Annotated in this window: 52 protein-coding genes, 1 tRNA gene, 1 pseudogene and 1 riboswitch (1 of these 55 running past the window's edge); of the genes and pseudogenes, 20 read left to right on the top strand and 34 right to left on the bottom strand. The window is 70.0% G+C overall.

What is annotated here, in order from left to right; genetic code table 11:
- Window positions 1-1,263, bottom strand: partial view of a uracil-xanthine permease family protein gene (locus ABD658_RS02670; RefSeq protein WP_070159715.1) — the 5' portion only. The gene continues 78 nt to the left of window position 1, outside the view; only the first 1,263 of its 1,341 coding nucleotides appear in the window; the start codon lies at window positions 1,261-1,263; the stop codon falls past the left edge of the window.
- A 49-nt stretch (window positions 1,264-1,312) separates the two neighbouring features.
- On the opposite strand from ABD658_RS02670, the gene ABD658_RS02665 reads away from it, so the two are divergent.
- From ABD658_RS02665 to ABD658_RS02650, 4 genes are all read left to right on the top strand, one after another.
- Window positions 1,313-2,029, top strand: a complete 717-nt coding sequence (locus tag ABD658_RS02665) for a copper homeostasis protein CutC (RefSeq protein WP_311025520.1) — start codon at window positions 1,313-1,315, stop codon at window positions 2,027-2,029.
- A gap of 248 nt (window positions 2,030-2,277) precedes the next feature.
- Window positions 2,278-2,814 (top strand): diaminobutyrate acetyltransferase, encoded by a 537-nt coding sequence (gene ectA / locus ABD658_RS02660; RefSeq protein ID WP_070159711.1) that lies wholly within the window; start codon window positions 2,278-2,280, stop codon window positions 2,812-2,814.
- A 91-nt stretch (window positions 2,815-2,905) separates the two neighbouring features.
- A complete protein-coding gene (ectB, locus tag ABD658_RS02655) occupies window positions 2,906-4,192 on the top strand; it encodes a diaminobutyrate--2-oxoglutarate transaminase (protein ID WP_070159709.1) in 1,287 nt (428 codons plus the stop codon).
- 115 nt (window positions 4,193-4,307) lie between these two features.
- Entirely contained in the window at window positions 4,308-4,697 is a 390-nt protein-coding gene (locus ABD658_RS02650; protein ID WP_070159707.1) for an ectoine synthase, read from the top strand.
- 82 nt (window positions 4,698-4,779) lie between these two features.
- Here the strand turns inward: ABD658_RS02650 and ABD658_RS02645 are convergent, their stop codons facing one another.
- Together ABD658_RS02645 and ABD658_RS02640 are read right to left on the bottom strand one after the other, a co-directional pair.
- Window positions 4,780-5,721, bottom strand: a complete 942-nt coding sequence (locus tag ABD658_RS02645) for an ROK family protein (RefSeq protein WP_344685173.1) — start codon at window positions 5,719-5,721, stop codon at window positions 4,780-4,782.
- The gene (locus ABD658_RS02640) at window positions 5,718-6,800 is read right to left on the bottom strand and encodes an ROK family transcriptional regulator (RefSeq protein ID WP_344685175.1); all 1,083 of its coding nucleotides are present in this window, start codon (window positions 6,798-6,800) and stop codon (window positions 5,718-5,720) included. The genes ABD658_RS02645 and ABD658_RS02640 overlap by 4 nt, the downstream gene beginning before the upstream one ends.
- Before the next feature lie 305 nt (window positions 6,801-7,105).
- On the opposite strand from ABD658_RS02640, the gene ABD658_RS02635 reads away from it, so the two are divergent.
- From ABD658_RS02635 to ABD658_RS02610, 6 genes are all read left to right on the top strand, one after another.
- Entirely contained in the window at window positions 7,106-8,377 is a 1,272-nt protein-coding gene (locus ABD658_RS02635; protein WP_344685178.1) for an extracellular solute-binding protein, read from the top strand.
- On the top strand, window positions 8,377-9,360 hold the full coding sequence (locus tag ABD658_RS02630) for a carbohydrate ABC transporter permease (RefSeq protein WP_344685180.1): 984 nt from the start codon (window positions 8,377-8,379) through the stop codon (window positions 9,358-9,360). Before ABD658_RS02635 ends, ABD658_RS02630 begins: the two co-directional genes overlap by 1 nt.
- A complete protein-coding gene (locus ABD658_RS02625; protein ID WP_070159704.1) occupies window positions 9,357-10,211 on the top strand; it encodes a carbohydrate ABC transporter permease in 855 nt (284 codons plus the stop codon). Before ABD658_RS02630 ends, ABD658_RS02625 begins: the two co-directional genes overlap by 4 nt.
- A gap of 86 nt (window positions 10,212-10,297) precedes the next feature.
- Entirely contained in the window at window positions 10,298-12,157 is a 1,860-nt protein-coding gene (locus ABD658_RS02620; RefSeq protein ID WP_344685183.1) for a beta-N-acetylhexosaminidase, read from the top strand.
- Window positions 12,158-12,277: 120 nt separating this feature from the next.
- The gene (locus tag ABD658_RS02615) at window positions 12,278-13,426 is read left to right on the top strand and encodes an ABC transporter ATP-binding protein (protein WP_344685184.1); all 1,149 of its coding nucleotides are present in this window, start codon (window positions 12,278-12,280) and stop codon (window positions 13,424-13,426) included.
- A 124-nt stretch (window positions 13,427-13,550) separates the two neighbouring features.
- Window positions 13,551-13,721, top strand: coding sequence for a hypothetical protein (locus tag ABD658_RS02610; RefSeq protein WP_344685186.1), 171 nt, complete (start codon window positions 13,551-13,553; stop codon window positions 13,719-13,721).
- 27 nt (window positions 13,722-13,748) lie between these two features.
- On the opposite strand, the gene ABD658_RS02605 is transcribed toward ABD658_RS02610, so the two are convergent.
- The 6 genes from ABD658_RS02605 to ABD658_RS02580 all read right to left on the bottom strand — a co-directional run bounded on the left by ABD658_RS02605 (window position 13,749) and on the right by ABD658_RS02580 (window position 22,467).
- Window positions 13,749-15,257 carry a mannitol dehydrogenase family protein gene (locus ABD658_RS02605; protein ID WP_344685188.1) on the bottom strand — a complete coding sequence of 503 codons (1,509 nt, stop codon included), beginning with the start codon at window positions 15,255-15,257 and terminating at the stop codon, window positions 13,749-13,751.
- Between the two features lie 43 nt (window positions 15,258-15,300).
- Window positions 15,301-17,076: a thiol reductant ABC exporter subunit CydC gene (cydC, locus tag ABD658_RS02600; protein ID WP_344685190.1), complete on the bottom strand. Its 1,776-nt coding sequence runs from the start codon at window positions 17,074-17,076 to the stop codon at window positions 15,301-15,303.
- Entirely contained in the window at window positions 17,073-18,809 is a 1,737-nt protein-coding gene (gene cydD, locus ABD658_RS02595; protein ID WP_344685193.1) for a thiol reductant ABC exporter subunit CydD, read from the bottom strand. Before cydD ends, cydC begins: the two co-directional genes overlap by 4 nt.
- Window positions 18,810-18,828: 19 nt before the next feature.
- The gene (gene cydB, locus ABD658_RS02590; protein ID WP_344685195.1) at window positions 18,829-19,872 is read right to left on the bottom strand and encodes a cytochrome d ubiquinol oxidase subunit II; all 1,044 of its coding nucleotides are present in this window, start codon (window positions 19,870-19,872) and stop codon (window positions 18,829-18,831) included.
- Window positions 19,873-19,885: 13 nt separating this feature from the next.
- Window positions 19,886-21,298, bottom strand: a complete 1,413-nt coding sequence (locus ABD658_RS02585) for a cytochrome ubiquinol oxidase subunit I (protein WP_344685197.1) — start codon at window positions 21,296-21,298, stop codon at window positions 19,886-19,888.
- Window positions 21,299-21,492: 194 nt separating this feature from the next.
- A complete protein-coding gene (locus tag ABD658_RS02580) occupies window positions 21,493-22,467 on the bottom strand; it encodes a sugar-binding transcriptional regulator (RefSeq protein WP_070161830.1) in 975 nt (324 codons plus the stop codon).
- Between the two features lie 112 nt (window positions 22,468-22,579).
- On the opposite strand from ABD658_RS02580, the gene ABD658_RS02575 reads away from it, so the two are divergent.
- The 5 genes from ABD658_RS02575 (at window position 22,580) to ABD658_RS02555 (ending at window position 26,921) form a co-directional block, all read left to right on the top strand.
- The gene (locus ABD658_RS02575) at window positions 22,580-23,998 is read left to right on the top strand and encodes an ABC transporter substrate-binding protein (RefSeq protein WP_344685199.1); all 1,419 of its coding nucleotides are present in this window, start codon (window positions 22,580-22,582) and stop codon (window positions 23,996-23,998) included.
- A 3-nt stretch (window positions 23,999-24,001) separates the two neighbouring features.
- Entirely contained in the window at window positions 24,002-24,406 is a 405-nt protein-coding gene (locus ABD658_RS02570) for a hypothetical protein (protein WP_344743772.1), read from the top strand.
- A 6-nt stretch (window positions 24,407-24,412) separates the two neighbouring features.
- Window positions 24,413-24,991 carry a carbohydrate ABC transporter permease gene (locus ABD658_RS02565; RefSeq protein ID WP_344743771.1) on the top strand — a complete coding sequence of 193 codons (579 nt, stop codon included), beginning with the start codon at window positions 24,413-24,415 and terminating at the stop codon, window positions 24,989-24,991.
- Complete coding sequence (locus ABD658_RS02560; protein WP_344743770.1) at window positions 24,988-25,848, top strand: carbohydrate ABC transporter permease; 861 nt, start codon at window positions 24,988-24,990, stop codon at window positions 25,846-25,848. Before ABD658_RS02565 ends, ABD658_RS02560 begins: the two co-directional genes overlap by 4 nt.
- A gap of 62 nt (window positions 25,849-25,910) precedes the next feature.
- Window positions 25,911-26,921 carry an NAD(P)-dependent alcohol dehydrogenase gene (locus ABD658_RS02555; RefSeq protein ID WP_344685201.1) on the top strand — a complete coding sequence of 337 codons (1,011 nt, stop codon included), beginning with the start codon at window positions 25,911-25,913 and terminating at the stop codon, window positions 26,919-26,921.
- Window positions 26,922-26,959: 38 nt separating this feature from the next.
- Here ABD658_RS02555 and ABD658_RS02550 read toward each other — a convergent pair whose 3' ends face one another.
- From ABD658_RS02550 to ABD658_RS02510, 9 genes are all read right to left on the bottom strand, one after another.
- Window positions 26,960-27,829: an endonuclease domain-containing protein gene (locus ABD658_RS02550; protein WP_344685203.1), complete on the bottom strand. Its 870-nt coding sequence runs from the start codon at window positions 27,827-27,829 to the stop codon at window positions 26,960-26,962.
- A gap of 280 nt (window positions 27,830-28,109) precedes the next feature.
- The gene (locus ABD658_RS02545; protein WP_344685205.1) at window positions 28,110-30,587 is read right to left on the bottom strand and encodes an FtsX-like permease family protein; all 2,478 of its coding nucleotides are present in this window, start codon (window positions 30,585-30,587) and stop codon (window positions 28,110-28,112) included.
- Window positions 30,584-31,321: an ABC transporter ATP-binding protein gene (locus tag ABD658_RS02540; RefSeq protein ID WP_344685207.1), complete on the bottom strand. Its 738-nt coding sequence runs from the start codon at window positions 31,319-31,321 to the stop codon at window positions 30,584-30,586. The genes ABD658_RS02545 and ABD658_RS02540 overlap by 4 nt, the downstream gene beginning before the upstream one ends.
- Window positions 31,322-31,401: 80 nt before the next feature.
- On the bottom strand, window positions 31,402-32,070 hold the full coding sequence (locus ABD658_RS02535; RefSeq protein WP_311025536.1) for a response regulator: 669 nt from the start codon (window positions 32,068-32,070) through the stop codon (window positions 31,402-31,404).
- Entirely contained in the window at window positions 32,070-33,350 is a 1,281-nt protein-coding gene (locus tag ABD658_RS02530) for a sensor histidine kinase (protein ID WP_344743767.1), read from the bottom strand. The genes ABD658_RS02535 and ABD658_RS02530 overlap by 1 nt, the downstream gene beginning before the upstream one ends.
- On the bottom strand, window positions 33,334-34,224 hold the full coding sequence (locus ABD658_RS02525; RefSeq protein WP_344685212.1) for a glycerophosphodiester phosphodiesterase family protein: 891 nt from the start codon (window positions 34,222-34,224) through the stop codon (window positions 33,334-33,336). Before ABD658_RS02525 ends, ABD658_RS02530 begins: the two co-directional genes overlap by 17 nt.
- Complete coding sequence (locus ABD658_RS02520; RefSeq protein WP_344743765.1) at window positions 34,209-35,141, bottom strand: Cof-type HAD-IIB family hydrolase; 933 nt, start codon at window positions 35,139-35,141, stop codon at window positions 34,209-34,211. Before ABD658_RS02520 ends, ABD658_RS02525 begins: the two co-directional genes overlap by 16 nt.
- Entirely contained in the window at window positions 35,125-36,111 is a 987-nt protein-coding gene (locus ABD658_RS02515) for a carbohydrate kinase family protein (protein WP_344685216.1), read from the bottom strand. Before ABD658_RS02515 ends, ABD658_RS02520 begins: the two co-directional genes overlap by 17 nt.
- Before the next feature lie 10 nt (window positions 36,112-36,121).
- Window positions 36,122-37,429, bottom strand: a complete 1,308-nt coding sequence (locus ABD658_RS02510; protein WP_344685218.1) for a carboxylate--amine ligase — start codon at window positions 37,427-37,429, stop codon at window positions 36,122-36,124.
- A gap of 82 nt (window positions 37,430-37,511) precedes the next feature.
- Here ABD658_RS02510 and ABD658_RS02505 point away from each other — a divergent pair, with 82 nt between their 5' ends.
- On the top strand, window positions 37,512-38,090 hold the full coding sequence (locus tag ABD658_RS02505; protein WP_344685220.1) for a hypothetical protein: 579 nt from the start codon (window positions 37,512-37,514) through the stop codon (window positions 38,088-38,090).
- A 15-nt stretch (window positions 38,091-38,105) separates the two neighbouring features.
- Here ABD658_RS02505 and ABD658_RS02500 read toward each other — a convergent pair whose 3' ends face one another.
- Window positions 38,106-38,396 carry a hypothetical protein gene (locus tag ABD658_RS02500; RefSeq protein ID WP_344685223.1) on the bottom strand — a complete coding sequence of 97 codons (291 nt, stop codon included), beginning with the start codon at window positions 38,394-38,396 and terminating at the stop codon, window positions 38,106-38,108.
- Window positions 38,397-38,467: 71 nt separating this feature from the next.
- Window positions 38,468-39,073: pseudogene (locus ABD658_RS02495) on the bottom strand (tRNA ligase subunit PheS family protein); the annotation flags it as partial.
- 333 nt (window positions 39,074-39,406) lie between these two features.
- Here ABD658_RS02495 and ABD658_RS02490 point away from each other — a divergent pair.
- Window positions 39,407-39,859, top strand: coding sequence for an acetyltransferase (locus ABD658_RS02490; protein WP_344685225.1), 453 nt, complete (start codon window positions 39,407-39,409; stop codon window positions 39,857-39,859).
- Between the two features lie 96 nt (window positions 39,860-39,955).
- Here ABD658_RS02490 and ABD658_RS02485 read toward each other — a convergent pair whose 3' ends face one another.
- On the bottom strand, window positions 39,956-40,255 hold the full coding sequence (locus ABD658_RS02485) for an ArsR/SmtB family transcription factor (RefSeq protein ID WP_344685227.1): 300 nt from the start codon (window positions 40,253-40,255) through the stop codon (window positions 39,956-39,958).
- 116 nt (window positions 40,256-40,371) lie between these two features.
- Between ABD658_RS02485 and ABD658_RS02480 the strand changes: the two genes are divergently transcribed.
- Window positions 40,372-41,448 (top strand): NADH:flavin oxidoreductase/NADH oxidase, encoded by a 1,077-nt coding sequence (locus tag ABD658_RS02480; RefSeq protein ID WP_344685229.1) that lies wholly within the window; start codon window positions 40,372-40,374, stop codon window positions 41,446-41,448.
- Here the strand turns inward: ABD658_RS02480 and ABD658_RS02475 are convergent.
- Genes ABD658_RS02475 through eat form a run of 7 tightly spaced genes read right to left on the bottom strand, consistent with a single transcriptional unit; the run spans window position 41,439 to window position 48,536 of the window.
- Complete coding sequence (locus tag ABD658_RS02475; protein WP_344685231.1) at window positions 41,439-42,320, bottom strand: alpha/beta fold hydrolase; 882 nt, start codon at window positions 42,318-42,320, stop codon at window positions 41,439-41,441. The two genes, ABD658_RS02480 and ABD658_RS02475, sit on opposite strands and share 10 nt — an antisense overlap.
- A gap of 1 nt (window position 42,321) precedes the next feature.
- Entirely contained in the window at window positions 42,322-42,675 is a 354-nt protein-coding gene (locus ABD658_RS02470) for a hypothetical protein (RefSeq protein ID WP_344685233.1), read from the bottom strand.
- 30 nt (window positions 42,676-42,705) lie between these two features.
- Complete coding sequence (locus ABD658_RS02465) at window positions 42,706-43,515, bottom strand: 3-oxoacyl-ACP reductase (RefSeq protein ID WP_344685235.1); 810 nt, start codon at window positions 43,513-43,515, stop codon at window positions 42,706-42,708.
- Window positions 43,512-44,897, bottom strand: a complete 1,386-nt coding sequence (locus ABD658_RS02460) for an aldehyde dehydrogenase family protein (RefSeq protein ID WP_344685237.1) — start codon at window positions 44,895-44,897, stop codon at window positions 43,512-43,514. Before ABD658_RS02460 ends, ABD658_RS02465 begins: the two co-directional genes overlap by 4 nt.
- Window positions 44,894-45,652 (bottom strand): gamma-glutamyl-gamma-aminobutyrate hydrolase family protein, encoded by a 759-nt coding sequence (locus tag ABD658_RS02455; protein ID WP_311025547.1) that lies wholly within the window; start codon window positions 45,650-45,652, stop codon window positions 44,894-44,896. The genes ABD658_RS02460 and ABD658_RS02455 overlap by 4 nt, the downstream gene beginning before the upstream one ends.
- On the bottom strand, window positions 45,633-47,027 hold the full coding sequence (locus ABD658_RS02450; protein ID WP_311025548.1) for a glutamine synthetase family protein: 1,395 nt from the start codon (window positions 47,025-47,027) through the stop codon (window positions 45,633-45,635). Before ABD658_RS02450 ends, ABD658_RS02455 begins: the two co-directional genes overlap by 20 nt.
- 60 nt (window positions 47,028-47,087) lie before the next feature.
- Complete coding sequence (gene eat / locus ABD658_RS02445) at window positions 47,088-48,536, bottom strand: ethanolamine permease (protein WP_344685240.1); 1,449 nt, start codon at window positions 48,534-48,536, stop codon at window positions 47,088-47,090.
- A gap of 149 nt (window positions 48,537-48,685) precedes the next feature.
- Here eat and ABD658_RS02440 point away from each other — a divergent pair, with 149 nt between their 5' ends.
- A complete protein-coding gene (locus tag ABD658_RS02440; protein ID WP_344685242.1) occupies window positions 48,686-49,459 on the top strand; it encodes a FadR/GntR family transcriptional regulator in 774 nt (257 codons plus the stop codon).
- Here the strand turns inward: ABD658_RS02440 and moeB are convergent.
- From moeB to ABD658_RS02410, 6 genes are all read right to left on the bottom strand, one after another.
- The gene (gene moeB / locus ABD658_RS02435) at window positions 49,422-50,714 is read right to left on the bottom strand and encodes a molybdopterin-synthase adenylyltransferase MoeB (protein ID WP_344685244.1); all 1,293 of its coding nucleotides are present in this window, start codon (window positions 50,712-50,714) and stop codon (window positions 49,422-49,424) included. The genes ABD658_RS02440 and moeB overlap by 38 nt on opposite strands.
- A complete protein-coding gene (locus ABD658_RS02430; protein ID WP_344685246.1) occupies window positions 50,707-51,516 on the bottom strand; it encodes a thiazole synthase in 810 nt (269 codons plus the stop codon). The genes moeB and ABD658_RS02430 overlap by 8 nt, the downstream gene beginning before the upstream one ends.
- Before the next feature lie 4 nt (window positions 51,517-51,520).
- Entirely contained in the window at window positions 51,521-51,760 is a 240-nt protein-coding gene (gene thiS, locus ABD658_RS02425) for a sulfur carrier protein ThiS (RefSeq protein ID WP_344685249.1), read from the bottom strand.
- A gap of 5 nt (window positions 51,761-51,765) precedes the next feature.
- A complete protein-coding gene (gene thiO / locus ABD658_RS02420) occupies window positions 51,766-52,992 on the bottom strand; it encodes a glycine oxidase ThiO (RefSeq protein ID WP_344685251.1) in 1,227 nt (408 codons plus the stop codon).
- Window positions 52,982-53,088, bottom strand: a riboswitch (TPP riboswitch). It overlaps the preceding gene by 11 nt.
- A 66-nt stretch (window positions 53,089-53,154) precedes the next feature.
- A complete protein-coding gene (locus ABD658_RS02415) occupies window positions 53,155-54,054 on the bottom strand; it encodes a macrolide 2'-phosphotransferase (RefSeq protein WP_344685253.1) in 900 nt (299 codons plus the stop codon).
- A gap of 95 nt (window positions 54,055-54,149) precedes the next feature.
- Window positions 54,150-54,223, bottom strand: a tRNA-Gly gene (locus ABD658_RS02410).
- A 93-nt stretch (window positions 54,224-54,316) separates the two neighbouring features.
- On the opposite strand from ABD658_RS02410, the gene ABD658_RS02405 reads away from it, so the two are divergent.
- A complete protein-coding gene (locus ABD658_RS02405; RefSeq protein ID WP_344685255.1) occupies window positions 54,317-54,949 on the top strand; it encodes a class I SAM-dependent methyltransferase in 633 nt (210 codons plus the stop codon).
- The last annotated feature ends 193 nt before the right edge of the window (window positions 54,950-55,142 follow it).

Raw genomic sequence — 55,142 nt, 5'->3', positions numbered from 1 at the left:
CCGGGCGACGGCGCTCATCCCATGGTGGATGGCCAGGGCGGCGAAGCTGCCCAGGGCGATGCCTTCGAAGACGATCTGGCCGAACTCCATGGTGAAGTTGGCGATGGCGATGACCAGCGGCACCCCGGCCACGGCCAGGTTGATGGGGTCGGCGAAGTCCACGCGGTTCTGCACCCAGATGCGGACACCGAGGATGCCGATCATCCCGTAGAGAACGGTGCCCGCACCGCCGAGCACCCCGGCGGGGACGGTGGCGATCACGGCCCCGACCTTGGGCAGCAGCCCCAGCGCGATGGCGAAGAGCCCGGCCACCCAGTAGGCGGCGGTCGAGTAGACGCGCGAGGAAGCCATGACGCCGATGTTCTCCGCGTAGGTGGTGGTGCCGGATCCTCCGCCGGAGCCGGCGAGCATGGTGGCCACCCCGTCGGCCATCAGGGCCCGGCCGGTGACCGGGTCCAGGTCACGGCGGGTCATCAGCGCCACGGACTTCACGTGGCCGACGTTCTCGGCCACCAGCACCAGGACCACCGGCAGGAACAGCCCGATGGTGCCCACATGGAAGCTCGGTGCGGTGAAGTCCGGCAGACCGAACCAGGCGGCGTCGCCGACGCCGGAGAAGTCGACCTCCCCGCGCAGCACCGCCACCAGGTAGCCGACGAGCACGCCCACGAGGATGGCCAGCCGGCCCAGCAGCCCACGGAACAGCACCCCGGCGAGCAGCATCGCCACGATCGTCACCGTGGCGGTCACGGGCTCGACGTTGACGTTGTTCCAGGCCGCAGGGGCCAGGTTCAGTCCGATGAGCGCGACGATCGCACCGGTGACCACCGGCGGCATCAGCAGCTGGATCCACCGGGTGCCGGCCACATGGACGATGAGTCCGACCAGGAACAGTCCGGCCCCGGCCATCACGATGCCGCCGAGCGCCCCGGACATTCCGTACTGGCCCATGGAGGCGCCCACCGGGGCCAGGAACGCGAAGGAGGACCCCAGGTAGGAGGGCACGCGTCCAGCGGTGATGATGAGGAAGAGGATGGTGCCCAGCCCGGAGAACAGCAGCGTGGTCGAGGGCGGGAAGCCGGTGATCAGCGGCACCAGGAAGGTGGCGCCGAACATGGCCACCACGTGCTGCATGCCGATGCCGGTGGTGCGGCCCCAGCTGAGCCGCTCGTCGGGGGCGACGACGTCGCCGGGGCGGACGGTGCGCCCGTCGCCGTGCAGGGTCCAGCCGAGGCCAGGGATGAGAGTCTTGGTCACAGACATGCACCTTACCGGGACGGGATGACCCGGAGATCACGGAGGCCGACCCGCCATGCAGCTCGAGATCGCCGTCCAAGACGTAGCAGGAATCCAGGTGGCCCACGACCACGGCGCTGACCGGGCCGAACTCTGCCAGGCGCTGGTCACCGGAGGGCTGACTCCGACGTCGGGCATGATCCGCCAGGCGGTCGAGCTGGGACTGCCGGCCCGCCCGCTGATCCGTCCGCGCGGCGGCGGATACCTCTACTCCTCTGCCGAGGTCGCCGTGATGCGCCAGGATGTGCGCGCGCTGCGGGAAGCTGGTGCGGCAGGAGTGATCGTCGGCGCGCTGGACGATCACGGGCTGGACCATCCCGCCCTGCGCCGGTTGGTCGAGGCGGCCGACGGGCTGCCGGTGGTGGTCCACCGGTGTGTGGATGTGCTGCTCGCCGCCGGGCTCACCACGCCGCCGCAGCTCGTCGAGGAGCTGCTGGACCTCGGCGTCAGCGGGGTGCTCACCTCCGGAGGAGCCGCGACGGCGCCCGAAGGGACCAGCGTCATCGGTCAGCTGGCGGAGGCCGGTGCGGGCCGGCTGGAGATCATCGCCGGCGGCGGGGTCCGCGCCGCGCATGTGGCGGGCCTGGCGGAGGCCGGCGCCGACGTCGTCCATCTCTCGGCCGGCTCCCCGGTCACTCACGGATCCCCAGGGCCGGGAGGAGGGGAAGGATCGTATGTCACCACCGACGCCGCGCTGGTGCAGGCGGCACGGTCCGCCGTCGACGCCGCCTGACAGTTCGATCCGGCATATCGTGCCTCTCCTCACATCCCCTTGACACGGTTTGCCGAAATTCAGATCACAGCACAATCACAGTATTTGATGAGATCTGCGATTCTTGCGTCGTCGTGGCGGATCCCACTCACCGCAAGGATGCCGCGCCACGGGGAAAGCCCGCAGGAAAAGCCAGCAGGGGGTGTTTTCACCCCGATTTCACCGGGGTCAGGGTTGATCTGTCTGTGTGGCTCACTACTGTGGAACCGATGTCGAACTCCGCAGACACCCCTGCCCAGAACGGGGAACGTGTCGAGATCCGCACCCTTGAGGTGACCGACGGCGCCGCCCTGTGGCGGCTGGCCGCCGGCACCGGCGTGCTGGATGTCAACACCCCGTACGCCTACCTCCTGTGGGCCCGCGACTTCGCCGACACCTCCGTGATCGCGCTCGTCGACGGCCAGCCCGCAGGGTTCATCTCCGGCTATCACCGGCCGGGGGACCCCGAGACCCTGTTCATCTGGCAGGTCGCGGTGGACTCCGCCTTCCGCGGACGCCGCCTGGCCTCCCGGATGCTCGCCGACGTCGTGGCACGCTCCGGCGCCTCCCGACTGGAGACCACGATCACCGCGGACAACGCCGCATCGATCGCGCTGTTCACCGGGCTCGCCCGCGACCAGGGTGCCGAGATCACCCGATCCGACCTCTTCACGGAGGAGCTGTTCCCGCCGTCCTCCGAGACCGGCGAGGAGCACGCGGCCGAGGACCTCTACACGGTCTCACCGCTGAACACCTCTGACAGCTGAGCCCGGCGCCGTCGACGCGCCGACCCCCGACGTCCACCTGACCCCCGAGCGGCGGAGAGACCTCCGCCGCGCCATCAAGGAGACCAGCACCATGGCCACCGACATCTTCGAAACTCGTGAATCCCAGGTCCGCAGCTACTGCAAGAACTGGCCCGCCGTGTTCGAGAAGTCCTCGGGCGCGTACCAGTTCACCGAGGACGGCTCCCGCTACCTGGACTTCTTCTCGGGCGCCGGCGCCCTGAACTACGGGCACAACCACCCGGAGCTGCGGGACCTGGTGGTGGACTACGTCGCCAACGACGGCGTCACCCACTCCCTGGACATGAAGACCCCGGCCAAGCGCCGCTTCCTGGAGACCTTCGAACGGATCATCCTGGAGCCGCGGAACCTCGACTACAAGGTCATGTTCCCCGGCCCCACGGGCACCAACACGGTGGAGGCCGCGCTGAAGCTGGCCCGCAAGGTGACCGGCCGCCAGCACATCCTGTCCTTCACCAACGCGTTCCACGGCATGACGCTGGGTTCGCTGTCGGTGACCGGCAACTCGATGAAGCGCCGCGGCGCCGGCATCCCGCTGACCAACTCCTCGAAGATCCCCTATGACGACTATTTCGACGGCGACATCCCGGACTTCATCTGGCTGGAGAAGGTCCTCGAGGACTCCGGCTCCGGCGTGGACAAGCCCGCCGCCGTCATCGTGGAGACCGTGCAGGGCGAGGGCGGCCTGAACGCCGCCCGCATGGAGTGGCTCAAGGGCCTCTCCGACCTGCTGCGCCGTCACAAGATCCTGCTGATCATCGACGACGTCCAGGCCGGCTGCGGCCGCACCGGCACGTTCTTCTCCTTCGAGAAGGCCGGCATCACCCCGGACATCGTCTGCGTATCCAAGTCCATCTCCGGCTACGGCCTGCCGATGGCGCTGACCCTGTTCCGCCCGGAGCTCGACGTCTGGGAGGGCGGAGAGCACAACGGCACCTTCCGCGGGAACAACCTCGCCTTCGTCACCGCCGCCCGCGCCCTGGAGCTGTTCTGGGCCGACGACTCCTTCGAGAAGGAGCTGGCCGGCAAGATCGACGAGCTGCGCGAGGGTCTGGAGCAGATCGCCGGGCATGTGAAGGGCGCGACCCTGCGCGGCCGCGGCTTCCTCTCTGGCATCTGCTTCCCGGACCCGGACACCGCCGGCAAGGTGGCCGCCGAGGCCTATAAGCGCAACCTGCTGGTGGAGACCTCCGGTCCGGAGGACGAGGTCGTCAAGGTCATGCCGCCGCTGACCATCGACTCCGAGGACCTGCAGAAGGGCCTGAAGGTCATCGAGGACGCCGTCCTGGCCGCCACCGGCCAGATGGGCGAGCCTTCGCGGGTGCGCCCCCCGCACTGATCGGAGAGCCCGGAGCGGCCCCCGCGGTGCGCGTCCCCGCCGGGGCCGCTCCGGCGCGCTAGACTCCGGGCCAGCACTCGCCCCACCGACCGTCCTCAGCTGACAGGAGACCTGCATGTACACGCTGCACATCGACGACCTCAACGACACCGAGCGCGACATCCGCCACGGCAACTGGCGTTCGCGCCGGATGGTCCTGGGCAAGGAGAAGGTCGGCTTCTCCTTCCACGAGACCACCATCTTCGCCGGCACCACCAGCGAGTTCTGGTACGCCAACCACGTGGAGGCCGTCTACTGCGTCGGCGGCAAGGGCACGCTGACGAACCTGGAGACCGGCGAGAAGCACGACATCACCGACGGCTTCCTGTACCTGCTCGACGGCCACGAGAAGCACCGCGTGGAGGTCGAGGAGGAGCTGCGCATGATCTGCGTGTTCAACCCGCCGGTGACCGGCAAGGAAGTCCACGACGAGAACGGCGTGTACCCGCTGATCATCGAGGACTGACCTCCTTCTTCAGCGCTCTGACCTCGCACGTCTGAGCACCACGACGGCGCCCGTCCCGGCACTTCCGGGGCGGGCGCCGTCGTCAGTGGGGTCGCTGCCCTACCAGGGCGGCGCCGAACGCGGCGGCCAGCGAGCCGGCAGGCAGGGTCTCCACGCGGTCAGCGAGCCGCAGAGAGGCCAGGAAGTGCGAGGCCTTCGCCTCCTGCTCGAGGACCTCAGCAACTGGATCGAGAAGGCGGCCCCCCAAGGCGGCCACGCCTCCCCCCAGGACCACAGTGGAGACATCCAGGGACAGTGTGAGCACCCGCACCGCCGAAGCCACGGCCCAGGCGATCTCTCCACGCATGCGCTGCGCCCAGCGATCGCCGGCCTCTGCCGCGTCAAAGACCTCATGCACGGCCCCTGCGCCAGGACGGCCCCACCGCCTCGCCACGGCTCCACCGCCGGCGTAGGCCTCGATGCAGCCCCGCTGGCCACAGGCACACAGAGGTCCCGTGGGGTCGATGGACAGGTGGCCGATCTCGCCCGCCACGCCGGCAGATCCACGCCACAGCTCACCGTTCAGCACAGCACCCGCGGCCACGCCGGTGCCCAGGTTCAGATACCCCAAGGCCTCATCCACGCCGCCCCGGAGGGCATACGCCCCCAGAGCCGCCGCCTTGACGTCGTTCTCCACACTGACGGGCACCGCGGTCACCCGCTCGAGCAGGTCCCGGAGATCCAGGTCCTGCAGCCCCAGATTGACCGCGTGCCGTACGACTGACCCTCCAGGATCGACCTGCCCGGGCATGCCGATACCGATCGACCGAACGTCGCCGGCCGTACACTGGTCCGTCAGTCCGCGAAGGGCTGTCCGGATCGTCTCCAGCACACCTGCGGCCCCGGGCTGAGTGGGCAGCCGGATACGCGCGACGAGGGAGTCGTGAGCATCGAGGGCGACGGCGTCAGTCTTCGTCCCGCCCACATCGAGTCCGACTCGCACCGTGGAGGCTTGGTCAGTCTGCGGCACTGACAGGGGTGTCATGAGACTCCCAGCTCAGATTCCAGGACCATGACGAGCCCGCCCCGCAGAACGATGTCATCACTGTCGGCCGGCAGGCGCATCCTCACCTGCGTGTGGAATCGACCCAGGATCCGACTGCGCAGCGCCTCCTGCGCGGCGTCGAGGAACGTCCCCTCCAGGAGGCTCCGGGGGCCGGCGACGACCACATCGGAGAGGTTCAGCGCGCCGACGATGGGCGCCAGCAGGATCCCGAGCTTGGTTCCGGCGCCGCTGAGCACGTCCTCGATCGGACGGCCCGCTCGTTCCGCCTCCTGCACCAGCTCACCCAGCCGCGGCACCGAGATCCACGACTCCAAGCATCCGCGCTTGCCGCACACGCATTCCGGACCGCCGCCCTCACCCACCGGCACATGGCCGATCTCACCGGCGGCGTTGTATCGACCGACCACGAGTTCGCCACGGATCATGAGCGCCCCGCCGACACCGCGTCCCACACGGACGAGGAACATGTCAGGGTCACCGCCCCCGAGGGTCTGCTCCGCCAGCGCCGCGGCATTGGCATCATTGCGGACCACCACAGGCACGCTCAGCTCCCGGTGCAGCAGGTCCCTCAGCGGGACGCCGTCCCAGCCGATGTTGGGCGCCGTCAGCACCACGCCTTGGTCCGAGACGACTCCGGGTGTGCCGACACCGACGCCCAAGACTCGACGATCCGCCAGGGCCAGCAGGTTGCGCGCCAGTGCGAGGACCGTCGCCTGCGCCTGGTCGCTGGTCTCCCGCCCCCGGCGGGGCTCTTCGAGGCGGGCGAGAATCGTGCCGGTCAGGTCCATCACCGCACCGCGGTAGGCCTCGGCGCCCGAGAGATCCAGCGAGATGACCTGCAGACCGTCCCGGTCCAGGTCCACCAGGACTCCCGGCTTCCCCGGTCCGGAACGCGCCCTGGGGCCCTGCTCCACGACGACCTCTCGCGCGATCAGCTCGCCCACGAGTCCGGAGGCGGTCACGCGGGTCAGCCCTGTTGCTCGCGCAAGATCCGCACGGCTCATCGGCCCGGCGTGGAACAGCTCCCGCTGCACGAGGGCCAGGTTATGCACCCTCACGTGCTCCGGCAGAACGGGGCCTGCGGGTCGTGCGCTGCGGGACTGCGGCCCGGAAGGGCGTGCCAGAGAACTCATGTTTGTAAGTATGACTTACAAAGCGGCGCGACCACCAGGGCAGGAGCCAACTCGATTCGAGCACTGTTCCCCTGAATCAGAAGGGAGAGTGTCACGTGGCGGACTTCACATGACTTCGGTCCAGCCTCTTCCATTTTGTTAGTAAAGGCTCCATACTTTTTCCTACGACGGCCTGCACCCCTCGACGAGGGGCGCAGCACCCGGCATCTCGCACCGTGAAAGGACCACTCATGCGACGGCTCCCCCACCTGGCACTCGCCTCCACTCTGACGTTGACCCTGGCCGCCTGTGGCGCAGGCGGCGGGAACACCGGCGACGACGCCGAGTCCGCCGACCTCACCATCTGGTTCATGGAGGACTCTGTTCCCGAAACCGCCCAGGACTGGCTCGTCGACGAGTTCGAGGCGAGCCACGAAGGCTCCACGCTGACCGTGCAGATGCAGCCCTGGGCAGGCGTCGTCGAGCTCCTGCAGACCTCCCTGCCTGACAGTTCGCAGACCCCGGACCTCGTGGAGATCGGCAACACCCAAGCGTCCACCTTCACCTCCGTCGGGGCCTTCTCCCCGGTCGACGACCTCCTCGAGGAGCTCGGTGGAGACTCGCTGATCGAGTCTGGGCTGGAAGCCGGCACCTGGGAAGGGACGACGTACGCCCCGCCGCTCTACGCAGGATCGCGCATCATCTTCTACAGACAGGACCTACTCGACGCCGCCGGAATCGACGTGCCGACCACGTTGGACGAACTCAACGAGGCCGCGATCGAACTGAACGAGGCCAACCCGGAGGACACCGACGGATTCTCCGGAATCTACCTGGCCTCCTCCGACCCCAAGACGCTGGAGGGCTGGCTGTTCACCTACGGCGGCGACTATGCCACGCAGCATGACGACGGCACCTGGGAGGGCACGCTCTCCTCCCCAGAGTCTCAGGAGGGCCTCCAGGCCGCGCAGGACCTCATGGAGCGCGGATCCGAGTATGTTTCGGATCCGAATGAAGCCGTGCCGGTGGCCTACGAGCTGTTCAACTCCGGGAAGATCGGCTTCTACTCGGGGCTCGCCCTGAAGGAGTACGACATCGACGAGGAGCTCTGGGAGAGCGGTGACGCCCAGGTGATGGCCCTGCCCGGCACCGACGCCGACACTCCCGGCACCACGTTCGCAGGAGGGTCCAATGTCGCCATCTCGGCCGCGTCGGCACACCAGGAGCTCTCCCGCGAGGTGCTCAGGCTCATCTACTCCGATGACTTCCAGACGATGCTCGCCGCAGACGCGGGCTGGGTGCCCGGCAACCTGGACCATGCCTCTGCACTCGAAGGCCACAGCGCGGAGGCGTTCCAGGAGGCCGTGGCACATTCCCAGCTGACTCCCAACACACCGTCGTGGGGTGTGGCCGACAGCGCCCAGCTCCCCCTGGAGATCTGGACTCGCATCGCAGACGGGGAGGACGTCGAGGACATCGCCGCCGACGTGGACGCTCAGCTCGAAGAGATCCTCAACGACTGATGGCGACCCTGACCCCCACCACCTCTCCCCCCGGGACCGTCCCCCGGGACTCGTCCCCAGGGCGGGGTGACGTCTCCAGGAGAGCGCGCCGTCGGCAGGCCTTCCTCCCCTTCCTGCTGCTCGTGCTCCCCACAGGCCTGGTCATGCTGGCCCTCGGGTACCCCATGGCGCGGCAGCTGGTGATGTCCTTCCAGGAGTTCGGCATCGCCCAGCAGTTCGGGCAGCCTGCCGAATGGGTCGGGTTCGCCAACTATCAGGCGATTCTGACAGACACCTACTTCTGGGTCGTCACGGTGCGCACACTCGTGTTCACCGCGGTCGCGGCGGGGCTGACCATGGTGGTCGGCGTCGGCCTGGCCGTGCTGATGCAGCGCGTCGCCACCGGAGTGCGCGTGGCACTGCAGCTGGCGCTGCTCTTCGCCTGGGCCACGCCGGTGATCGCCGCCGTCGCCATCTGGAAGCTCATGGCAGATCACCGGCATGGTGTGGTGAATGCCGTGCTCTCCGGAGCCGGCCTGACCGGCTTCGACGGATTTCACTGGCTGCAGGCTGGAACGACGCCTTTCCTCATCGTCGCAGCGACGGTGGTCATCTGGGCGAGCACGCCGCTGGTCACACTGGCCACCTACGCCGCACTGAGTCAGGTGGACGAGTCCGCGGTGGAGGCCGCCCAGATCGACGGCGCGAGCACGCCACGGATCCTGTGGCACATCGTGCTGCCGATCATCCGCCCCGTGCTGATCCTGATGGCCATCCTCCAGGTGATCTGGGACCTGCGGGTGTTCGCACAGATCTACTCCCTGCAGCAGACGGCGGGGAACACCACGGACACCAACCTGCTGGGGACCTACATCTACCAGACAGGCATCGCCGGCGGCGACTACGGCATGGCCTCCGCTCTGGCCATGGTGATGCTCCTGCTCCTGCTGGCGCTGACCTGGCGCTATGTGAGAATCCTCGGCCGACAAGGAGATCTCCGATGACGTCGACCACACCGCTGCGTCCGCGCCGGACCGCGAGTCGGCAGGCACTGAACATCACAGCACTCGCCGTCGCCCTGCTCTGGATCTTCCCCATCTACTGGATGGTGAACGTGTCCTTGCAGCCGAATGCGCAGATGCGTCTCGAAGGCCCCACCTGGGTGCCGCTCGACTTCACTCCGGACGCCTACCTGGGAGTCTTGTCCGACAGCTCCTTCTGGACGGCGATGCGGATGAGCATGCAGGTCAGCCTGCTCGCCGTGGCTGTCGCGCTGTTCTCCGCCACGTTGGCCGCGGTCGCGCTCAGCCGATTCCGGTTCCGGAGTCGCACCGCAATCATCATCACTGTGCTGGTCGTCCAGATGATTCCCGCCGAGGCCCTGTTCATCTCCCAGTTCCGCATGCTCTCCGGCTGGGGGCTGGTGAACACGACCCTTGGGCTCTCGCTGCTCTACGTCGGCACCGTGATGCCGTTCATCGTCTGGATGCTGAAGGGCTTCGTCGACGGCGTCCCGGTGGACCTGGAGGAGGCTGCCATGATCGACGGCTGCACCAAGGTGGGGGCCTTCTTCCGCGTCACGTTTCCGCTCCTGGGCCCGGGTCTGGTGGCCACGGGCGTCTTCGGCTTCCTGGTCTCGTGGAATGAGTTCACACTGGCCCTGGTGATGCTCTCATCCGGCGGGAGGGTGACTCTGCCGGTCTGGCTGCAAGGGTTCCAGGAAGGGATGAGCGGCACGGACTGGGCGGGCATCATGGCCGGTTCAGCACTCATCGCGATCCCGGTGCTGATCCTGTTCAGCATCGTCCAACGACGCATGGCCTCCGGAATGGTCTCCGGTGCAGTCAAGGGCTGACACAGCCCCGCAGTGCTCCCTGTCCCCCACGCACCCGTCCTCACTCGACACCCGGCCCTCGCCACCTCAAGAACCCAGGAGCCCCCGTGACGCACACTTCAGTCTTCCCCCGGCCTCGCCAGCTCACTGAGCTCTCCGGTCCGGCCCCTGGCCCTCACGCGGAGGTCCTCGTCTCCCATGACGCCGACCTGCCGCCCCAGGGCTTCCGCCTGGAATACGCTGAGACGGTCCGCATCGCCTATTCCGACGCCGCCGGACTGCGCTATGCCCAACGTGCCCTCGACCAGCTGCGCGGCACCCCGGCGGACCAGCAGCAGGCCGTGCTGATCGAGGACTGGCCCGACATCCGCCGCCGCGGGTTCATGCTCGACGTCAGTCGGGACCGCGTCCCGGAACGCTCGACGCTGCTGCGCCTGGTCCATGTGCTCTCCCTGGCCCGGTACAACCAGTTGGAGCTCTACACGGAGCACAGCTTCACGTACTCGGGACACGAGGAGGTCTGGCAGGACGCCTCACCGCTGACTCCTGAGGATGTCCGCTGGCTCGACGACCTCTGCGCCGCACACGGCATCGAGCTGGTGCCCAACCAGAACACCTTCGGGCACTGGGAGCGTTGGCTGGCCCACGAGCGCTACCTCCCGCGGGCCGAGAACCAGGAACCCCAGGAGTTCGCCGGGCGCCTGCGCCCGCCGTCCACCCTGGCGCCCACAGAGGAGAACGCGGAGTTCGTCACCGAGCTGCTGGAGGAGCTGACGCCTCACTTCAGGTCGGATCGGCTCAACATCGGCGCTGACGAGACCTGGGAACTGGGCACCGGGGTCAGCCGCGAGCAGGCCTCACAGCAGGGGCTGGGCCAGGTCTTCCTGGACTACGTCGCCAGAGTCGCGGCCCCGTGGACCTCGCGGGGCCATCAGGTGGAGTTCTGGTCCGACATCCTGGGCAGCCACCCAGAGCTGATGGACCGGGTTCCGGAGGGCACCGTGCCTGTCGTCTGGCTCTATGACTCTCCCGATCACATCGCCACCGTGATCGACCACATGAGCGAGGCGGAGAGGGGCTTCAACGAGGCGCACGGCGTCGACACGGAGCAGCTGAGGAACTTCACCGCACGTGCGCAGGCGCTCATCGATGCGGGCGTGCCGTTCTGGGTCGCGCCGGGCACGGGCAGCTGGCTGTCCTTCATCGGGCGCCTGGACAACGCGGTGGGCAACATCATCGACGCCGTCGAGACCGCAGGGCGGAACATGGCACCCGGATTCCTCCTCACCAGCTGGGGAGACTGTGGACACTTCGATCCTCTGGTCGTGTCCTATGCGCCCATCCTGTTCGGCGGGGCGGCCAGCTGGCATCTGGAGAGCAACCGCGAGACCTCTGAGCTCCTGGGAGACATTCTGGATCGGCACGTCTTCCAGGACCAGCAGGGCGTGCTGGGGCCTACCCTGGTCCGACTGGGCCGGGTCGCCGGTGAGCTCGACGCCGCCGTCGCCAATTCCAGCCCGCTGTTCCGTGCGGTGCAGCAGCCGGAGGCGCTGGAGGCGCACCAGGTGCCCTCCGTGGAGTGCCTGGATGCCGCTGCAGAGACGATCCACTCGGCGTTGGCCACCCTGGGCTCCTCACGTCCGGCGAGCCTCGAAGGCCCCGTGGTCCTCGAGGAGATCGCCCAGGCGGCTCGTTGGGCGCAGTTCGGCGTCGACGTGCTGCGCAGTGATCTCTTCCGCGGCGGGGCACTCCAGGACTCGGAGGACACCTCTGCGGCCGCTCGCGACGAAGCTCGCAGACTTCTGGATCGCCTGGAGAAGCTCCTCGCGGAGCAGCGCAGAGTCTGGATGCTCTCCTCCCGACCGGGCGGTCTGGACGACAGCATCGACCGGTTCTCTCCCCTGCGGCGCCGGCTCGTCCGTCTCGCTCAGCTGCCGCAGCCGGCCCGTCAGGCGCGGACACTGTGACTCACGTAACGTGATACGATTCACAGCGGCGGGCTCCTCCTGGGAGTGGCCGGCCACTTCATAACACTTTTCACAACGGATCGTCGGGCACGTACCTGCCCGTGAAAGGGAAATATCACCATGGCCTCTGTGACCTATGATGCCGCGAGCCGGATCTACACCCCCGGTGCCCGCCCCGCCATCAATCAGCTCCAGCTGGAGATCGCCGACGGCGAGTTCCTCGTCCTCGTAGGACCCTCCGGCTGCGGAAAGTCCACCGCACTGCGCATGCTCGCCGGCCTCGAGGAGGTCAACGAGGGCCGCATCCTGATCGGCGGTGAGGACGTCTCCCACGTCTCCCCCAAGGACCGCGACATCGCCATGGTCTTCCAGAACTACGCGCTGTACCCGCACATGTCGGTCGCAGAGAACATGGGCTTCGCCCTGAAGATCGCCGGCGTCTCCAAGGAGGAGCGCGCCCAGCGCGTCAAGGAGGCCGCCAAGCTGCTCGACCTGGAGCCCTACCTGGACCGCAAGCCGAAGGCCCTCTCCGGCGGTCAGCGTCAGCGTGTGGCCATGGGCCGCGCGATCGTCCGCTCTCCGAAGGTCTTCCTCATGGACGAGCCGCTGTCCAACCTGGACGCCAAGCTCCGCGTGCAGACCCGCACCCAGATCGCGGCCCTGACCCGCAAGCTCGCCGTCACCACCGTCTACGTGACCCACGACCAGGTCGAGGCCATGACCATGGGTGACCGCGTCTGCGTGCTCAAGGACGGCGTCCTGCAGCAGGTCGACTCCCCGCGCAACCTCTACGACACCCCGGCCAACGTCTTCGTGGCCGGCTTCATCGGCTCCCCGGCGATGAACCTGCTGCAGGTGGAGCACGACGGCGAGGCGATCATCCTCGGCGGAGAGCGCTTCGTGATCCCGGACGGCTCCCTGAAGAAGGCCAGCAGCAACAAGGTCACCCTGGGCGTGCGCCCCGAGGACATCCACGTGGACCCGGAACACGGCCTGCCGATGGTCGTGGACCTGACCGAGGAGCTCGGCGCCGACGCCCACATCTTCGGCACCCCGGAGGGCATCCACACCTTCCAACCGATCGTGGTCCGGGTGGACGGCCGCCGTCCTCCGCTCAAGGGCGACCACGTCAAGGTGGTCCCGCAGATGGACCACATCCACCTCTTCGACGCCGAGACCGGCCTGCGCCTCAACGGCGAGATCCCGGAGAACACCCCGCACGCCCAGCTGGCGGACGTCGAGGCGCTCCAGGACGAAGAGGCCGAATGATCCCAGCGCCGGTGCGTTGAAGGCGCGCTGAGCTGACGCACCGCTGAGGGCGGGTCCCGGATGATCCGGGGCCCGCCCTCAGCGCAGCTCACGGCCTGGTGGCGTCATCCCCTAGGCTGAGCCCATGAAACAGCTGCTCTCCGTGATAGTGACCATCATCCTGGTCATCATCGCCATCCGTGTGGTCCTCTGGATCCTGGGTGCGGCGATGAGTCTGGCCGCCAACCTCATCTTCATCGCGCTGATCGTCGCCGCCGTGATCTGGCTGATCCAAGCGGTGACATCCAAGCGGTGACATCCACACGCTGACGGGCCGGGACCCTCAGCCCACCAGCTTCTCGAGCAGCGCCCTGGTCCCCTGTTCCCGCAGAGTGGTCAGGGCTTCTGCATACGGGCGCGTGAAGGCATCGTGCGCCACCAGATCACCGAAGAGCTCCTCGTCGCGCAGGAAGGCGAGGAGGTCGTCGTCGTGCTGGGCGGCGGCGGCCATGACCCGCTCCCGCAGCCGGTCCACCACGGGCCATTCCTCCCCGTTCTCGCCCACCCCTTCGGCGTAGCGGGCCCAGGAGGCGACGACGGCGGCGCAGGCAGTCACGTCCCGCCCGGCGGCGAGGTTCTCCCGGATCACCGGCACCATCCAGGTGGGGATGCGGTCCGAGGATTCGGCGGCCAGCCGGGCCAGGGTGTCCCGGACGTGTTCGTTGTCGAAGCGGGCGATGAGCTGGTCCTTGTACTGACCGAGGTCGATCCCGGGCACGTCGGGGACGGTCGGTGTCCCTTCGCCGTCCATGTAGTTCTCCCGCGTGAAGCGGACGAGCAGCTCGTCGCGGCAGGCCTCGTGGGCGTAGGTGTGGCCCAGCAGGAGCCCGAAGTAGGCGATCACCTGGTGGCTGCAGTTCAGCAGGCGCAGCTTCATCAGCTCATAGGGTTCGACGTCGTCGACCATCTGCACCCCTGCCTCCTCGAAGGCGGGGCGTCCGGCGGGGAAGCGGTCCTCCAGCACCCACTGCAGGAAGTCCTCGCTGACCACGGGCCAGGCGTCGTCGACGCCGAAGTCTTCAGCGACCTTGGCGCGGTCCGCCTCGGTGGTCACCGGGGTGATCCGGTCCACCATGCAGTTGGGGAAGGCGACGTGCGCCTCGATCCAGGCGGCCAAGTCGGCGTCGCGCAGCCGGGCGAAGGCCAGGATCATGCGTTGCGCGAGGTCGCCGTTGCCGCGGATGTTGTCACAGCTGAGCACAGTGAACGGCTCCGCTCCTGCCTCCCGACGACGGCGCAGGGCCTCGACGATGAAGCCGAAGAGCGTCTCGGGAGCATCCTCTGCTCCCCGCGCCAGATCCCGGGCCACCGCCGGGGTGTCGGCCAGGAACTCCCCGGTGCCGGGGTTGTAGTTGTATCCGCCCTCCGTGACGGTCAGCGAGACGATGCGGATGTCGCTCTCGGTCATCCGCGCCAGGACCGCCTCGGGATCGTCGGGGGCGTAGAGGTACTCGGCGATGGAGCCGATGATCCGGGCGTCGTGGGAACCGTCGGGGGCGGTGGAGACCAGGGTGTAGAGCCCATCCTGGGAGGTCAGCGCGTCACGCATGCGTACGTCGCCGGGCAGCAGCCCCACACCGCACACCGCCCAGCCGACGGCGTGCCCGGCGCCGAAGAGCCGGTCCAGATACAAGGCCTGGTGTGCGCGATGGAACCCGCCGACACCGAAGTGGACGATCCCGACCCGACGGTCCTCCAGCGGATATCCAGGAATGTGGAGCACTTCCCCGGAGGGCGTCTCGCGGCCCAGGTCGGCGACAGTCCGGGCGGACAGAGGCGTGGCATCGGTCATGACGTTCCTTCAGAGACGGGAGGTCGATGTGACCGCCACCATATCAAATGTGTGACTCAATTCGCTCAGATGAGCGGAAGGGCTGAGCCACCGTCAGGTGTCTGTGATGATCCACGAGCTCCTGGGGCACCGGCGCATGAGACATCAGGATCACGCTGCGGGAGCCGTCACTCATCCCCGATCCTGCCGCCGCCCCGAGCAGATCCCGGATGAGCTGGTCCCCCAGCTCGGGGTCCACGTGTGCGGTGGGCTCGTCCAGCACCAGCACCTCTGCCCGGGAGAGCAGCCCGCGGGCCACCGCGATGCGCTGCGCCTGACCGCCGGAGACCAGCGCTCCCTCGCGGCCCACCCGGGTGTCCAGACCGTCACGGGCGCGTGCCCACTCCCCCAGACCGACGGCCTCCAGGGCCTCCCAGAGCTGGCTGTCAGCGCACCTCTCAGGCCCCTCGGGATGGGCGAAGCTCAGATTGGCCCGCACTGTCGCGTCGAACAGGTGCGCCCTCTGCTCGATCAGGCACACCCGACGCCGCACCGCGGCCGGAGACAGCTCACGGATCTCCACACCGTCCAGCCGGCATGAGCCCTCATGCTCCAGCAGCCGCACCAGCGCCTGCGCGAGCGCCGACTTTCCTGACCCGCTGGGGCCGGTGACCAGCGCCCGCTCCCCGGGCGCCAGCCGCAGATCCACCGGCCCCGCCGTCGCCGCCTGCTGCCCCGGCCAGCGGACCGTCACCCCCTCGAGCTCCAGCAGGACGCCGACGGCGGGGGGCGCACCAGCCACAGCCACCGCACCGGCGTCGTCGCCATCGTCGTCGCCGTCGTCGGCAGGGATCTCCTCCGGCCGGGACTGCTCGGTGAGCTCCGCGATGCGCGCCGCCGAGGCGCGCACCCGCCGTCGGGCGGACCAGGCGGCCGGCACCGCGGCCGCGACCTCGAAGACCGCCAGCGGCACCAGAGCCAGCACCGCCAGCACCGGGCCGTCCACCGTTCCGGGACTGAGCACGAACTCCGGCCCCAAAGGAGCGCTGGGCTGCAGCCCCGGGACGGCCAGCAGCAGCATCGCCAGTACGGCGGCGCCGGTCAGCCCCGTCAGCACCGCGGAGACGACGCCGGCACCGGCGGAGGCGCGCAGCTCGGCGGTCCGCAGCGTCGCGTCGGCCCGCTCCACCCGCCGGATATGCTCGTCGGCGGCACCGTAGGCCAGCAGCACCTCCACATCGGTGGCCAGATCCGCGACCTCATCGGCCAGCTGCCCCCGCAGCGCGGCGGTGCGCCGCTCCGCGGACCCGCTGATCCGGGCGTTGAGCCAGGTCCCGGCCACCAGGGCGAGCGCCAGCAGCACTGCGAGCGCCGCCGCCGCCGACGGGGAGAACCACGCCAGCCCGGCCAGGGTCGCCAGGACCACCACGCCGGAGGAGACCAGCGGCTGGATGACGCGGGTGGGCAGGTCCAGCAGCTGGTCCACATCGCGGACCAGCCGGGAGAGCAGGTCCCCGCGTCCGCGGTCGGCCAGACCGGCCGGGGCCAGCGGCATCAGCCGTTCCACCAGGCCTACCCGCAGCGTGCTCAGCGTGCGGAAGGCGGCGTCGTGGGAGCTCAGCCGCTCCAGGTAGCGGAAGAACGCCCGGGACAGGGCGAAGGCCCGCACGCCCACCACCAGCAGACCCAGGTAGAGGATGGGCGGCTGCTCCGCGGCCCGCGTGATCAGGTACGCCGAGAGCCCCAGCAGCAGCACCGCGCTGAGTCCGGACAGCGCCCCCAGCGCCACACCGGGCGCCAGGCTGCGCCACCTGGGACGGGCCAGGGCGAGAATGCTCATCGCAGCGCCTCCTGCCGCGCGTCGGTGAGCCGATGCACGGCATCGGCGGCCTCCAGCACAGCGGGCCGGTGGCTGATCACCAGGACGATGCGTCCGGCGTCGGCCTCGGCCCGCAGCAGGTCGATCAGCCGCCGCTCCGCATCCTCGTCCAGGGCGGCGGTGGGCTCGTCCAACAGCAGCACCGGGCAGCGCCGGACCCGGGCCCGGTGGACCGCCCGGGCCACCGCCACGCGGTGCGCCTGTCCGCCCGAGAGCCCGCTGCCGTGGACACCGAGGCGATGGTCCAGGGACAGGCCGTCCAGCCCGAGCATGTCGAGGATCTCTCGAGCCTGGTCACGGTCCGGGCCCCGCTCACCGAGGGCGATGTTCTCCCCCACCGTGCCGGCCCGCAGGCCGTGCCGCTGACCGGTCCAGGCGACGTCGTCACGGCTGGGCCGCCGTTCGGCGCCGTCCACCGCGCGCACGGTGATCTCCCCGATGTGGTCCACCAGCCCGAGGACGGCAGCGGCCAGCGTGGACTTCCCCACCCCCGACGGTCCGGCGAGCGCGGTGATCCGGCCCGATTCAGCAGTGAGGCTCACGCGGTCGAGGCGGAGAGTCTCACCGCGCCCCACCTGGACGTCCCGGCATGCCAGCGCCGCAGCAGACGGCGGCCCCTCGCCCGAGACTGGCTCGGCATCGACCACCGGCTCGGCCCGCCGCTCGGCCTCCAGCAACGTGAAGATCTCCTCGGCGGCGGCGATGCCGTCGGCGGCCGCGTGATACTGGGCGCCGACCTGCCGCAGCGGCGCGTAGGCCTCCGGGACGATGAGCAGCACGAACAGCCCCACGAAGAGCCCCAGCTCGCCGTCGATCAGCCGCACACCCACCGAGACCGCCACCAGCGCCACCGAGAGGCTGGCGGCCAGCTCCAGCACGAACCCGGAGAGGAAGCTGACCCGCAGCACCCGCATCGTCGCGCCGCGATGCTGGTCGGTGAGCCGACGCAGGTTCTGCCGCTGCCGGTGCTGCCGGTTGAAGATCTTCAGCGTGGCGAGCCCCTCCACCAGGTCCAGGTAGGCGGTGCCCAGGCGGTCCAGTCGGCGGCGCTGCTGCTGCTGCGCGGACTGGGTGGACCAGCCCACCAGCACCATGAACACCGGCACCAGCGGCATCGTCAGCGCCACGATCACCGCCGTGGTCAGATCCTGGGTGGCCAGCACGCCCAGCAGGATCGGCACCGCCAGGACGGTGAGCACCAGCTGCGGCAGGTACCGCGAGAAGTAGGAGTCCAGGGCGTCCAGCCCGGAGCCCAGCACGGTGACCGCCTGAGCCGGGCCAGCTGAGCCGCCGCCAGCAGAGCCGCCGCCGTCGTGGCACCCGTGCACCAGCGCCTCTGCGGCCTGACGGCGCAGCTGGGACTTTACCCGTGCCGCCGCCCGCGCCGCCACCGCCTCCATCGCCCAGGAGACCCCCGCGCGAGCGAGCGTCACCACCGCCAAGCCGCCCAGCAGCGGGGCCACCGAGACCAGCAGCGCGGTCCCGGAGGGAGGCTCGGCCACCACCAGCTGCTCGGGCACCCAGTCCCCGGGCAGCACCCCGACGGCGGCGATCACCGTGGTCAGCACCCCCGCCAACAGCCCGGCGAAGGCCAGCACCAGCAGCACCTGGGTCAGCCCCAGCGCCACGGCCAGCACCAGGAACCCGCGGGCGGCGCGGGCGTGACGGAGCAGGCGGGGGTCCAGAGGCTTCATGGCACTCGTCTCCCGGCCCTCAGTGCGCCCCAGCGGGGATGTGGTCGCGCGTCAGGCGCCGGCGGAACACCCAGTAGGTCCAGATCTGATAGCCGATCACCAGCGGGGTGACCACCAGGGCCACCCAGAACATCACGGTGAGCGTGTAATCGGTGGAGCTGGCGTTGACGATGGTCAGCCCGCCCTCCCCGGAGGTGGACGGCAGCACATGCGGGAACAGGGACAGGAACAGCGTCACCACGGCCAGCCCGACCGTGGCCGCCATCGCGCCGAAGGCCAGGCCCTCACGGCCGACGGCGTTGGCCACCAGGGCGGCCACCATCGCCAGGGCCGCACCGACGGCGGCCATCAGGGCCGGCAGCGGCTGCCCCGAGAAGGTCTCCAGGTTCAGCGTCCACGCCAGGAACGCGACGGCGGCCACCGCCGCGGGCACCCCGGCGACCGCCGCGAGCCGACGCGCCCGCCCGCGGATATCGCCGTCGGTCTTCAGCGCGATGAACACTGCTCCGTGGACCAGGCACAGCAGGGTCAGGGTGACCCCGCCCAGCACGGCATACGGGGTGATCAGGTCCAGCAGGGACGCGGTGACGTTGTGGTCGGCGTCCATGGGCAGCCCGCGGACCACGTTGGCGAAGATCAGGCCCCACAGGAAGGCAGGCAGCACCGAGCCGATGATGATCATCCGGTCGAAGGCCCGCGTCCACTGCGGGTGCTTGCGCTGATGCCGGTACTCGAAGCTCACCCCGCGGGCGATCAGCGCCAGCAGGATCAGCAGCAGCGGCAGGTAGAACCCGGAGAACAGGGAGGCGTACCACTCGGGGAAGGCGGCGAAGAGCACCGCCCCGGCCACGATCACCCAGGTCTCGTTGAGGTCCCAGACCGGCCCGATGGTGTTGATCATGACCCGGCGGTCGGTGTCGTCGCGTCCCAGCAGCGGCAGGGACATGCCCACGCCGAAGTCGAAGCCGTCGAGCACGAAGTAGCCGACGAAGAAGAACGCGACCAGCACGAACCAGATCGTGGGGAGGTCGAACTGCGCGGGGTTCAGCAGGGCGAGGTCCATGGCGGGCTCCTGATCAGTACACGACGGCGAGGTCGTCGGAATCGGCGTCGACGTCGTCGTCCAGCTCGGGCGGACCCTCCTGGGCGGCCTTGAGGATGAGCTTGAACTCGACGACGGCGAGAATCCCGTAGATGAGCGTGAAGGCGGCCAGGGAGATCGCCACGTCCAGGCCGGAGACGTTCGGGGACACGGCGGCCTCGGTCTTCATCAGCCCGAAGACGATCCATGGCTGGCGGCCCATCTCGGTGAAGATCCAGCCCACCAGGGAGGCGAGCAGCGGCAGCGGGGCGGCCCAGATGAAGATCCGCCACATCAGCTGCTCCTGACGGGCCGGCAGCTGCCGGGCGTTCTTCCGGGTCAGCCACAGTCCCACCAGGGAGATCAGGGCGGAGACCGCCCCAAGCCCGATCATCCAGCGGAAGGCCCAGTAGGTGACCCAGATCAGCGGGGTGTAGTCGCCGGGGCCGAACTGGGCGACGTACTGGGCCTGCAGATCGTTGATGCCCTCGACCTCGCCGTCGAGCGTGTGGGTGGACAGCAGGGAGAGCAGGTACGGGATGCGGATGGAGAACAGCTCGGAGGCGCCGTCGGGAGTGCCGAGCGTGAAGATCGAGAAGCTCGCCGCATTCGTGGTCTCGTAGAGCCCCTCGGCGGCGGCCATCTTCATGGGCTGGGCGTCCACCATCGCCAGGGACAGCTGATCCCCGGAGACCCCGACGCCCAGGAAGGCCAGCACATTGGCCCAGAGCCCGGTCTTCAGCGCCGGGCGCATCGTCTCTGTGTGCTGGCCGCGGCGCAGGTGCCAGGCGGCGACGGCGATCATCACCGTGGCGGCGAACATGATGGCCGCGAAGATGGTGTGCGGGAAGGCCGCCAGCACCACCGGGTTGCTGAGCACCTCCCAGAGGCTGGTGAGCTCGGCGCGTCCCCGCTCCATGTTGAAGGTGTAGCCGACCGGGTTCTGCATGAAGGCGTTGGCGGCCAGGATGAAGTAGGCCGAGAGCGTGCTGGCGATGAACACGGTCCAGATGCAGGCCAGATGCGCCAGCCGGGGGATGCGGCCCCAGCCGAAGATCCACAGGCCGATGAAGGTCGCCTCGAAGAAGAACGCGGCCAGACCCTCGATGGCCAGCGGGGCGCCGAAGACGTCTCCGACGAAGCGCGAGTACTCGGACCAGTTCATGCCGAACTGGAACTCCTGGACGATGCCGGTGACCACGCCCATGGCGAAGTTGATCAGGAAGATCTTGCCGAACAGCTTGGTCAGCTTCAGGTACTTGACGTCGTCGGTGCGGTGCCAGGCCGTCTGCATGATGGCGGCCATCAGCGCCATCCCGATGGTCAGCGGGACGAACAGGAAGTGATAGAGCGTGGTCAGTCCGAACTGCCAGCGCGCCAGGGACAGGGGGTCGAAGAGTTCTTCCACGGGGCACTCACCAGGGCTCTTGAGAAGGGCCGCGTCACGCGCAGGCAGTGCCGACGTCGGCGCTCAGCGCCGGGCCGGACCGGCCGTCGTGGCGTGGAGGGAGCCGTCCTCGCGACCCGCCTCCCTGTGAATTCTACAGCGTGTAGAAAACTTTTCTACAACTTGTAGAAGTATGACCTTGGCGGCTCAGGAGCTCAGCCCAGGGCGTCCAGCTGCTCAGCCGCCAGCAGGTCCATCAGCTGATCCGCCAGCTCCGCGGAGATCACCAAGTCATCCACGAAGCCGCCGCGTGCCGCGGCCAGCACCGCCTCCGGATACCCGACCGCGGGCGCGACGGCGAGCACCCGCGTGCGGCGCAGCTGGGCCGGCGTCACCCCGATCACCCGCTCCTCCATGCCGGTGCGCGCCACCCGACCCTGGGCGTCCAACAGGATGCCCGAGCACTCGGCGATCGCCCCGGCGTCGCGCGCCCGCTGCTTCTCCTCATCGCTGACTCGGGCCCAGACCGTGGAGATCCCCGCATCCCAGGCACCGATGGCGATCACCGCGACGTCGAGCTCATCAGCCGCATCCAAGGCGGAGCGCACCTCCGAGGAGGCGCGCAGGGCTGCGGCCACTTCGGGGGACTCCACGATCAGCGGAGTCGGCAGCGGCCAGACCTGGCCACCGGCCCGCGCCCCCAGCCGGTGCACCAGGGCGGCCGAGTCCCCCGTGGTGGAGCCCGGCGCGCTGACCGGCCCCACCAGCTGGACGACGTCGACCTTGGGCAGCTCCCCGAGATGCTCGGGCAGGTGCATCAGCGTCCTGGACCAGGCCACACCCAGGCGGGCGTCGTCGTGGAGCCGACGCGGCAGCAGGTCGGCGACCTGGCGAGCCAGCGCCGAGCGCAGAGTCTCATCTGAGCGCTGCGCCACCACGGTGACGGTGGAGACCCCCAGGGCGCGGGCGAGATCGTCATGCTCGGCGCCGGCGTCGGACGGGTTGACGATCGTGATGCGCACTATCCCCTCATCCCGCGCCTGGTCCAGCAGACGGGCGATCTGGAAGCGCGAGAGCTCGTGGCGGCGAGCCATCTCCACCTTCGAGAGCCCCTCCAGGTAGTACTCCGTGGCGAGCTCGGCCAGGAGCCCCAGATGGCTCCGCTCGGACTGCGGATCGGTGGTCATCATGCCTCCCATGCTTGCTCATTCGAGCATATATGACTAAAGTCACGTATCACATGAGCGCTAGATCACACTCATATGAGCGCACCCATCGAATCTCTCGCGAGGAACAGACTCCATGACACCCCACGCGACATCCCCCACCGCCGTCCCGGCTGAACCACGGGGCGGGCCCCACCCCAGCCGCCGCGCGCTCCTTGGAGCAGGACTCGGCGCCGGCCTCACCGCCGCCACGTTCGGCCTCAGCGGCTGCGCCACCACCCGGTCCTCCGCGGGCACCCGGGAGAGCATCGTCGTCGCCATCGTCTCCAACCCGCAGATGCAGGACGCGATGGGGCTGATCGACCACTTCCGTGCCGCCCACCCCGACGTCGACGTCCGCTTCGTCTCCCTGCCGGAGAACGAGGCCCGGGCCAAGATCACCGCCTCAGTGGCCTCCGGAGGCGGCGAGTTCGACGTCGTGATGATCTCCAACTACGAGACCCCCATGTGGGCCGCCAACGGCTGGCTCACCGACCTGGACCCCTACATCGCCGAGACCGACCGCTACGACGCCGACGACTTCATCCCCACCATCAAGGAGGCGCTCTCCCACGAGGGCCGCCAGTACTCGGTGCCCTTCTACGGGGAGAGCTCCTTCCTGGTCTACCGCCGAGACCTCTTCCAGCAGGCCGGACTCCAGATGCCCCGGCAGCCCACCTGGGACCAGGTCCGCGAGTTCGCCGCCGCCCTCCATGCCCCCGAGGACGGCGTCTCCGGCATCGCCCTGCGCGGGCTGGCCGGATGGGGCGAGGTCCTGGCCCCGCTGAACACCGTGATCAACACCTTCGGCGGCCGCTGGTTCGACCCGGACTGGCGCCCCATGCTCGACACCCCCGAGGTCGAGGCGGCCGTGAGCACCTACGTGGACACCGTCCGCACCTGGGGACAGCCCGGTGCCGCCACCTCCGGATTCGGCGACTGCCTCACCCGCGTCAGCCAGGGCGACGCCGCCATGTGGTACGACGCCTCCTCCATGGTCTCCGGCATCGAGAACCCGGCCTCCTCCACCGTGGTGGGCGACGTCGACTACGCCCTGGCCCCCGTGGTGGAGACCGACGACGCCGGCTGGCTCTACGCCTGGAGCCTCGCCATTCCGGAGAGCAGCCGGCACAAGCAGGCCGCCTGGGACTTCATCGCCTGGATGACCCACCCCGACTACTTCCGGCTCGTGGGCGAGGAGCTCAGCTGGGAGGCCCTGCCGCCCGGTTCACGGCTGTCCACCTATGAGATCCCCGAGTACGCCGAGCTCGCCGAGAACTACGCCGAACCCACCCTGCACTCCATGGATCGCGCCACCCAGGAGAACTGCATGGTCCACGAAGTCCCCTATCCGGGGCTGCAGTTCGTCGGCATCCCCGAGTTCCAGGACCTCGGCACCCGAGTCGGCCAGCAGATCTCCGCGGCCGTGGCCGGACGGCAGAGCGTCGCCGACGCCCTGCGCCAGTCCCAGACCTTCGCCGAATCCGTCGCCCGCACCTACGGATGGGAGGGATGAGCCATGAGCGTCCCCACTGACACCCGCACCGACACCTCCAGCACGTCGCGCCCCGGAGCCTCGTCAGGCCGGGCAGGTCCGGCAGGACACGACCACCGCACCGCCCGCGCCGCCGCACGGGCCGAGGCTCGCCGGCGTCGGCTCCCTCTGCTGCCGGCCCTGCTGTTCGTCATCGTCTGCACTCAGGTGCCGTTCCTGCTGACCATCTGGTACTCGCTGCGCTCCCGGAACCTGCTGCGCCCCGAAGGCGACCAGTTCGTGGGCCTGCAGAACTTCGCCGACCTCTTCATCGACTCCACGTTCCGCACCGCGGCGCTGAACTCCGTGCTCATCACCCTGGGCTGTGTGGCCGTCTCCGTGCTGCTCGGGCTCGGCCTCGCCCTGCTGTTGGACCGCGATTTCGCCTGACGCGGCGTGGTGCGCACCCTGCTGATCACCCCGTTCCTCATCATGCCGGTGGCCGGAGCCATGCTGTGGAGCATCTCCCTGTTCAACCCCACCTACGGCCTGGTGAACTGGCTGATCGGACTCATCGGGCTCGGTCCGGTGGACTGGACCTCCCAGCACCCGATCTTCTCCATCCTGGTGGCGCTGGTCTGGCAGTGGACCCCGTTCATGATGCTGCTCCTGCTGGCCGGGCTGCAGTCCCAGTCCAAGGACGTCCTCGAAGCCGCCTCCATCGACGGCGCCGGGCCGCTGAAGACCTTCCTGTTCGTCACCCTGCCGCACCTGCGGTTCTACCTGGAGCTCTCCGTGCTGCTGGGGGCGATCTACGTGGTCAACACCTTCGACCACATCTACCTGATGACCGCAGGCGGGCCCGGCACCGCGAGCGCGAACCTGCCCTTCTACATCTACCAGCGGGCCTTCCTCGGCTTCGACATCGGACAGTCCGCCGCCATGGGTGTGGTCACCGTGATCGCCACCATCGTCATCTCCCTGCTGGCCCTGCGGCTGATCCTCCGCAGCATCAACTCCAAGGAGCAGTCATGACCGTCGCCGCCGAGACCACGACCGCAGGCCGGACCCGGGCCGGACGGCACGCCGTCGTCGGGAAGCTGTTGACCGGGCTGGCCTGGTTTGCGGCGTTCATCTTCTTCGCCCCGGTGCTGTGGATGCTGCTGACCAGCATCAAGCAGGAGTCCGACGCCGCCTCCTCACCGCCGAGCTTCCTGTTCAGCCCGACCCTGGACCAGTACCGGGCCGTCTTCACCTCCGAGGCCGGGGCGTACTTCCTGAACTCAGTGATCGCCACCGCGGTGTCCACCCTGCTGGTGCTGGCCCTGGCGGTGCCGGCCGCCTACGCGCTGAGCATCCGGCCGGTGAAGCGCACCCAGGACGTGCTGTTCTTCTTCATCTCCACCAAGATGCTGCCGGTGGTCGCGGTGATCATGCCGATCTACGTGATCGCCGGGCAGATCCGGATGCTGGACAACATCGTCACGCTGATCATCCTCTACACGGCCATGAACCTGCCGATCGCGGTGTGGATGATGCGTTCCTTCTTCCTGGAGGTGCCCGGCGAGGTGCTTGAGGCAGCCTCCATGGACGGGGCCTCGCTGATGCTGACGATGCGCCGGGTGCTGATCCCCATGGTGAGCCCCGGCATCGCCGCCACCGCCCTGATCTGCGTGATCTTCGCCTGGAACGAGTTCTTCTTCGCCCTGAACCTCACCGCCGCGAACGCCGCCACCGTGCCGATCTACCTGATGAGCACCATGACCTCGGAGGAGCAGTTCCTCGCCCAGCTCTCCGCGGCCTCGGTGCTGGCCTCGCTGCCGGTGGTGCTGGCCGGCTGGTTCGCCCAGAAGCAGCTGGTCCGCGGCCTGTCGATGGGCGCCGTGAAATGAGCCGACCGCGCTCCGCAGCCCCGACGTCCGCCCCCTCCCCCTCAGGCAGAGAGGACCCCACGATGACCCCCACCATGCGTGCCGCCGTGCTGCAGGCCCCCGGCGAGATCACCGTGGAGGAGCGGCCCGTCCCGCTCCCGAACCCCGGGGACGTGCTGGTGCGGGTCACCGCCGTGGGCATCTGCGGCTCCGACGTCCACTACTACCGGGAGGGGAGGATCGGGCCCTTCGTGGTGGAGGAGCCGCTCGTGCTCGGCCATGAGAGCGCCGGCGTCGTGGCCGCCGTCGGGGACGGCGTGGACGCCTCCCGGATCGGCGAGCGTGTCTCGGTGGAGCCGCAGCGCATCGACTGGTCCTCCACCCAGGCCCGCGCCGGGCGGTACAACCTGGACCCGCAGGTGCAGTTCTTCGCCACCCCGCCCGTGGACGGCGCCTTCGCCGAGTACGTGACGATCCCGGCGATGTTCGCCCACCGGCTGCCGGAGGGGATCTCCGACGAGGCCGGCGCCCTGCTGGAGCCGCTGTCGGTGGCGGTGGCCGCTGCGCAGAAGTCCCGCCTCGGCGTCGGGGATCACGTGCTGGTCACCGGGGCCGGTCCCATCGGGCTGATCCTCACCCAGGTGGCCCGGGCCCTCGGAGCCGCCGAGGTGACCGTGACCGATGTGTCCCCGGAGCGGCTGAGCCTGGCGGAGGAGCACGGGGCCACCGCTACGCTCGACGCCGGCACGGACCTGTCCGGGCTGAGGGCCGACGTGCTGCTGGAGGCCTCCGGGGCGCCGTCGGCGATCCACGCGGGGCTGCGCGCGCTGGGTCCGGCCGGGCGCGCGGTGCTGATCGGCATGGGCGCCGATGACGTGACCATCCCGCTGTCCGCGGTGCAGAACCGGGAGCTGGAGGTCACCGGGGTGTTCCGCTACGCCAACACCTGGCCGACGGCGATCGAGCTGGTGCGCTCCGGCCGCGTGGACCTGGACCGGCTCATCACGGGACGCTTCAGCCTGGAACAGACCGCCGAGGCGCTGGAGGCCGCGGCGGACCCGCGCACGCTGAAGGCGATCGTGCACCCGTCCTGATGCGTTGCCTCTGCGGTTCGGGCCCTTTTGAGCCCGCGTCACGCTTGAAAAGGGCCCAAACCGCGGAGACTACGCTCACGAGCAAGCCGGATCCGCTCCACCACTCGGACGAACCCCTCTCGGAGATCCTCGGAGTTCGCCAGGATGACGGTCCACCCGGCACGCTCGAACGCATGGTTCCGGCGCTGGTCGCGGGCCTGCTGAGCCGCGCTGAAGTGCGTACCGCCGTCGTACTGGATGACGATCTTCAGCTCTGGGTAGCCGAGGTCGCCCGGGTAGGGGCTCCCCGGCGTGGGGCGCACCTGAAGCATCGGCTCAGGCAGGCCCGTGTCCTGGATCGCCAGCCGCAGCAGCGTCTCCGGCCGCGAATCCGCCCCTACTCGGACTCTCTCGACGGCCCGACGCCCCTTCACGATGCCCTTGGTCTTCCTGTGCGCCGCCACGAGATCCGCCAGGGATTCTCGAGTCTCCCACGGCTGATCGCGCCCCTCGAGTTCCGGGTACGGACTCCGGACGAGCTGATCACCGAGGGCGACCAGTTCGCGCTCCGGGAGACGACCCATCAGGTCGAAGAAGATCCGTGCGGGACGGCTGACCCACAGGGCGCCGTGCCGAACGACTTCACCCTCTTCGGCGACCACCATGTGCGGAACGAGTCCGGCCACTCGCTCCGCCCCCGTCGAATGCCCCCGTCGGCTGAGATGGACGATGCCCGGCTCATCGGCCCAAGACGGCAGGTGAAGTCCGAAGATGCGTGCCGCTGTCGAATGACTGAACCACGTGGATCGGTACTCCTCCTGCACCGTCTTCAGCAGCCGAAACCACTCGGGGCTCCCAGCGTCAGGGATCGGAGCCGTCAGAGGCTCGACGTCGGCAGAGCCGACCCATTCATACAGTCCACGGCCCACGCGTCGCATGTCTCGGGCACGAAGCCGCTTCGGAGGGACCCCCAGCGCTTCGGCCTGACGTCTAGAGAAGACACCGTCTCGCAGCTGCGGGGGCAGAGGACGCGGCGTCTTCATGGCTCTCAGCCTGCCCGATCACGCCGCCCCGTGTCCGCCTCCATGGGCACCCTGTGGAAAACTGCTTTCCGACCAGATTGCCTCCGCGGTTTGGGCCCTTATGAGCCCGCATCAGACCTGAAAAGGGCCCAAACCGCGGAGGCAACGCAGGCGCAGCAGAGGAGGGCTACTCCTGGGAGAGGCCCGCCGCGGGCTGGGTCCTCCCCAGAGCGCGAGCCGGCAGCGCGGAGGCGACGACGGCGGCGGCCAGCGCCGCTGCGGCGATCAGCCCCAACCGGCCCCAGGGGACCGCGAGCGCGACACCCATGACGTCCTCGGCCACCAGGGAGGTCACCCCGGCCCAGCCGAAGAACACGCCCAGTCCGCCGCCGAGCAGCAGCGCGACCACAGCCATGAGCACCGCCTCGGTGGACACCAGACGACGCACCCCGCCGCGGCTCAGGCCCAGCGCCCGCAGAAGGGCGGCCTCGCGGCGCCGCTCGAACACCGAGAGCGCCAGCGTGTTGGACACCCCGATCACTGCGACCACCACGGAGGCGGCCAGCAGGATCAGCACCACCAGCAGCACCGTGTCGATCACTCCGGAGATCGAGGCCCGGGACAGGGCCGCCTCCACCGTGGCCGGCGTCTCCTCCCCCGCCACATCGGTCAGCGTGCCGCTGACCTGCATCACCTCATCCACCGTGGCGGTGTCGCTGAAGCGCATCCAGGTCTGCCCCTCGGCCTCCTGCAGATCCCAGCCGGCGGCGGAGCTGACCACCACGGTGCCGGAGGGCAGCCATCCGGCCATCTCGCCCTGGACCTGCAGCGGCTCCTCGCCGGCGGCCTTCAGCGTCACCGTCGCCGTCTCGCCCCACTGCGCCACCGGCTGCTCGCCTTCGTAGAAGGAGGCCGAGAGCAGGGCCTGTCCCGGCTCGGGCAGCAGGTCGTCGCGCCGCGCGATCCCGGCCACCGTCTCGGTGGAGGCGGCGACCACCTGGGCCGGGGCCTCCGTGCCGTCCTCAGCGGTCACCTCGGCAGGCTCCCCCGGCACCGTGGCGGAGCCGGTCACGGCGTCTTCGGCGTCCACCGCGGCGCCGACGTCCGTGGAGGCCACCGCGGCGTCCACCGGGTAGCGGTCGGCCTGCTCCTCATCCAGGGAACGCTGCGCGGTGGCGGCCCCCACCGTCATGGTGACCACCAGGGTGACGCCGATCAGCAGCGCCGAGGTGGTGGTGGTCAGTCGCCCCGGCGTCTGCCGGGCGTTCTGCGCCACCAGCCGGGGCACCTCTCCGCCAGTGATCCGTGCCAGCAGCAGCCCCAGACCGCGCACCACGGCGGGCACGATCGCCCGAGCCGCGAGCAGCACGCCCAGGAACCCGAGTGTTGCACCGGCCACCCCCAGCAGCGGGCTGGTCAGCGCCGCCGCGGCCGCCACCGATCCCAGGCCCAGCACCGCCAGCACGGCGCCGATCGTGGTCCGCACCCGCGGCACCCCGCCCTCGGCGGGGGCGACGTCCGCGGGCCGCAGCGCCTGCATGGGTGAGGTCCGCCCGGCCCGCAGCGCGGGGAACAGGCTGGCGGCTGCCGTCACCACGGTGCCCAGCGCGAGACCCATGACGACGGCGACGGCGGTGAGACGCACCGACGCGAAGTCCTCCAGCCACAGCGCCTGGGCCGCGGTGCCGAGCCCATAGGCGGCCCCGTAGCCCAGCACGACGCCGACGGCGGAGCCGACGATGCCGAGCAGCGCGCCTTCGGTGAGGGTCGCCTGCTTCAGCTGTCGGGCGGTGGCGCCCACGGCGCGCAGCAGCGCCAGCGTGGACATCCGGGAGGCCACCAGGACCCCGAAGGTGTTGGTGATGACCAGACCGGCCACGAAGACGGCGATCGCACCGAAGCCCAGCCCGATGGTCACCAGGATGTCGCTGGTGCCGGAGAGGTCCTCCAGCCAGGCCTCCACGATCTCCTCATGCGTGAGCACCGAGGCCTCAGGGGCGAGCTCCAGGATCTGATCCTGGACGATCCGCTGGGCGCCGGCATCGCCATGCAGCGTGTCGGCCAGCACCACCCGGATGGACTCCGGGAAGGCCTCCTCCGGGAAGGCGTCCATGCCGGCGGACGAGACGAAGGCGGATCCGGCGCGCTGGATGCCGCTGATCAGGCCCACCACGGTGTAGGGATCCCCGGCGTCGCCAGTTGCGGGATCCTCAGGTGTCACAGCATCGCCCACCGTGAGGTCATAGGCGTCGGCAAACTGCTCCGTGACGGTGATCTCATCGGCCGCCTCGGCCGCCCGTCCCTCGGGGAACTCCACCGGCAGATGCTCGGGCAGCTCGGAGACGCCCAGGAAGCCGTCCCGGCCCCCGATCTCGGCCGGGGCGAAGGCGCTGCGGATCAGCTGGGCATCCCCGACGTCGTCGAGGTCCTGGACCTGTTCGGCCAGGGCCGCGGGCGCCTCCGGGTCGTCCACCAGGCCTGAGACCTCCACCATCAGGTCCGCCCCGGCGGCCTCCGCCTCCGCCTGGGACTCCATCGTGCGGCTGAAGGCGTCGACCATCAGCAGCGAGGTGACCACGAAGGCCACCGCCACGGCGATGGCGGCACCCGCCGCGAACAGCCGGGTGCCGCCGGAGCGCAGGTTCGCGCGCAGCACGGGGTTCATCGGCCCACCTCGATCATCGCGGCGGCCAGCTGCTCGGCGGTGGGCGCCTCCAGGGTGTCCACCAGCCGGCCGTCAGCCAGCAGGACGGTCCGGTCGGCGCGTGCGGCGGCGCCGGCGTCGTGGGTGACCATGATGACGGTCTGGCCGAACTCGTCGACGGCGGCGCGCAGCAGGTCCAGCACCTCCGCCCCGGCGGCCTGGTCCAGGTTGCCGGTGGGCTCGTCGGCGAAGATCACGTCCGGGCGGGAGACCAGCGCGCGGGCCACGGCCACGCGCTGCTGCTGGCCGCCGGAGAGCTCGAAGGGCCGGTGGTGGAGTCGCCCGGTCAGACCCAGTCGCTCGACCACCACCCCCACGAAGGACCGGTCCACACTGGTGCGCCTCAGGCGGGAGGGCAGCAGGATGTTCTCCTCGGCGGTCATCGAGGGAACCAGGTTGTAGGCCTGGAAGATGAATCCGATGCGCTCCCGGCGCACACGGGTCAGTCGCCGGTCGTCCAGCCCGGTGAGCTCCACGTCGCCGACGATCACACTGCCGCCGTCGGGGGCGTCGAGTCCGGCCAGCACGTGCATCAGGGTGGACTTCCCGGAGCCGGACGGGCCCATCACGGCGGTGAATCGGGCGGCGGGGATCTCCAGGCTGAGGCGCTTCAGCGGCCGGACGGCGGCGTCCCCCGTGCCGTAGGTCTTGATCAGGTCGGTCGCCTTCACGGCGACGGCAGATGTGTGCGTCATGGGATCCACGGTACGGTCGCCCCAGGTCAGCCCACATCGGAGCAGAGGATGGTCTCGGCCTCATCCTGCAGGATGAGAGATCAGTGGCCCACCAGCCCGGAGTCGTAGGCGAAGACCACCGCCTGCACCCGGTCCCGGACCTCCAGCTTGGTCAGCACATGCCCCACATGGGTCTTCACGGTGGCCTCGGAGAGGAACAGGCGGCGGGCGATCTCCGCATTGGAGTCGCCGGTGGCCATCTCCTGGAGGATCTCGGCCTCCCGGGCGGTCAGCGACTCGAGCTTGGCCTGCTGGGCGGCGGTGGGCTGCCGCCGTCGGGAGCCCAGCAGGGTGGTCTCCAGCAGCCGCCGGGTGGTGGTGGGCGCGATGACCGCTCCCCCGGTGGTCACGGTGCGGATGGAGTCCAGCAGGATCTCCGGCTGGACGTCCTTGAGCAGGAACCCGGAGGCCCCGGCCCGCAGCGCCTCCACGGCGTACTCGTCGGTGTCGAAAGTGGTGAGCACGATGATCTTGGGCGCCTGCTCCCCGGCGGAGGTGAGGCGGCGGGTCGCCTCCAGGCCGTCGAGCACCGGCATGCGGATGTCCATGAGGACGACGTCGGGGGCGTGCGCGGCGACGGCGTCGAGAGCCTGCTGGCCGTCGCCGGCCTGAGCGACCACGTGCATGTCGGGCTGGGAGTCGATGACCATGGCGAACCCGGCGCGGAGCAGCGCCTGGTCGTCGGCCAGCAGGACACCGGTGGTGGACATCAGGACTCCTTCTCGGTGGTGAGCGGGATGCGGGCGACGACGTCGAACCCGCCGGCGTGTGCGCGCGTCTGGACGTCTCCGCCGTGGAGACGGGCCCGTTCGGCCATCCCCAGCAGTCCGGAGCCGGCGCCGTCACCCTCGGCCCGGGCGCCCCGGCCGGTGTCGCGCACCTCGATGACCAGCCAGCCGTCCTCGGCGGAGAGCGTGACCTCGGCGGTGGCGCCGGGCCCGCCGTGCTTCAGGGTGTTCGTCAGGGCCTCCTGGACGATCCGGTGCACCGCCAGCGCGGCCCCCTCGGCGAGCGGGGGCCCGCCGGGCAGGGCCTCGGCCACGCGGTCGGTGAACGTCACCTCCAGGCCGGCGGCGCGGACGTCAGCGATCATCCGCTCCAGGTCCTCCAGCCCCGGGGCCGGCTGCACCAGCAGGGATTCGCGCTCCTCGCGCAGCACTCCCAGCATGCGGCGCATCTCGGTCAGCGCCTCCCGGCCGGTGCGCCCGATGGTCTCGAAGGCGCCGGCGGCGGCCTGCGGGTCCTGGGCCACCACGTAGCGTCCGCCGTCGGCCTGGGCGATCATCACGGACATCGAGTGGCTGACGACGTCGTGCATCTCCCGGGCGATGCGCATCCGTTCGGCGTCCGCGGCCAGCCGGGTCTCGTGGTCGCGTTCGCGCTCCAGCAGCTCGTTGCGCTCGGTGATGGCGGCGATCTCCCGACGACGGCGCCCCGCCAGGTCGCCCAGCAGCCAGGCCACCATGGCGACGGCGGCGGCGAAGCCGGTCATCAGCAGCACCACGAAGAGGGTCTCCAGGCGGATCGCGTAGGCCGGGAGCACCAGGAGCTGCTGGACGAGCGCGTAGAGCCCCAGCAGGACCGCCCCGGCCAGCGCCACTCCCAGGTAGAGCCGTGAGGCCCGGCGGCTGCCGAACTTGGCCACCGAGTACAGCACGAACGGCACGGTGAAGGCGCTGAAGCCGGGGCCCACCAGGGTGAGGATCTGCCCCAGCGCCCCGAGGGCGATCAGCCCGGCGGCCCAGGCAGGCCTCATCCGGCGCACCGTCAGCGGCAGGATGGTCAGCAGGTCCAGCGCGAAGACCAGCCCCCAAGGGGCGGGGCCGCCGAAGAACGTGTACCCCTGGTTCTGGGCCGCCGAGAGCACGGACAGCAGCGTCAGCGGCAGCGCGATGAGGCCGCCGTCGATGATCCACGGGCGCTGGGTCAGCCCCTGACCGAGACGGACGTGCCAGGGGTCGGGCAGCGTGTCGTCACGGGCCGCCGACATCTCCGGCCTCCCCCGCGTCCTCCACAGCATCCTCAGCGTCCTCCGCGGCGTCCTCTGGCGTCTCCGCCCCGCGCTGGGGCCAGAGCGACCGTTCCCGCATGACGGCGGCCAGCGCCTCGGCGTCGTCAGTCATCAGACCGTCCACGCCCATGTCGAGGAGTCGGTGCATCTCCACCGGGTCGTCCACCACCCACACGTGCACCTGCAGCCCGGCCCGATGGCAGCGACGCAGGAAGCCTGGGGTGACCACGCGGACGGGTCCCTGCTTCACGGGCACCTGGAGGCAGTCGACGTCGGCGGCGCGGCCGGCGAGCGCCCGGGTGAGCCCCAGCGGACCGAGGAAGACGAACAGGGCGGTGGAGGCCCACCCGGCGGAGGAGGCCACCGGGCGGGTGAACCGCTGGACGGTGCGCCGTCGTCGGGCGTCGTGGAAGCTGGCCACCAACACCCGGTCGTGGGCCTGGTGCTCCTCCACGATCCGCACGAACTCGGCGACCGACTCCGCGTCCTTGAGGTCCACGTTGAGGTGGACGTCGTCCCATGCGGTGAGCAGGTCCTCGAAACGGACCAGCCGGGCGTCGGCGTCTCCGGCGCGGCCGGCGGGTCCCACGCGCAGGCGGGAGAGCTCGTCCCAGGTCTTCTCGCGGAGCTTCCCGGTGCCGTCGGTGACGCGGTCGAGGGACTCGTCGTGGAAGACCACCAGGGTGCCGCAGGCGGCGGTGCGGACGTCGATCTCCAGATAGCGGTAGCCGAGCGCCACGGCCCGCCGGAAGGCGCCCATGGTGTTCTCCCGCGTCGGGTCGGCTCCGCGGTGTGCGAAGGCGAGGACGCGTCCCTGCAGGGGGCCGGGCTCGGTGTTCAGGAGGTACCGCACAGGACACCGTCTCCGCCGTCGAGCAGGTCCTCCAGCACCTGCGCGACGCCGTCCTCGTCGCAGTCGGCGGTCAGGTGCTGGGCCGCTGAGCGCGCCATGGGGTGAGCCGAGCCGACAGCCCAGGAGGTGCCGGCCCACTGCAGCATCTCGATGTCATTGGGCATGTCCCCGAAGGCGATGACCTGGTCTCGGGTGATGCCTTCGGCGGCGGCGAAGCGCCGCAGCGCGGCCGCCTTGTCCACGCCCTTCGCGGAGAGCTCCAGCAGGCTGACCCCGGGGGCCGAATGGGTGACCGTGACCAGCGCGCCGGCCTTCGCCCGGACCGCCTCCAGGAAGGCGTCGGCGTCCATGACGGTGGTCTTGGCCAGCAGCTTCACCACGCCGGAGCCTTCTCCGGCTTCGGGCCTGTCCGCGGAGAGGGTCTCCTCCAGAGGCCCGAGGCTGAGCATGTCGTCGGTGACGCCGGCGGCCCGCCGACGGTCCTCCTCGAAGAACAGGGAGTCCACCAGGAAGGGCGGTTCGGCGTGGACCTTCTGCAGGGTCTCCGCGGCGAAGCTGGCCTCCGGGTCGATCTGCCGGACCTGCTCCTGCACGGTGAACACGATGTCCTGATCGATGGGGTCCTGGCGCAGCAGCCGGTCCTCAGCGAGGTCATAGACCACCGCCCCGTTCGAGCAGATCACCGGGCCGATGCCGCCGAGCGCGTCGGCCACGGGCTTGAGCCAGCGCACGGGACGGCCGGTCACCAGCACCACACGCACCCCGGCGGCCCGGGCGGCGCGGAAGGCCGCCACGGTGCGTTCGGTGACCACTCCGGTCTGCGCGGAGGCGTAGCTGAGGATGGTGCCGTCGATGTCGCTGGCGATCAGCCGGGTCCGCTCCAGCGTGGTCACCGGCGCGCTACGCAGTCCCGGCACCCTCTTCGAGCGCGGCGGCCAGCTCCACCGCCGTCGGGGGCTGGGCGCCGAACCGCGAGGAGGTGATGGACGCCGCGCGCGCGGCGGTGGACAGCACACGGGTGAGCTGCTCCTGGCTGATGTCCTGCAGGGCGGACCTGCGGGAGGCGCCGAGCAGGCCCAGTCCGCGCAGCGTGGACAGCGTGGCGGCCATGAAGGAGTCCCCGGCGCCGACCGTGTCGGCCACTTCGATGGAGAACGCCGGCTGGTCCACGAACCCGGAGCGGGCCAGGCCCATGGCCCCGGAGGCTCCCCGGGTGATGACGACGACGCCGGGGCCCAGGTCCAGCCAGGCCTGCATCGTCTCCTCGTAGGGGCGCTCCGGGTAGAGCAGGTCGATGTCATCGGTGGAGGCCTGGACGACGTCGGCCAGGGAGATGAACTCGTCGGCCTGGTCCCGGGCCTCCTCCCGGTTGGGGATGATGGAGGGCCGATAGTTGGGGTCGTAGCTGATGGTGGCGACCTCGCGGGCGCGGTGCAGCAGGCCCTTGACGGTCTCCGCACCGGGCTGCATCATCGCGCCGATGGAGCCGGTGTGCAGCAGGTCCAGGGCGGGCTCGGCGTCCGGCTCGGCCTCCCGGGCCAGGGCGCAGAACGCCTCCTCCAGCTGCGCGGCCGAGGGCAGCGTCCAGTCCAGGGTGAATTCGTAGCTGGCCTGCCCGGTGGGGTCCAGGGTGGCCTTCGCCACCGAGGTGGGACTGGCGTCCGGCTCCAGCAGGGCGGTGATGCCCTGCGCGCGGAGGCTGCGGGCGATCATGCGCCCGTATTCGTCCTCTCCGTGCCGCCCGGCGAACACGACGTCGTGCTCGAGCCGGGCCAGGCCGACGGCGACGTTGAAGGGGCTGCCGCCGACATGGGCCTTCGGTTCCGAGGTCTCCGAATGGACCACATCCACCAAGCACTCACCGATGACCGCCAGGTATGCACTCATGGACCCTAAACTACCGCAGTTGGGCTGACTTGCGGAGGTCGCCCCCGGCGGGCGGCGGGTACTGCCGGTAGGTGCGGAAGGCCTTGGCCTGGACGGCCCGCTGGTAGAGGATCCGGCGGAGGTCGCCGTCGGCCTCATGGAGGAACGGGTTGACGATGCGTCCCTGCTCCGCCAGCTCCGCGATCCGGCGGCGCTGCTCGGCGTTGGCGTGCTTCTTCACCAGCGGCAGCGGCAGGGTGGTGTGCAGGGCCGGCTGCTTGGCCACCTGGTGGTCGGGGCCGCCCAGCCCGCCGTGGAGATGCTCCTCCACGTAGAGCCGCGCCGGATTCACCCCGGAGGCGGTCAGGTAGTGGTGATTGCGGCCCAGCCGGGGGTTGAGCTCGAAGAACTTCGCGACGCCGTCGCGGGGGTCCACCTTGATGTCGAACATGGCGAAGCCGCGCCAGCCGATGGCACGCAGCAGCGCCGCGCCCTGCTTCTCCACGGCCTCGTCCCGGGAGGTGAGCACCGCCGGGGAGTTGCCTTCGAGCCCGGGAGCGTGGTCCTCGACGACGACCTCCCCGTAGGCGGTGAGCCGCACCCGGCCGTTCTGGTCGCAGAAGTAGGTGGCCAGCCGCAGCTGAGAGTCGGCGCCGGGGATGTGCTCCTGGGCGATGAGCGACCCGGTGTAGCCGGCCTCGGAGGCCCGGACCAGCACGCTGGTGAGCTCCTCGGCGTCGTCCACGTAGTGGACCTTGCGGCGACCGGTGAAGCTGATGTCCGCCCAGGCGCCCCCGTCGCCGGCCTTGAGCACCAACGGGTAGGCCACACCGGCGCCCGCCACCTCTTCGGCGACGAACGCCTCCGCGCGCTCGTCGGTGTGGGCGGCACAGTCGTAGACGGCGGTCTTCGGGTAGGGGACGCCGAGCTCCCGGCACAGGGCGTAGAAGTTCTCCTTCAGCGCCACCCGGTCCAGCAGCTGCGCCGAGGGGTAGGGGATCGTGTAGCCGACCTCCTCCAGCTCGTCCCGGTGGTCGACGGCGAAGCGGACCAGGTGGTCGTAGTTGGCCAGCAGCAGCAGCGGACGCCGATGGGCGCCGTCGTCGGTGAGGAGGGCGGCGACCTCCTTGAGCGTGGCGATGACCGGCTCAGGAGTGGTCATCGGGCCCGCGGGGAAGGCCTCCAGGATGCGGGAGTGCTTGAGGTTGCGGTTGACCGCGGTGGGGATCACCGCCGAGATCGCGCCGTAGGCCTCGTGGAACTCGCGCGCCAGGGAGTAGGTGCCCACGTCGCCGCCGGTGATGACCGGGACGAAGGGCTGCTCCTGAGGAATCCGCATGGCCATGACGCTAGCAAAGAACGGTGGATGGAGCCTGAATACCGGGCACCGGCTCGCTGAGGCCCGCTGTTAGGGTCGAAGCATGGAGGAGACCCTGCCCGATGCCGCCCGGGACGCCCTGCTGGAGGCCTACCGAGGCTATGCGGCGGCGCCGGCCCGATCGGCCGAGCAGAAGCGGCAGGCGGCGTCCCTGGCCCAGCTGGCGGCCGCGGCGAAGGGCGCAGGGTGGCCGATGCGTCTGCTGGCCGAGCCGTGCGAGGTCAGCGCCGAGCGGATGCGCCAGTTCGCCGCCCGCCATGAGGGCGAGGTCGCCGCCGACGTCGCCGCCCTGTTCCCGGCCTACGCCCGTCCCGCCCCGGCCCGACGGCGGCCGGTGGAGCACCCGCATCTGAGCGCCGGTGAGGCCGCCGAGCTGCGGGACCTGGCGGTGCTGGCCCGGCGACGCACCGGCTCCCACGCCGCAGACTCGGCCGAGGCGCAGGCCAGTGGGCGCTTCACCGCGCTGGTGCGCGAGCATCACGAACGTGGCGTGATCTGGGCGGAGCTCTCGGCGGCGACCACACCCTGGACCTCATGGCCGCTGCAGGGAGCCGAGCGTGAGCTGGAGCCGGTGGTACGGGTCAGCGGACTGCGCCAGCGGATCAGCCGCGCGCGGGGATGACCGGCGCGAGCCATCTCAGATCAGCTCCAGCACCGGCCCCTGATGCACTGCCGTGTAGATCGTGTTGCGGATGACATTGGCCTCGTCCGAGGTGAGTGTGCGATCGAGGGGTCGCAGCACGATCCGCAGCAGGAGATTGACCTGCCCTTCCTGCGTGCCCAGCCGCGAACGCGCGGCCTCGGGCAGGTCCTCATGCGCGGTCCGACTGAGCACCTCGAGGGACTCGACGACGCCGGCGTCGTCGCCCAGAGCGGTGCGGACGGTGTCGCCGAGCGTCTCCTCGTCCTCGTCGGCCGACAGAACCACGGAGATGTCGCACCGGACCACCGCTCCGGGTCGAGCCCAGACCCTCGCAGCACGTCGGGATGGATGCGCCCACACTCGGCAAGCTCGAGCCACTCCCCCTCGTGGAGCACGTCGATCTGTCGGCCGCCCACCGTGTAGGGGTGCGTGACATCGATCATCGTCCACTCCGCGCCCGGAAGCACCGTCTCGACCAGGCAGCTGATCATCGTGAGCATGTCCTCGTCGCCGGTCTCCGGAGTGCTGCGGATGCGCCAGAGGTCCACCTGATGCGGCTCGCCCACATGGCTCCGATCGACGGCGTCGCGCCGGTACACGAGGCCGGGGGCGACGATCAGCTCGTCGACGTCGTATCGCCCCACATAGCGTTCGAGGGCGCTCGGCAGCTCAGCGCTGGTATGGCTGCGGAGCATCACCGTCGGACTGATGTAGCGCGTGTACCGGCGCGCGCGGGTGACGTCGTCGGAGTCATAGCCGAGGCGGTCGTAGTTCTCGCGCACTGCGACGATCGGAGAGTGGCGTACGGTGCGGACGGTACAGTGCCATGCGGAACGCAATCGCCCCACGACGGCATCCAGAAGGACCTGGATGGCGTGTCCGCCCTGGGTGGGATCGGTGAGGTCGCGCAGGTTCAGGGCACGGCAGAGCTGGTCAGAAGTCAGATGGTCGGCAGGCGACATGAGGGGTCTCCAGAGTGTGTGCAGGGTGGTGAGGGATAAGAGACTTCCCCCGGCCGTACCTGCGGAGACCTTCAGCGTGCCAAGCGCGCATCGACTGCCCCGCGGCCATCAACCGGCCGGGGGCTCCGAAATCGCTGCTGCCTGAGCATGGCACCAGGATACCCACCCCACTGCTCGGAGGCCCATGATGGACAACGACACTGCACCGCTCATCATCAGCTCGACTGCGGGCGCGCTGTTGAGCGTCTCCGCAGTGCTGAATTTCATGGACGGTGCCGCCGTCATCGTGCCCTCTGGGAGGATGGACTGATGCCTTCGCGAAATGGACCTGCCGTGCCCGTTGTGAGCATTCGGCCCTCGATCGGAGCTGCAGAGTATCCGACGCTCGCTGCGATCTGGCGGGGCGCTGTGGACGCGACCCACGACTTCCTTGCCGAAGCGGATCGGGATGAGATCGAGACCAGACTGCAGTCCGACTACTTTCCGGCAGTCGTGCTCGCAGTCGCAGAACGCGATGGTCGACCGGTGGGATTCTCAGGCGTACTCGACGGAACGCTGGAGATGCTGTTCGTCGATGCGACCCACCGTGACAGTGGAATCGGCACCGCGCTGCTCGCCCATGCGATCAAGGATCACGCCGTCACCACGGTTGATGTGAACGAGCAGAACGCCTCGGCCGCGGGATTCTATGCTCACCGTGGATTCGAGGTCGTCGGTCGCAGCGAGACCGACGAAGCCGGTCGGCCGTACCCGTTGCTCCACCTGAGGCTCAGCAGGCCTGCCTGAGCCCTGATCCTCCAGCCCACGGAACCGCCGCGCCGATCACGGCCACACCTCATACGAGATCACATCACACGACACGATCTGAGCCCGACCAGCGGGTCACCCGCGCAGCACCGCGTCGAGGAGCCCGGGGAAGCGGGCGTCCAGATCCTCACGGCGCAGGGAGCTGCGGATGGCGGTGCCGGCGTAGCGCTGCCGGATGATCCCGGCCTCGCGCAGCACCCGGAAGTGATGCGTGGACGTGGACTTGGACACCGGCAGATCGAAGGCGATGCACGCCTGGTCCTCGTGGCCGACGTCAAGCTGAGCGACGATGATGCGCCGGACCGGATCGGCCAGCGCGGAGAGGACGGCGTCGAGGGTCAGCTCCTCGACTCCGGGATGTTCCAGCGTGCGCATGGGTGCCCTCCCTCACGTTGATGACGTCATGGTTCCCTCAGCGGCCCTGCAGTTGTATGGTACCTGTCGTAGTACGAGGACTCTCGTACAAATCTGGCTTCGCAGGAAGGACCGCCATGACGCGCGCACTCTTCGACCCCCTCACGCTGCGCGGACTCGAGATCCGCAACCGCATCTGGATTCCGCCGATGTGCCAGTACGCGGTGGACGCCCAGGACGGCATCCCCACCGACTGGCACCTGATGCACCTGGGCTCCCTGGCCCGCGGCGGCGCCGGCCTGGTCACCGTGGAAGCCACCGGCGTGTCCCCGGAGGGGCGCATCAGCCCGGAGGACCTGGGGCTGTGGAACGACGAGCAGGCCCAGGCCTTCCGGCGTCTGACCGCGATGATCCACTCACAGGGCGCGGCCGCGGCCATCCAGTTGGCGCATGCGGGCCGCAAGGCCTCCACCTGGCGGGCCTGGGGCGACCACCCCGAGGGCAATGTGCCGGCCGAGCGCGGCGGCTGGCAGCCGGTCGGTCCCTCGCCGAGGGCCTATGACGGCCTGGCGGTGCCCACCGAGCTGACGGCGGAGGGGATCGCCGACGTCGTCGTCGCCTTCATCGCGGCCGCCCGCCGCGCCGTGAACGCCGGCTTCGACGTCTTGGAGATCCACGGGGCGCACGGCTACCTGCTCCACGAGTTCCTCTCCCCGCTGTCCAATGGGCGCACCGACGCCTACGGCGGTTCCCTGGAGAACCGGGCCCGGCTGCTGCTGGAGGTGGTGGACGCCGTCCGCGCCGAGGTGGGCGAGCAGGTGCCGATGATCGTGCGGCTCTCCGCCACCGACTGGGTCCAGGGCGGCTGGGACCTCCCGCAGACGGAGGCCGTGTCCTCCTGGCTGGGCGAGCACGGGGTGGACATGATCTCGGTGTCCTCCGGCGGGAACGTCCCGGCCGAGATCCCTGTGGGCCCGGGGTACCAGTTGCCGTTCGCGACGTCCATCAAGGAGTCCACGGGGCTTCCGGTGGCCGCGGTCGGGATGATCGACGACCCCTTCCAGGCCGAGCAGATCGTGGCACTGGGCCAGTCCGACGTGGTGCTGGTGGGCCGCGAGTCCCTGCGCGACCCCAACTTCCCCATCCGGGCGGCCGAGGCGCTGCGCTACGACATGCCGTACAAGCCGGCGCCCTACGAGCGCGCCTACCGGTGACCGGTGGGCGCCTCGGTGTGCGCGACGATCTCCGGGACGATCCGATCCCACTGGTGGCGCGGCACGATCTCATGACCCATGCCCGTCACCTCGATCAGTCGGGCTCCCGGGATCTCCGCGGCGAGCGCGCGGCCGTGCCCGAGGGGCAGCAGCGGGTCCTCCTCCCCGTGGAGGACCAGAGTGGGCGCGGTGATCTCCGCCAGGCGATGGCGCCAGGGCTCTCCGGCTGAGACGAGGAACGGATTCGTCATCATGGCCTCGAGATCGACGGCACGATCCACGGTCTTCTCGGCGATCTGCCGCGCCTGCACCTCGTCGAAGGGACGGGAGGCCGCGGCGAACGGCCGCTCCTCCTCGACCAGGCGGTCGACGGCGGCTTCGCGGTCAGACCAGTCAGGCGGCGGGGCGTCACCGGCGGCGGAGAACCACGCGCGCAGCTCCTCGGTCATCGGGGGCAGATCACCGGCCTCATGACCCGGTCCGCCAGGGGTCCCGGCCATGAGCGTCAGCGTGGCGACCTGCCCCGGATGATCCAGGGCCACCACCTGGGCCACCGCGGCCCCGCCGGAGACTCCGACGAGGTGCGCCCGCGGCGTCTCGAGCGCGTCGAGCAGCGCGCTGACGTCCTCCACGGCATCGGTCATTCCATAGCCAGGCTCCCCGGCTGGGCTCGTGGTGGACCGACCAGCGTCGCGGCTGTCCACGCGGACCACGCAGCGACCCGCATCGACGAAGCGGCGGACCAGGCCGTCAAGCCATGCCACGAGGCACTGTCCCGCACCGTGCAACAGCAGCAGCATGGGGTCGTCAGGATCCCCATGGATCTCGCAGGCGAGCGTCACGCCGTTGACGACGATCCGCTCCTCACGCATGTCAGGCCGCTCGGACGGAGATGATCTCCCCGGTGTCCACGTCCATCGTGACGATCGTGGGGGTGCCTGAGTTCAGCAGCTCCCGCTCCTGGGCGCTCAGCGTCCCGGGAGCACCGGGGACCTCCGGGACGGTGACGTCGGTGATCTGGCTGGAGGCAAGGTCCACCGTCACGAAGAGGTCGTCGTCGGTGTCCAGCAGCGCCTGCTTCTCCGGGCTCAGTGAGGCCGTGACGGCGTCGGGACCCTCCTGCTGGGAGACGACGGCGGCAGACCCGCCGAACACGGCGGTCAGCCCCAGGGCGGCGGCGATAGCGGCGAAGCGGCGCGGCATCACGTTCTCAGCATCAGCACTCATCAGTTCCCCCTTCGAACTGACTGTACCCAATCACAGCGGCGTCACATAGGCCCCTGAGATCCCGCCGTCGACGAGGAATTCGCTGGCGGTGATGAAGGAGGCGTCGTCGGAGGCCAGGAAGGCGACGGCCGCCGCCAGCTCGTCCGGCTCGGCGAAGCGTCCCACGGGCACGTGCACCAGGCGGCGGGCAGCCCGCTCCGGGTCCTCGGCGAAGAGCTTCTGCAGCAGCGGGGTGTTCACCGGTCCGGGGCACAGCGCATTGACTCGGATCCCTTGGCGGGCGAACTCCACGCCCAGTTCCCGACTCATGGAGAGCACCCCGCCCTTGGAGGCCGAGTAGCTGATCTGGCTGGTGGCCGCCCCCATCACCGCCACGAAGGAGGCCGTGTTGATGATCGATCCCCTCCCCTGGGCCTGCATGTAGGGGATGACCTGCTTGCAGCAGTGGAAGACGCTGGTCAGGTTGACCTCCTGGACCTTCCGCCAGGCATCGATGCCGGTCTCCAGAATGGAGCCGTCCTCCGGCGGTGAGATGCCCACATTGTTGAAGGCGATGTCCACAGCCCCGAAGCGTTCCTGCGCCGTCGCGAACAGCGTGGTGACCTGCTGTTCGTCGGTGACGTCGGTGGGCAGGAACAGCCCGCCCACCTCCTTGGCGATCTGCTCGCCCTGAGCCGGATCGCAGACGTCGGCGATGACGACGGTCGCACCCTCATGGGCCAGGCGCCGCACGGCGGCCAGCCCGATGCCGGAGGCCCCGCCGGTGACGGTGGCGACCCGGCCCGCGAGCCTGTTGGTGACCAGCCCACCGTAGGGGGCCTGCTCCTGCGTCTGTGTCATGACTGCTCCTCTGTCGCGATGAAGACGTTCTTCACCTCGGTGAATGACTCCAGGGCGTCCGGGCCCAGCTCACGGCCGATCCCGGAGGCCTTGAACCCTCCGAAGGGGGTGGAATACCGCACCGAGGCATGGGAGTTCACCGAGAGGTTCCCGGCCTCCACGGCCCGGGACACCCGCAGGGCGCGGCCGACGTCGCGGGTCCAGATGGAGCCGGAGAGCCCGTAGTCGGTGTCGTTGGCGATGCGGATCGCCTCGGCCTCGTCCTCGAAGGGCACGACGGCGACCACCGGGCCGAAGACCTCCTCAGTGAGGAGACGGTCGTGTGGATCCCGGGGCATGACCACCGTGGGCGGGAACCAGTGTCCCGGGCCGCTCGGCGCCTCGCCCTGGACGAGGATATCGGCGCGGGCGGAGCCGTCGGAGGTCTGCAGGAACCCGGCCACCCGGTCCCGATGCGCCGCGGAGATCAGCGGGCCCATCACCGTGTCCTCGCGGCGGGGGTCCCCCACCCGGACGTCCCGGACTGCGGGCTCCAGCAGCTCCAGGAACCGGTCCAGCACGCGGCGCTGGACCAGGATCCTGGAGCGGGCGCAGCAGTCCTGGCCCGCATTGTCGAAGACTCCCCCCGGTGCGCGGGCGGCCGCCTCCTGAACGTCGGCGTCGGCGAAGACGATGTTCGCGCTCTTGCCGCCCAGCTCCAGGGTCACCCGAGTCAGCTGCTCGGCGCAGCCGGCCATGATCCGCTTCCCCACCGCGGTGGAGCCGGTGAACACCACCTTCTTCACCTGCGGGTGGGTCACGAAGCGCTCCCCGACGACGGCGCCCCGACCCGGCAGCACGGTGAGCACCCCCTCCGGGATGCCCGCCTCCAGGGCGAGCTCGCCGAGCCGGATCGCGGTCAGCGGCGTCAGCTCGGCGGGCTTGAGGACCACGGTGTTCCCGGCCGCCAGGGCGGGGGCGAGACCCCAGCCGGCGATCGGCATGGGGAAGTTCCAGGGCACGATGACCCCCACCACTCCCAGCGGCTCCCGGAAGGTGATGTCCACCCCGCCGGCGACGGGGATCTGGCGTCCGAAGTTCCGCTCCGGGGCGGCCGCGTAGTACTCCAGCACGTCCCGGACGTTGCCGGCCTCCCACCGGGCGTTGGTGAGGGTGTGCCCGCTGTTGGCGACCTCCAGGGCGGCCAGGTTCTCGAGGTCGTCGTCGACGAGCCGCGCGAAGCGGCGCAGCAGCCGAGCCCGGTCCGCCGGGGCGACGTCCCGCCAGGCGGGAAATGCGGCGGCCGCTGCGGCGATGGCAGCGTCGGTCTGCTCCTGCTCGGCGAGCTCGATCTCGCTCACCACCTCACCGGTGGCGGGATTGATCACAGCATGGACGGTCATACGGCGGCCTCCTGGCGCACGGCGTCGATGAATCCTTCGAAGAGTCGGAGGTCCTGCGGGTTCTCCTCCGGGTGGAACTGCACGCCGAGCACCCAGCCGGGGGCCTGTGGCATCTCCACGATCTCCACGGTCCCGTCGGCGGCCCGGCCGGTGACCCGCAGGCCCCCGCCGAGCTGGTCAACGCTCTGGTGGTGATAGCACGGCGAGCTCGCGGCCCCTCCGAGCAGTTCGGCGGCCAGGGAGCCGGGCTCCACTTGGAACTCGACCTCTCCGTACTGGCCCGGCGCCGGCTGGTACTGCGGCCCGGCCTCCGGGACGAGGTCCGGCAGGTGCTGGTGCAGGGTGCCGCCGAGGGCCACATTGAGCACCTGCAGTCCCCGGCAGATCGCGAACAGCGGCAGCCCTCGCTCCAGGGCGGCCCGGGTGAGGGTGAGGTCGTGCTCGTCGCGGTCCGGTTGGGCGACCGTGGTCGGATGGGGCGGACGCCCGTAGTGGGCCGGGTCCACATCGGTGCCGCCGATGACGATCAGCCCGTCGAGGACGTCGAGGACGCCGACGTCGGTGCCCACCGGCGGCAGCAGCAACGGGGTTCCGCCGGCCTCCACGACCCGGCGCACGTAGTTGCCGGGCACGATGGCCGCGGTGTCCTCCCAGACTCCCCATCGTCCCTGCTGCCAGTAGGTGGTCAGCCCGATGCGTGGACGGTCCGCCCCGGGCCCCAGGCCCGCAGGCCTCTCAGTGCCGTTCGAAGCCACGCCTCACCTCCCAGTCGGTGACCGCCGCCTGGAACTGCTCCAGCTCGACGTCGGCGTAGTGGGTGTAGTGGGTGACGACCTCCTCGCCGAAGAGCTCCCGGACCACCGGGGACCCGGCGAACAGGTCACGGGCCTCGGCCATGGTGGAGGGGACCTGGTCGGCGTCGGCGTCATAGGCGTTGCCCTCGATGGCCTCGGGCAGCGCGAGCTTCTGCTCCACGCCGTGCAGACCTCCGGCGAGCATCGCGGCCATGGCCAGGTAGGGGTTGGCGTCGGCGCCGGGGACCCGGTTCTCCATGCGAGCGGCGAGGCCCTCCCCGACCAGGCGCACCGCGCAGGTGCGGTTGTCCAGGCCCCACCCGATGGTGGTCGGGGCGAAGGACCCCTTCGCGAAGCGCTTGTAGGAGTTGATGTTGGGGGCGTAGAACAGCGTCATCTCCCGCATGGTGGCCAGCACCCCGGCGATGAAGTGGTCGTAGAGCGGAGTGCGCCGCCCGGCCTCGGCGTCCCAGAAGGCCAGGCCGCCGTCGAGGCCGCGCAGGGACATGTGGATGTGGCAGCTGGATCCCTCCCGCGCGTTGGGCTTGGCCATGAAGGTGATCGACTGCCCCCGCTGGGAGGCCATGTGCTTGGCCGAGAGCTTGTAGAAGGTGTGGTTGTCCGCGGTGGTGACGACGTCGTCGTACTTGAAGGCGATCTCATGCTGGCCGAGGTTGCACTCCCCCTTGGCGGACTCCACCGTCATACCCGCCTGGTACATGGCGTTGCGGATGTCCCGCAGCAGCGGCTCCACCCGCATGGATCCCAGGATGGAGTAGTCCACGTTGTACTGGTTGGCCGGGGTCAGGCCCCGATAGTCCCGCGCCGAGGCGTCCTCATAGGAGTCCTCGTACATCACGAACTCCAGCTCCGTGCCGGCCAGCGCGGTCAGCCCCAGCGCGGCGGCCTTCTCCTGCTGGGCCTTCAGCAGCGATCGCGGGGAGACCGGCACCGGACGGCCGTCCGTGGTGGCCAGGTCCACCTGCAGGATGGCGGTGCGCTCCAGGTAGGGGACCCGGCGGATGGTGCCGTGGTCGAGGATGAACTCCATGTCCCCATAGCCGGTCTCCCAGCTGGTGAGCGAATAGCCGTCCACAGTGTTCATGTCGGTGTCGACGGCGAGCAGGTAGTTGCAGGCCTCGGCTCCATGGTCCAGCACGGAGTCCAGGAAGAACTGTCCGTGGATGACCTTGCCCTGGAGGCGGCCCTGCATGTCGGTGAAGGCGAGGATGACGGAGTCGATCTGTCCTGTGGTGATCTCGTGAGCGAGCTGGGATGCACTGAGCATGCGCTCGTTGTGCGGTGCCGGCAGGTGGTCGAGGTCCAGCGGATTCATGGAGCTCCTCGGGTGGTGGGCGGGCAGGCGGGCAGGCGGGCAGGACGGGGGACGGTGGTCTCAGTGCAGCTGGCTCTCCTCCTTCTCCAGCAGCGCGAACTCCTCCTCCGGGGCGTCGGCCACCAGCCGGTGGCGGCTGTAGAACCAGAAGTACGCCAGGGCCAGCAGGAACACCCCCGCCGTGATGCCGGCGGCCCGGACATCCACCACGAAGGTGGCGATCAGCGCGACGACGGCGAGCACCAGCGCGATGGAGGTGGTGACCACACCGCCCGGGGTGCGGTAGCCGCGCTCCAACTGCGGCTCCCGGATGCGCAGCACGATGTGGCTCAGATTCAGCAGCACATAGGACACCGCGGCCCCGAAGACGGCGATGTTGATCAGCAGACCGCCGTCGCCGATGGCGGCGGCCAGGACGAAGCCGATCGTGCCCGGGACGATGAGCGCGACCCAGGGGGTCCGGCGGCCGGAGGTCAGGGAGAGGAATCGTGGCAGGTACCCGGCCCGGGAGAGGGCGAAGAGCTGCCGTGAGTAGGCGTAGACGATGGAGAAGAAGCTGGCGACCAGTCCGGCGAGCCCCGCGTAGTTGACGAACGTGGCCAGCCAGGACCCCTCCCCGTGGACGGCACGCAGCGCCTCGGGCAGCGGCGATTCGGAGTCACCCATGGCCTCGGCGCCGGCGGCCCCGGGGACGAGGACCAGCATCAGGGCGCCGAAGACCAGCAGCACCATCATGGCCACGATGATGCCCCGAGGCAGGTCGCGCTTGGGGTCGGCCGTCTCCTCGGCGGCCAGCGGCACGCCCTCGATGGCCAGGAAGAACCAGATGCCGAAGACCAGGGCGCCCATCACGCCGGTGATGCCGAAGGGCAGGAACGCGCTGGAACCGGCCGAGCCATCGGCGGCGATGTCGAAGAGGTTGCTGAGCTCCACGTGGGGCAGCAGGCCGAACACAGTGGCCGCGAGCGCGACGACGGCGATCAGGGTGATGCCGAACATGACCTTCAGCGCCTCGCCGACGCCCCAGAGGTGGATGCCGATGAACAGCAGATAGGCGGCCAGGTAGATGGGCCAGGAGTTGGTGAGGCCGAAGAGCCCGAGGGCCTCCACATAGCCTCCGATGAAGGTGGCGATGGCGGCCGGGGCGACGGCGTACTCGATGAGCACGGCCATGCCGGTGGCGAAGCCGCCGAGTGGGCCGAAGGCTCGGCGGGCGAACCCGTATCCGGCTCCGGCGGTGGGAATGGTGGAGGACATCTCGGCCAGGCCGAAGACCATGCATGTGTACATCAGCCCCATGAGGACGAAGGCGATGAGCAGCCCGCCCCAGCCTCCCACCGAGAGGCCGATGTTCCACCCTGAGAAGTCTCCGGAGATCACATAGGCCACGCCGAGGCCGGTGAGCAGGATCCATCCGGCCGCCCCTCGACGCAGCTGTCGGTGCTTCATGTAGCTCTCGCCGAGGTGCGTGTAGTCCACGTGGGCCGTGGATCCTGGTGCTCGCGACATGACACCCTCTCCCAATGGACTGCTTTCAGTCCTTTGAACAGCACCACTGTGAGGTGCCGCACGGCAGAGTGTCAAGAGTCAGCGAGAAGATCGCTCGCAAAATTACCGAGAGGAGACCTTTGAGGCTGGCCATATGGCATGCTGATGGCATGCCGGATGCGTCGTCCCCCGCGGAGCCCATGGCCTCGCTCACTCCTGTGCTGGGCTCTGTGCTGGGTCAGGCGCGGCGCGGCAACGTGCTCGAAGAGACCATCGCCCGAGTCCTGCGCGGCATCCGACTGGGCACCTTCGCCCCAGGCGATAAGCTGCCGCCGGAGCGCGAGCTGGCCGAATCCCTGGGGGTCTCTCGCAGCACGCTGCGAGACGCGCTGGCGGAGCTGCAGACCGCCGGCTACCTCTCGGTACGACGGGGCCGCTACGGGGGAACGTTCGTCGCCGAGGAGCTGCCCGCTCCGGCGACCTCCCTCGGCGCAGAGGACGCGGCCGCCGTCGATGATGTGCTGACCTTCCGGGGCGTCGTCGAGCCGGCCGCCGCCGCCCTGGCGGCCTCCGCCACGCTGAGCACCGCCCAGCGCTCCGCCCTGGTGCAGGCCCTGGACGCGGTGGAAGCCGCCGAGGCTTCCCAGTATCGGCCGCTGGATGCCCGCCTGCACTGCCTGATCGCGGAGCTCTCCGGCTCGGCGATGCTCTCCGCCTCAGTGGCCGAGGCCCGCGCCGCCGCCAGCGGACTGCTGGACCGCATCCCGTTCCTGGACACGAACATCGCCCACTCCCAGGAACAGCATCAGGGGATCGTCTCCGCCATCCTGCAGGGCGATCCGGTACGCGCCGAAGAGCTCATGCGGGAGCACCTGGACGGAACCGCCTCGCTGCTGCGCGGCTTCCTCACCGAGAGCGGCTCGGCGCCTCCGCCACAGCCTTGACCTGCTCATAGCCGCCCACCAGGTTCCGCAGCCCGGCGTCGGGATTGCGGTGGCGCAGCACCGCGAGCGCCTGCCGCGAACGGACGCCGATCTTGCAGTACAGCACCACGGGGCGGTCCTCGCTGGCCTCCTCAAGGCCCGGCACCGGCGAGCCGTGCCACAGCTCCCCCAGCGGCACGTTGACCGCACCGTCCACATGTCCGGCGGCATACTCCCAGGGCTCGCGGACGTCTACCACGCCGGCCACGCGTCCAGCCTCGACGGCGGCCTGCAGGTCACGGATCCCGATGTCCTCCGGGCCGAAGGGATGCCCGGTGTAGGGATCGGTCTCGCCCTCCACCGGGTGCAGAGCGGGATCCTCCTCCACCGCGCAGGCACCCCCGGCGCCGCCCGGGGCGCCACCCGGCCCGCCGCCCAGTCCGGCGACGTCGGCGCCGATGCTGGTGACGGGCTCCCGGTCCGGATCCGGCAGCAGCCGCACCTCACGGAAGGAGGCGGTCAGCGCGTCATAGGTCATCACCCGGCCCAGCAGGGTCTCCCCCACACCGGCGAGGAACTTGATCGTCTCGGTGGCCATGAGCGTGCCGATGACCCCGGGCAGCACACCGAGCACCCCGGCTTCCGCACAGGTCGGGACCTCTCCGGCGTCGGGGGCCTCCGGGTAGAGGTCCCGGTAGGTGGGGCCGCGCCCGGCCTGGTCCCATTCGGCCCGCCAGTGTGCCTCATCCGGAGCGGACCAGAACAGGCTGACCTGCCCGGCGAAGCGCAGGATGGAGCCGGAGACCAGCGGCTTCCCGGCGATCTCGCAGGCATCGGAGACCACGTAGCGGGTGGCGAAGTTGTCGGAGCCGTCCACCACGATGTCCGCGGTCTCCACCAGCGCCAGGGCGTTGTCCGGCCCGATGGGCTCGCGGTGCTCGTGGACGGTGACCTCCGGGTGCAGCCCGCGCATCACCGCCGCGGCGGATTCGGTCTTGGGCCGGCCGATGGTGGCCTCCGAGTGCAGCACCTGCCGGTGCAGGTTGGAGCGGTCGACCACGTCATGGTCGACGATGTCGATGGTCCCCACCCCGGCGGCGGCCAGGTAGGTGAGGATCGGCGCCCCGAGCCCTCCGGCGCCGATCACCAGCACCCGGGAGTCGAGCAGCCGCAGCTGCGCCTCCGGACCGAAGCCGGTCAGCGAGAGGTGCCGCTGGAAACGTTCCAGCTGGGTGCGGGAGAGGTCGCTGATCTGGGTCCGGCGTGTCTCAGTCAACGGTGCCGATCCTTCCTTCCATCGCGGAGGAGGCCAGGGCGTGACGACGGCGCGGGATGCGCCCCGCCCCGGCGGAGAGCCACCCGGACTCCACGGCCAGCCGCATCGCGCGGGCCATGTCAGAGGGCTTCTGCGCGCGGGTGACCGCGGAGGCCACCAGCACGGCGTCGCAGCCCAGCTCCAGGGCCAGTGCGGCCTCGGAGGCGGCCCCGACGCCGGCGTCGAGCACCACCGGCACGTTCGCCCGGGAGGCGATGAGCTCGATGTTGTGCGGGTTCAGGATCCCCAGGCCGGTGCCGATGGGGGCGCCCAGCGGCATGACGGCGGCCGCGCCGGCCTGCTCCAGGCGCACCGCGGCGGCCGGGTCGTCGGTGGTGTAGACCATGGGGATGAAGCCCCGGTCAGCGAGCTGCTCGGTGGCCTCCAGGGTCTCGATGACATCGGGCAGGAGAGTGTGCTCGTCGGCGATGACCTCGATCTTGATGAGGTTCGTCTCCAGGGCCTCACGGGCCAGCTCGGCGGTGAGCACGGCGTCCTTCACGGTGTAGCAGCCGGCCGTGTTGGGCAGCACGTCGATGCCGAGGCGCTCCAGCATGGCGAACACGCTGGTCTTAGTCTCCGGGCTGTAGCGGCGCATCGCCACCGTGGTCAGCGTGGTGCCGGAGGCGATGAGCGCGCGCTCCAGGGCCTCCAGGTCGGTGATGCCGCCGGTGCCCATGATGAGCCGGTTGGCCAGGGTGTAGTCGCCCACCTGCAGGGGCGGCGGGGTGGTCGGCGCAGTCTGTGCGGTCTGTGCGGTCATGCGTTCACCCGCCCTGCACTGCGGTGACGATCTCGAGCTCCTCGCCATGGCTCAGCGTGGTGGACGCCCAGGCGCTGCGCGGGACCACGGCGGCGTTGATGGCCACCGCCACGCCCAGCCGGCCGCCGTCGGCGGGGGTGCCGTCCGGGTTCAGCGGACGCCCGGTGGTGTGGGCGACGGCGTCGACGACGGTGGCGCCGTCGTCGAACTTCACGTCTTCCTCGTTGATGGTCACGGTGAGCATGTCTCTCACAATCCTGTGGGGGTCATCTGTGGTGCGGTCAGCGAGCGGGTGGGGCTCATATGGGCCAGCATCCGGCGGTCCTCCTCGCTCAGGGCCGCTCCGCCGTCGTCGCTCAGCAGGGCCGCGGCGAGCCGGGCGGCCAGCGGCGCCAGCAGGATGCCGTGTCGAGAATAGCCGGTGGAGATGACGACGTCCGGCGCCTGCTCGCAGCGGCCCAGGTACGGGATGTCATCCGGGGTGCCCGGCCGGGCCCGGGTGGTGATCTCCACCAGCTCCATCTCCTTGACGCCCGGCAGCACCGCGACGGCGTCGTCGAGCAGCTCCTGCACGGAGCCGGCGTGGGTGCCGGGCAGGCTGTCCTCCCGGGAGGAGGCCCCGACGACGAGCCCGCCACCGGCCCGCGGCACCAGGTAGACGCTGCGTCCGGCCACCGTGGCCCGGACCGTGGCGCCCAGGATGTGCTGCTCCCCGGGCAGCAGCTGCCCGGAGCGGACCTTCAGGCGCAGCACGTCCCCGTGGACTGGCCGCAGATCCAGGGGCGTCTGCTCGGGCAGTCCGGCGATGTCCGTGTAGCCGAGCCCCGGCACCAGGAGGATCTTGTCGTCGGTGAGTTCGGTGCCGTCGTCGAGGGTGAGCCGGACCCCGGTGCGCCCCGCCCCGTCGGCGTGGACGGCGGTGACGCGGGCCTGGATGAGATCGGCGGGCGGGCCGGCGTCGGGGAACCGCGCGGCGTCCAGCGGCGCCTGCAGGGCCTGCACCGCACAGTCCGCCAGCAGCCGGGGGTCCACCTGGTGGTCGCTGGGGACGTCCCACCCCTTGGAGATCCCGGGCGCGAGGCCCGGCTCGCGACGCCGCAGCGCCGAGGAGGTCAGCGGCTCCACCTCCATGCCGTGGGCCTGCTGGACGGCCACCAGCCGGGCGACGGCGTCGCGGTCGGACCGGTCGGCGGCCAGCAGGATCGTGCCGTTCTCCCGCCATCCGGTGGGGGCGTCGACGGCGGCGGCCAGCGTGGCCAGGAAAGCGGGGTACTCCGCCCGAGAGGCGGTCATGAGGGGGTAGAGCCGGTCCTGGCCGTACTGCACCTCGCTGATGGGGGCGAGCATGCCGGCAGCCGCGTAGCTGGCGCCCTGGGCGATGTCCGGCGCGATCACCGTGACCCGGTGCCCCTGCCGGCGCAGGTCCCACGCCGAGAGCAGACCGACGACTCCTGCTCCCACGACGGTGACGCCCACATCTCCTCCTCACGGCGGCATGACCCGCATCGAGTCCGAGTGGTCGGCGGCTTCGCCCTCTCAGCCCGGCCTGCCCGGGCTCCCACGGAATTCCAGTTCCATTCTAGGGGGCGCCGAGGAGGTACGCCGAGCCGGGGGCACGACGAATTCTGGACGAGACCCTCAGCCCGTCGCCTCGGGATTCAGCAGCGCCGCGGCGGCGATCCGGTGCTGCGGATCTCCCGTGGTGAGCGCGAACATCCCGTAGGCCACCGGGGACGCGGCCCACAGCTCATGGCAGTGCTCGGCCAGCTGAGGCCACACGGTGCCGCCGGCCTCCTCGTAGGCGTCCACCGTGACCTGGAACGCCTCCTGCCCGGCGATGGAGAACTGGTACGAGAAGTCCCGTCCGGGGTCGTCCACCCGGGCGGTGGTCCAGTCCAGGATGCCGGTGATCTGCCCGGTCTCACCGAGCAGGATGTGCGCCGGGTACAGCTCCCCGTGGGTCATGACAGCACGCTGGGGCCAGAGCTCATCGGCGTCGAGCCAGGTACGCCACCGGGCCAGCAGGTCTGAAGCCACGTCGAACTCGGAGGCGACGACGTCGATCTCCTCCTGCCAACGGGCCCGAGAGTCCTCCGGGCTGCGGACCTCCAGCCCAGCGGCGCGGGCCTCCTCGGGGTCGATGCTGTGCAGCTCGGCCAGGAGTCGGCCGAGCGCGGAGGCGAACTCATGAGACTCAGCATCCATGTGCCACTGCGGCTCCCCGCCACGCAGGGTCAGCCCCGGGTGCCCGGGCAGCGCTCGGTAGGCGATCAGCTCCTCGGAGTGCACCTCCCAGGCCGGGACGGCGACGCTCAGATGAGGGCGCACGAACTCAAGGATGCGGGCCTCCTCGTCCATGCGCGGCAGGACGTCCGGCCGGCGCGGCACCCGGAGGACCCATCGCTCTCCCGCCGCATCATGGGCGAGCGCCACGCGGAAGTCGAGACCCGCGTCGACGATCTCGACGCTGTTCTGGTCGAGCGCCAGGCCATGCCAGACGGCCCGCTGGATGACGTCGTCGAGAGCTGAGGAGTCCATCCGTTCACGCTACTGGCGCGCTCTCTCTGCGGCAATGCGCACAGGGGCCGAAACGTGATCAGGGGTGATGCATCGTGTGCATCACCCCTGAGTGGTGGAGCGGATGACGGGAATCGAACCCGCGTCGTCGGCTTGGGAAGCCGAAGCTTTACCATTAAGCTACATCCGCGCAGAACCCGGATCCGCGGACCCGAGGAACTTCTGAGTAGAGATTATCACTCCTGGGCAGGGTGATTTCCAATCGGCCGCTACGGTGACTCTCATGGCCACCTCCCCGAGCACTGACGACGCCGACTGGGCCGCCTTCTATCGGCGCACCGCCGACCGACCGCCCCGCCCCCTGCTTCGTGATGCTCTGGCGCACCTGTCCACCGCGGCCCGCCGAGCTGGCGATGTCCACCATGCAGTGGACCTGGGCTGCGGCGACGGCACCGAGACCCTTCACCTGCTGAGCGCGGGGTTCCACGTGACCGCGATCGACCGTGAGCAGACTGCGGTGGATACGGTCACCACTCGTGCCGAGGACGCGGAACTCGGTGACGGCCTCACCACCGTGTGCGCCGACCTGTGCTCAGCCGACCTGCCGCGCGTGGACTTAGTGCTGGCCTGCCTGAGTCTGCCGTTCCTGCGGGAGGACGATCTGGTCGAGGTGTGGCAACGCCTCCTCGCCTCGCTGCATCCTGGCGGGATCCTGGCCGCTCAGCTCTTCGGCGACCGGGACTCCTGGGCCACCGGCGAGACCGCCGTGGAGGGGATGACGTTCCACACCCGCGACGACGTGGAGTCATGGGTGAGTGGACTCACCGTGCTGCAACTCGACGAGCGCGAGTACGACGGTCCCAGCGGCCGGGGCCCCAAGCACTGGCATGTGTACGACGTGATCGCGCGGAGATGACCCGGCGGTTGTGGTGGCCAGGCCGGGATCAGGCAGCAGGGCAATGGCTCAGTGTCGTCGTCTGCTGGTCTCGTAGAGGACGGTCACGCCCGCACGGGCACCCGGGGTGGCGTGCTGCGCGGCGATGAGGTCGACACGGCCGTGGGGCGCCGGGGTGCGCCCTCGCGTGGGCTGCCAGGCAGGCGGCAGCCCA

It is taken from the genome of Nesterenkonia aethiopica, from assembly GCF_039534665.1.
Taxonomy (GTDB): Bacteria; Actinomycetota; Actinomycetes; order Actinomycetales; family Micrococcaceae; genus Nesterenkonia; species Nesterenkonia aethiopica.
The sequence above is the reverse complement of the archived record's forward strand: the minus strand, read 5'-3'. Positions and strand labels throughout refer to the sequence as shown.

What these genes read in the sequence shown, in the direction of transcription:
- ABD658_RS02465 (WP_344685235.1), bottom strand. Translation starts at nt 43,515, where the DNA reads ATGACACAGACGCAGGAGCAGGCCCCCTACGGTGGGCTGGTCACCAAC.
- ABD658_RS02475 (WP_344685231.1), bottom strand. Translation starts at nt 42,320, where the DNA reads ATGCGTGAGGAGCGGATCGTCGTCAACGGCGTGACGCTCGCCTGCGAG.
- ABD658_RS02605 (WP_344685188.1), bottom strand. Translation starts at nt 15,257, where the DNA reads ATGACCGATGCCACGCCTCTGTCCGCCCGGACTGTCGCCGACCTGGGC.
- ABD658_RS02470 (WP_344685233.1), bottom strand. Translation starts at nt 42,675, where the DNA reads ATGAGTGCTGATGCTGAGAACGTGATGCCGCGCCGCTTCGCCGCTATC.
- ectA (WP_070159711.1), top strand. Translation starts at nt 2,278, where the DNA reads ATGTCGAACTCCGCAGACACCCCTGCCCAGAACGGGGAACGTGTCGAG.
- ABD658_RS02610 (WP_344685186.1), top strand. Translation starts at nt 13,551, where the DNA reads ATGAAACAGCTGCTCTCCGTGATAGTGACCATCATCCTGGTCATCATC.
- ABD658_RS02535 (WP_311025536.1), bottom strand. Translation starts at nt 32,070, where the DNA reads ATGTCCACCACCGGTGTCCTGCTGGCCGACGACCAGGCGCTGCTCCGC.
- ectB (WP_070159709.1), top strand. Translation starts at nt 2,906, where the DNA reads ATGGCCACCGACATCTTCGAAACTCGTGAATCCCAGGTCCGCAGCTAC.
- ABD658_RS02485 (WP_344685227.1), bottom strand. Translation starts at nt 40,255, where the DNA reads ATGCGCACGCTGGAACATCCCGGAGTCGAGGAGCTGACCCTCGACGCC.
- ABD658_RS02450 (WP_311025548.1), bottom strand. Translation starts at nt 47,027, where the DNA reads ATGAATCCGCTGGACCTCGACCACCTGCCGGCACCGCACAACGAGCGC.
- cydB (WP_344685195.1), bottom strand. Translation starts at nt 19,872, where the DNA reads ATGGACCTCGCCCTGCTGAACCCCGCGCAGTTCGACCTCCCCACGATC.
- ABD658_RS02625 (WP_070159704.1), top strand. Translation starts at nt 9,357, where the DNA reads ATGACGTCGACCACACCGCTGCGTCCGCGCCGGACCGCGAGTCGGCAG.
- ABD658_RS02615 (WP_344685184.1), top strand. Translation starts at nt 12,278, where the DNA reads ATGGCCTCTGTGACCTATGATGCCGCGAGCCGGATCTACACCCCCGGT.
- ABD658_RS02580 (WP_070161830.1), bottom strand. Translation starts at nt 22,467, where the DNA reads ATGATGACCACCGATCCGCAGTCCGAGCGGAGCCATCTGGGGCTCCTG.
- ABD658_RS02555 (WP_344685201.1), top strand. Translation starts at nt 25,911, where the DNA reads ATGACCCCCACCATGCGTGCCGCCGTGCTGCAGGCCCCCGGCGAGATC.
- ABD658_RS02440 (WP_344685242.1), top strand. Translation starts at nt 48,686, where the DNA reads ATGCCGGATGCGTCGTCCCCCGCGGAGCCCATGGCCTCGCTCACTCCT.
- ABD658_RS02665 (WP_311025520.1), top strand. Translation starts at nt 1,313, where the DNA reads ATGCAGCTCGAGATCGCCGTCCAAGACGTAGCAGGAATCCAGGTGGCC.
- ABD658_RS02415 (WP_344685253.1), bottom strand. Translation starts at nt 54,054, where the DNA reads ATGGACTCCTCAGCTCTCGACGACGTCATCCAGCGGGCCGTCTGGCAT.
- ABD658_RS02530 (WP_344743767.1), bottom strand. Translation starts at nt 33,350, where the DNA reads ATGTCGGCGGCCCGTGACGACACGCTGCCCGACCCCTGGCACGTCCGT.
- ABD658_RS02650 (WP_070159707.1), top strand. Translation starts at nt 4,308, where the DNA reads ATGTACACGCTGCACATCGACGACCTCAACGACACCGAGCGCGACATC.
- ABD658_RS02570 (WP_344743772.1), top strand. Translation starts at nt 24,002, where the DNA reads ATGAGCGTCCCCACTGACACCCGCACCGACACCTCCAGCACGTCGCGC.
- ABD658_RS02630 (WP_344685180.1), top strand. Translation starts at nt 8,377, where the DNA reads ATGGCGACCCTGACCCCCACCACCTCTCCCCCCGGGACCGTCCCCCGG.
- ABD658_RS02430 (WP_344685246.1), bottom strand. Translation starts at nt 51,516, where the DNA reads ATGACCGCACAGACCGCACAGACTGCGCCGACCACCCCGCCGCCCCTG.
- ABD658_RS02645 (WP_344685173.1), bottom strand. Translation starts at nt 5,721, where the DNA reads ATGACACCCCTGTCAGTGCCGCAGACTGACCAAGCCTCCACGGTGCGA.
- ABD658_RS02635 (WP_344685178.1), top strand. Translation starts at nt 7,106, where the DNA reads ATGCGACGGCTCCCCCACCTGGCACTCGCCTCCACTCTGACGTTGACC.
- cydD (WP_344685193.1), bottom strand. Translation starts at nt 18,809, where the DNA reads ATGAAGCCTCTGGACCCCCGCCTGCTCCGTCACGCCCGCGCCGCCCGC.
- ABD658_RS02460 (WP_344685237.1), bottom strand. Translation starts at nt 44,897, where the DNA reads ATGACCGTCCATGCTGTGATCAATCCCGCCACCGGTGAGGTGGTGAGC.
- ABD658_RS02510 (WP_344685218.1), bottom strand. Translation starts at nt 37,429, where the DNA reads ATGCGGATTCCTCAGGAGCAGCCCTTCGTCCCGGTCATCACCGGCGGC.
- ABD658_RS02560 (WP_344743770.1), top strand. Translation starts at nt 24,988, where the DNA reads ATGACCGTCGCCGCCGAGACCACGACCGCAGGCCGGACCCGGGCCGGA.
- eat (WP_344685240.1), bottom strand. Translation starts at nt 48,536, where the DNA reads ATGTCGCGAGCACCAGGATCCACGGCCCACGTGGACTACACGCACCTC.
- ABD658_RS02545 (WP_344685205.1), bottom strand. Translation starts at nt 30,587, where the DNA reads ATGAACCCCGTGCTGCGCGCGAACCTGCGCTCCGGCGGCACCCGGCTG.
- thiS (WP_344685249.1), bottom strand. Translation starts at nt 51,760, where the DNA reads ATGCTCACCGTGACCATCAACGAGGAAGACGTGAAGTTCGACGACGGC.
- ABD658_RS02575 (WP_344685199.1), top strand. Translation starts at nt 22,580, where the DNA reads ATGACACCCCACGCGACATCCCCCACCGCCGTCCCGGCTGAACCACGG.
- ABD658_RS02480 (WP_344685229.1), top strand. Translation starts at nt 40,372, where the DNA reads ATGACGCGCGCACTCTTCGACCCCCTCACGCTGCGCGGACTCGAGATC.
- ABD658_RS02405 (WP_344685255.1), top strand. Translation starts at nt 54,317, where the DNA reads ATGGCCACCTCCCCGAGCACTGACGACGCCGACTGGGCCGCCTTCTAT.
- ABD658_RS02505 (WP_344685220.1), top strand. Translation starts at nt 37,512, where the DNA reads ATGGAGGAGACCCTGCCCGATGCCGCCCGGGACGCCCTGCTGGAGGCC.
- cydC (WP_344685190.1), bottom strand. Translation starts at nt 17,076, where the DNA reads ATGAGCATTCTCGCCCTGGCCCGTCCCAGGTGGCGCAGCCTGGCGCCC.
- ABD658_RS02515 (WP_344685216.1), bottom strand. Translation starts at nt 36,111, where the DNA reads ATGAGTGCATACCTGGCGGTCATCGGTGAGTGCTTGGTGGATGTGGTC.
- ABD658_RS02540 (WP_344685207.1), bottom strand. Translation starts at nt 31,321, where the DNA reads ATGACGCACACATCTGCCGTCGCCGTGAAGGCGACCGACCTGATCAAG.